Origin of the sequence: Streptomyces sp. NPDC044571, from assembly GCF_040647115.1 — a bacterium.
In the GTDB taxonomy this organism is placed as follows: domain Bacteria; phylum Actinomycetota; class Actinomycetes; order Streptomycetales; family Streptomycetaceae; genus Streptomyces.
Genome location: NZ_JBEZBN010000016.1, coordinates 1 through 44,094 on the forward strand (window position 1 = coordinate 1; position 44,094 = coordinate 44,094).

Here is a 44,094-nt window from a genome sequence, read left to right on the forward strand (position 1 = left end):
CTCATCCACCGAAGTGGACGGGGTATCAACTTCTGGCGTTGATTTTTGGCACGCTGTTGAGTTCTCAAGGAACGGACGCTTCCTTCGTACTCACCCTCTCGGGCTTTCCTCCGGGCGCTTCCCTTCGTTCTTGCGTTTCCGACTCTATCAGACTCTTTCGGGCCTGACCCCCAGTCAGCGGGGTTTGTCTTCCGGGCTGTTGGGCCCTTCCGACTCCCAGAACTCTAGTGGATTTCCCGACCGATTCATAATCGGCCTTTCGGAAATCAATTCGGGCATGCCGAATGTGTTCCCGAGGGGAGATCGTGCTGAGTTGGGTGCCGCAACGAGGCGGCGGGATGTGTCGTCGCCAAAACCTTTCGGCTCAGGGACAACTCGAAGAACCTTACGGACCCGAGGGGGCCGTGTCAACCCCACTCCTGGTACACCTCGTCAGGTCCGGGACTGGAGGTCCTCCACCCGTTCCAGGAGCCGCGTGAGCATGTCGCCCAGGACCCCGCGTTCCGCCGTGGAGAGGTCCTGGAGGAGGTCCTCCTCGAAGACCGTGGCCGCCCGCATGGCGTCGAGCCACTTGCTGCGGCCCTCGTCCGTCAGCTCCACGATCACGCGGACCCGGTTGGACTCGTCCCGTTCGCGGGTCACCAGTCCCTCCGCCGTCATGCGGTCGATCCGGTGGGTCATCGCCGCCGGCGTGAGGCCCAGCTGCTTCGCCAGCTCGCTCGGGCCCATCCGGTAGGGGGCGCCGGAGATGACGAGGGCCTTGAGGACCTCCCACTCCGCGTTGCTGATGCCCAGGGCGGCGGTCTGGCGTCCGTACGCGACGTTCATGCGGCGGTTGAGGCGGCTGAGCGCCGAGACCACCTTCTCCACCTGGGGGTCCAGGTCCTGGAACTCGCGCTGATAGACGGCGATCTGCTCGTCGAGGCTCGGCTCGTGGACGGGCGCGGTGCCGTCGGGGATGTCACCCATGGACGAAGTATCGCATGAGCTCGTTGGCGTCTAACTCCTTCGGTGTGTACTGTTAACTATCGAACTTTAGCTATGAAGTCTTCGGGCTTCAGATCTCCAGGACAGGTGAGAAGTGACCAAGGTGATGGGCGCTGCGATGCGGCGGATCCAGGCCGGCAACGCGCTGACCGCGTTCGGCATCGGCTTCACGGTTCCGTTCCTCTACATCTACGTGGCGCAGGTGCGGGGTCTGGGCTCCATGGCCGCCACGAGCGCGTTCGTGGCCTTCGCCGTCTCCGCCCTGGTCGCGCTGCCCTTCACCGGTCGCGTCATCGACCGCCGCGGTCCCGTCCCCGTGGTCATCGGTGCGGCCTTCGCCGCCTCCGCCGGTGCGTTGTCCCTCGGGCTCTCCACCGGGCTGGTCCCGATCCTGCTGTCCGCTCTGGCGCTCGGCGCGGGGCAGGCGGTCATGCAGCCCGCGCTGGCCACGATGATCGTGTGGTGCTCGACCCCGACGACGCGGACCCGCGCCTTCGCCCTGCAGTTCTTCATGCAGAACCTGGGTCTCGGAATCGGCGGGCTCATCGGCGGCCAGATCGTCGACGAGACCCGGCCCGGCAGCTTCACGCTGCTGTTCGGGATCGAGGCCGTGATGTTCCTGGTGCTGGCCGGCGTCATCCTGACCGTACGGATGCCCCACGCCCCCGGCATCAAGGACGCCGTACCGCGGGACCCGGCGCAGTCGGGCGGGGCCTGGAAGCGGCTGCTGCAGCACCGGGCCATGGTCAAGCTGCTCGTCCTGGGCTTCGTGATCTTCTTCGCCTGCTACGGGCAGTTCGAGTCGGGCCTCGCCGCCTTCGGTACCGAGGCCGCCGGGATCTCCCCGTCCACCCTGGGCTTCGCGCTGGCCGCCAACACGGGCGCGATCGTGCTCGCGCAGTTCGTCGTCCTGAAGCTGGTGGAGCAGCGGCGCCGCTCGCGGGTGATCGCGCTGGTCGGCCTGATCTGGACCATCGCCTGGCTCATCGCCGGGTTCTCGGGGCTCGGGCACGGCAGTGCCGTGATGGCCGCGGCCGCGTTCGTCGCGACGTACGGGCTCTTCGGCATCGGCGAGGCCATGCTGTCGCCGACCCTGGCTCCGCTGGTGGCCGACCTGGCGCCGGAGGGGTCCGTGGGCCAGTACAACTCCGCCTTCGCCCTGGTCAAGCAGATGGCGCTGGCGCTGGGGCCGCTGGGGGTGCCGCTGGGGGCGGGGGTGCCGGTCCTCTACATCGGGGTATTCGTCGCGGTCTCCCTCGGGATCGCCTGGCTGGCGCTGCGGCTCGGCACGCAGCTGAGCGCGGTGCAGGACAGGCCGGCGCTCCTGAAGGTGCAGCCGGCTTCGCCTGCGCCCGCAGTCGTCGCGACGGCCACGACGGCCGTGAAGTCCGCAGCGCTCGCGCAGGCCGCCGAGCCTGCGGTCGTCTGACCGCGGAAGAAGACGAAAGAAGGGCCCGGTCCGGGGGGACCGGGCCCTTTTCGCGTTCGTCTACGTGTCCGGGAGGGCGAACTCGCACCAGACCGCCTTGCCGCCGCCCGGCGTACGGCGGGAGCCCCAGGCGGAGGCGATGGTGGCGACGATCGAGATGCCGCGGCCGGTCTCGTCGGCCGGTTCGGCGCGGCGGCGGCGCGGGAGATGGTCGTCCCCGTCGGTGACCTCGATGATCAGGCGGCGATCGGTGCGGCGCAGCCGCAGCCGCATGGGCGGGGTGCCGTGCTGCAGGGAGTTCGCGACGAGCTCGCTCGCTGCCAGGACGCCCAGGTCGCACAGCTCGACCGGGAAGCGCCAGGAGGTGAGGACCCCCTGGGCGAAGGCGCGGGCGCGCGGGGCGGCCTCGATGCCACCGAGGAGTTCGAGGGCGGCGTTGTGGAAGAGCTCGGCGTCCGACCCGGTGCGGCTGGGCTGCTGGAGGACCATGACGGCGACGTCGTCGTCGTGGTCGGCGTCCACGCCGAGGGCGCGCATCAGGCGGTCGCAGATGACGGCCGGGGTGCCCTGCGCGCCGGAGAGGGCGCGTTCGAGGGCGGCGACGCCCTCGTCGATGTCCTCGCCCCGGCGTTCGACCAGGCCGTCGGTGTAGAGGACGGCGGTGGAGCCGGGGCCGAGCGCGATGGTGCCCGAGGTGTGCAGCCAGCCTCCGGTGCCGAGCGGCGGGCCGGTGGGGTCGGCGGCGCGGCGTACGGTGCCGTCCTCGTCGCGGACCAGGATCGGGAGGTGGCCGGCGGAGGCGTACGCGAGCAGGCCCTCGTTGGGGTCGTGGACGGCGTACACGCAGGTGGCGATCTGGCTGGCGTCGATCTCGGCGGCGAGCCCGTCGAGGAGCTGGAGCACCTCGTGGGGCGGGAGGTCGAGGCGGGCGTAGGCGCGGACGGCGGTGCGCAGCTGGCCCATGACGGCGGCGGCACGGACGCCGCGGCCCATGACGTCGCCGATGACGAGCGCGGTGCGGCCGGCGCCGAGTGTGATGACGTCGTACCAGTCGCCGCCGACGGCGGCTTCGGTGCCGCCGGGTTGGTAGGTGGCGGCGATGCGGAGGTCGTCGGGCTGTTCCAGTTCCTGGGGGAGCAGGGAGCGCTGGAGGGTGACGGCGGCTTCGCGCTGGCGGCGCTCGCTGGCGCGCAGCCGGTCGACGGCTTCGGCATGGTCGGTGACGTCGGCGAGGTGGATCAGGACGCCGGTGTGGTGGGGGTCGCCGTCGGTGTCGGGGTCGGCCTTGGGGAATTCGACGGGGGTGCAGGTGACGGTGTACGAGCTGCCGCCGCCGGGTGCGGTGCGGTTCTTGGCGGTTCGGGGTTTGCCGCTGCGCTGGACCTGGTCGAGGAGCGGGAGGAGGCCGAGCTCGCCGATTTCGGGGAGGGCCTCGTGGGCGGGTGCGCCGGCGGGGCGGGGGCCGAAGCCGGCGGTGTAGGCGTCGTTGACGTAGGCGACGCGGTGTTCGGGGCCGTGGACGAGGGCGACGAGGGCCGGGAGCCGGCCGAGGACCTCCCGTACGGAGAGCTCGTCGAGGGAGGGCACGGCGGCGAGGACACCGCTGCCCGGGACGGTGCCCGCGCCGGGGGCGGCCGCCCGGCCGGTGCCGCGGACGGTGGCGTCGGCGGGGGCGCCGTCCGGGGTCGTGGTGGGGCGGCCGGCGGCGCCGCGGGCTGCCGGGACGGCACCTTCACCCCGCTTGGCCTGGGCTGCGGCGTGTTCGGACCGGGCGGCGGCGCGGCGCTGCGTTCCGGGCAGCCGGGCGCTCCAGCGCGTGAAGTTCACTGCGTTCAAGCCTCGTGGTGTCGCAAGTGGTCGCTGTTCCCCGGCTACCGCTGGGGGTACCCCAAGGGGTCGTTCGCGGGGCGGTGTCACGCTGTCGGTGTCACTCTGCAGGTGTCACTCTGTGCAGGGGTGAGCCCACCTATGGTCACACGTCCAGTGTGGCCGACCGCACTGACAACGTCAGCCCTGGCTGTCCTGCGGGGGGTTGGGGGCGGGTCTGGACGGTGGGTCCTTGGGGCCGCCGCCTGCAGCGAGTTCGAATTCTGCCCTGGGGTGTTCGAGGGAGCCGAGGGAGACGATCTCGCGCTTGAAGAGGCCGGAGAGCGACCATTCGGCGAGGACGCGCATCTTGCGGTTGAAGGTGGGGACCCGGCTGAGGTGGTAGGCGCGGTGCATCAGCCAGGCCGGGTAGCCCTTGAGCTTGCGGCCGTAGATGTGGGCGACGCCCTTGTGGAGGCCGAGGGAGGCCACGGAGCCCGCGTACTTGTGCGCGTACTCGGTCAGGAGTTCGCCGCGCAGGGAGGCCACGAGGTTGTCGGCGAGGACCTTCGCCTGGCGGACGGCGTGCTGGGCGTTGGGGGCGCATTCGCGGCCGGCCTCGGCGGTGATGTCGGGGACGGCGGCGGCGTCGCCGGCGGCCCAGGCGTGCTCGACGCCTTCGACGGTGAGGAAGGCGGTGCAGGCGAGCCGGCCGCGTCCGTTCTTGGGCAGGTCGGTGGCGGCGAGGATGGGGTGGGGTTTGACCCCGGCGGTCCAGACGACGGTGCGTGTGGGGAAGCGGGTGCCGTCGCTGAGGACGGCGACGCGGTCCTCGCAGGATTCGAGCCGGGTCTCCAGGCGCAGGTCGATGTTGCGGCGGCGCAGTTCGCGGATCGTGTAGACGCCCATTTCGGGGCCGACCTCGGGCAGGATCCGGTCGCTGGCCTCGACCAGCACCCACTTCATGTCCTCGGGCTTGACGTTGTGGTAGTACCGGGCCGCGTAGCGGGCCATGTCCTCCAGTTCGCCGAGGGCCTCGACGCCCGCGTAGCCGCCGCCGACGAAGACGAAGGTGAGGGCGGCGTCGCGGATGGCGGGGTCGCGGGTGGAGGAGGCGATGTCCATCTGTTCGATGACGTGGTTGCGCAGGCCGATGGCCTCTTCCACGGTCTTGAAACCGATGGCGTAGTCGGCGAGTCCCGGGATGGGGAGCGTGCGGGAGATGGATCCGGGGGCGAGGACGAGTTCGTCGTACTCGATCTCGACGCCGCCGGTGCCCTCCTCGTCGGTGGCGAGGGTGGTGACGGTCGCGGTCCGCTTGGCGTGGTCGATGTGCCGGGCCTCGCCGATGAGGATGCGGCATTTGTTGAGGACCCGGCGCAGCGGGACCACCACGTGGCGGGGGGAGATCGAGCCGGCGGCGGCCTCGGGGAGGAAGGGCTGGTACGTCATGTAGGGCTCGGGTGTGACCACCGTGACCTCGGCTTCGCCGGCTCTCAGCTTTTGCTGGAGCCGGAGCGCCGTATACATGCCGACGTAGCCCCCGCCGACGACGAGGATGCGTGTGCGGGGCGGGGTGCCGGGGGCCGCGCCCCGGGAGTTGGCAGCCTTCACCATCCCATGACGCAACGTGGCCGGGAGTTTGTCCACAGGCCTGACACATTGTGTGACCGGAGGGAGTGCCGGGACAGGGCTGTCGGATGACGTGAGTCGGAGTGGAGCTTCGCAGGTCAGCGGGTGCGGACGGGGTGGTTCCGAGGGCTTGGACCGGAAAAGTGGGGGTGAATGCTCCGATCGGGCGGTGGTCCGTCCGGGGCTCCCTCTTCTGAATTGACTCTGGCTCAACTATGTTCGTATCCCGTCGAGGAGTAGGACCGGGCCCACATGACCGTGGCCCCCTCGACGCGAAGGCGGGGAGTGTCTCCGGGGGGAGACAAATGATTACCGGGGGATACATATGAACATTTCCGATTTCCATGGCTCTGCGACCGCGCTCTCGGGCGAGACCAACGGTCGCGTGATGGCGGGCCCGACCACGCACGGAGTGGGTCGCTCCACGCCGCTGCGCGTCGACGCCCAGCGCAATCTCGAACATGTGCTGCGCGCTGCCCGCGAGGTCTTCGGCGAGCTGGGCTACGGGGCTCCGATGGAGGACGTGGCCCGGCGGGCCCGGGTCGGTGTCGGCACGGTGTACCGGCGGTTCCCGAGCAAGGACGTCCTGGTGCGGCGGATAGCCGCGGAGGAGACCGCCCGGCTCACCGAGCAGGCCGAGGCCGCTCTGGGCCAGGAGGAGGAGCCGTGGCAGGCGCTGTCGCGCTTCCTGCGCACCTCCGTGGCCTCCGGTGCCGGGCGGCTGCTGCCGCCGCAGGTGCTGCGGGTGGGGTCGGCGGGCGAGGACGGCGCCGAGGAGGCGGAGGCCGCGCGGGTTCCGCACCAGCGGCAGGCCGGTCCGACGGGCGCGGCGCCCGAGCTGCGGGTCGTCGGTGCGCGCGGGGCCGTGGAGGACGAGCCCGCGCAGGACGCCGGTGCGGGCGCGCTGCTGCAGGTCGTCGGCCGGCTGGTGGACCGGGCGCGGGAGGCCGGTGAGCTGCGGGCCGATGTCACGGTGGCCGATGTGTTGCTGGTGATAGCGACGGCCGCTCCGGCGCTGCCGGACGCGGCGCAGCAGGCGGCGGCTTCGTCGCGGCTGCTCGACATCCTGCTCGAAGGACTCCGGTCCCGGACGGCCTGAGGGCGCCCGTCCCGGAGGGCTTGAGGACCACGGTCCCGGACGGCCTGAGGCGGTCGGGTCGGCCCGCGCCGGCTCGGCGGCGCGTCGCCCGGCCGCCACCCGCCCGGGTGAAGGGCGGCACGGCGTTTCGCTGAACTGTGCCCGGACGGGTGGATGGTGGGGCGAGGGCCCCGGGCGCGCGCGCCCCGTGTGACAGGCTTGAACGGTGCACCGGTTGAGTGAGTCGTGCGGGGCGTCCGCGATGGGCGTTGACGGTCGGGAAGAGCCGCTCGGTGGCGTCGGCGGGGAGATCGGTGCGGAGACCCCGCACGCCCGGCAGGTGCCGGCCCAGCGCGAACCGGGTGGACGGCACGCCGCCGGGTGCCCGTCCGGGAGTGAGCTGCCGCCGTCCGACGGGGACCTGATCGCCCGGCTGCGCGCCGGGGACGACGCGGCGTACGAGGAGCTGTTCCGGCGGCACGCCGCTGCCGTACGCCGCTATGCGCGGACCTGCTGCCGGGACGGCCACACGGCCGACGACCTGACCGCCGAGGTGTTCGCGCGGACCCTGCAGGCGGTACGGGGCGGGGCCGGGCCGGACCAGTCGGTGCGGGCGTATCTGCTGACCACCGTGCGGAGGGTCGCCGCGGCCTGGGCGAAGACGGCCCGGCGGGAGCACCTCGTCGAGGACTTCGCGGTGTTCGCGGAGCAGGCGGCCGCGGGCTCGGAGGGCGGCGGGCTGTCGGGGCTGTCCGGCCTGTCGGGGGACGACACCCTCGAACTGGGGGCCGACGCACGCGCGATGCGGGAGGCCGAGCAGTCGCTGGCCGTGCAGGCCTTCCGGAGTCTGCCCGAGCGGTGGCAGGCGGTCTTGTGGCACACCACCGTCGAGGAGTCTTCGCCGAGTGCGATCGCCCCGCTGTTCGGGCTGAGCGCGAATGCGACGGCCGTGCTGGCGAGCCGGGCCAGGGAGGGGCTCAAGCAGGCGTACCTGCAGGCCCATGTGAGTGCGGCGCTCAGTGCGGGCGGCGCCTGCGCGCGGTATGCGGGCCGGCTGGGCGCGTATGCCCGGGGCGGGCTGCGGATGCGGGCGGAGCACGGGCTGCGGGGGCACCTGGAGGAGTGCCCGAAGTGCCGGCTGGCCGCCGGGGAGCTCAAGGACGTCAACGCGGGCATTCCCGCGCTGCTGCCGGTCGCGGTCATCGGGTGGTTCGCCGCCGGCTATGCGGCCAAGGCGGCGGGAGTGGTGGCCGGCGGGGCCATGGCGGCGGGAGGTGCCGGGGCTGCTGCCGCCGCCTCGGGCGGATCGACCGCGGGGGCGGGAGCGGGCGCGGCCGGTGCGTCCGGGGCGGGCGCCGCCGGGGCCGGTGGGGCTGCCGGGGGTGCGGGTGGGACCGGGGCCGGAGTCGGTGGTGCCGTGGTGTCCGAGGGGCTCGGGCTCCCGGCGAAGGCGGCCATCGCCGCCGGGATCGCGGTGGCCGCGGCCGCCGGGGTGGTGTTCGCGCTGGTCGGTGCGGAGCCCGAGCCCGGAGCCCCGGCGCAGCCCGCGCCGGGGGTGGCGGCGCCCGTACGGCCGGCGCCGGTGACCACACCCGCGCCCGATCCGGTGGAGGCGCAGGGCCCCGTACCGTCCGCTCCGGGCACGCCCCCGGCTTCGCCGGCGCCCTCCGCCTCGAAACCGCAGCTCGCCCCCGTGCCGTCGCGGGCGCCGAAGCCGTCGCCGACGCCGACGCCGTCCTCTACTCCCCCGCCGGCGCCGGGCCCGCGGCCGAGCCCGGCCCGGCCCTCGCCGACGCCGTCCGTGCCGAGGCCGCCGCAGGGGTTCCAGCTCGCCGGGCTCGGGCATTCGGCCTTCGGCGACCACACCGGCCCCGAGCTCCGGACCTGGCGCAGCAGCTGGGTCTGGCAGCGCCGGGGGCTGTGGATCGGCGAGCAGCGCTTCGGGCAGGGCCTCACCGTGAGCTCCCGTTCCAGCGTGGAGATCGCCCTCAACCGGCGGTGCACCGCCTTCTCGGCGCGCGCCGGGGTGGACGGCCTGTCGCTGCTCACCGACGGCACGGTGCGGTTCTCCGTGTACGGCGACGGGCAGCGGCTCTGGCAGTCCGCCGCGCTCGGCTCCGCGGACCGGGCCGTCGCCGTGGACGTCCCGCTCACCGGCCGCACGACGCTGAGGCTGGTGGTGGAGCGGGCCGGGCAGGGCAGTCTGCCGACCCTCGCGAGCTGGGCCGACGGCGTGATCAGCTGCCGTTGACCAGGGCGGCGACCTCGGGCGGGGCGAGCTCCGCCCCGGCAGCCTCCTCCTTCGCGTAGCGCTCGGCGCCCAGCGCGGCGCGGGTGCGGTCGGGGAGTTCCGCCACGGCGGCCTGTTCGGGGACCGAGCGGGGATGGCCCGCGCGCCAGGCGGTGGAGGCCGCGAGGACCCGTACGGCTTCGGCGGGCCGGTCGGCGGCGGCCAGCAGGACGGCCGCGGTGTCGGCGAGCGAGGCGAGGACCCGTTCTGCGCAGTGCGCGGCGACGGCGGCGGCCAGGGCCGGCCCCAGCCGGGCCAGACCGGTGGCCGGGCCGTGGGCGCGGGCCACGAGGATCGCGTCCACGTGATCGAGCCCGGCGGTGAACTGCGGGGGCGCCGTGAGCGTCTTGGCGGCGGCCCGGGCGAGTTCGCAGTGGGCCCGGGCCTCGCCGAGGTCCCCGCGGACGAGGGCGATCAGCGCGGCGAGCATCCCGCCGTAGGCGCGGACGTCGTTTCCGCCGCCGTACTGGGCGGCCTCGCGGTGCGCCTGTCCGAGCAGGCGTTCGGCTTCGTCGAAGTCCCCGGAGCAGAAGGCGGTCTCCGCGATCCGGGCGATGGCGAACGGTGACTCGGTGTGGGCGCCGACCTCGCGGGCCAGGCGCAGGCACTCCTCGTACTCGGTGCGGGCCCAGTCGTAGCGGCTGCGCGAGAGGGCGACCTCGCCGGCCGCGCTCGCCACCTGGGCGCGGATCCACCGGTCGCCCACCCGGTCGGCGATGCCGTGCAGTTCGGCGAGGTCGGCGTCGACGGTGGGCAGGCCGCCGGTGATGTCGATGGCGATGTGGGTGCGGAACATGAGGGTGACGCCCAGGGCCCATGCGTCGCCGTGGCGGCGGCAGTTCTCGACCGATGCGTCCAGTCCGGTGCGGAAGTCGATGGTGTCGCCGGTGAGGAAGATCGTCATCGGCCACAGCATGCCGGGGAAGGCGACGGCCTCGGGGCCGGCGTGCTGGAAGACCTCCTGCAAGCGGGCGGCCAAGTCCCGGTTCCGGGCGGTGTCGAACTGCTCGGGCGAGTGGCCGTCGGCGAGCAGGAACAGGTGGAGCATCCGCAGCCGCATGAAGCGCCAGTACGCGGGCGTGCCCCGGGCGGGTTCGGCGGGGGTGAGGGCGAGGATCCGGCCGGCCCATTCGGCGCCCTCGGTCCGGTAGTTGCGCAGCGCCCAGAACCAGCCCAGGGCGAGGGCGAGGCGCTCGGCGGCTTCGACGGAGCCGGTCGAGGTGGTGTGCAGGAGGGCGGCGCGGAGGTTGTCGAGCTCGGTCTCGGTGCGGCGGATCCATGGAAGTTGGGCGCCGGAGCGCAGGAGGGGCTCGGCGGTCTCCGCGAAGGCGTGGTAGTGGTCGGCGTGGCGGTGGGCGGCGGCGGTGCGGTCGGCTTCCTCGGCGGCCGCTCGTTCGGCGGCGTACTCGTGGATGGTTTCCAGCATCCGGTAGCGCATGGCGATGCCGTCGGGACCGGGTTCGGCTTCGGGCTCGGCGATGACGAGGGATTTGTCGACGAGGGAGCCGAGGACGTCGGCGACGTCGGCAACGCCGAGAGCGGGTTCGGCGGCGGTGTCGGCGCACACGGCCTCGGCCGCGGGCAGGTCGCAGCCGCCGGCGAAGACGGAGAGGCGGCGCAGGACGGTGCGTTCGGATGCGTCGAGGAGCTCCCAGGACCAGTCGACGACGGCGCGCAGGGTCTGCTGGCGGGGCAGGACGGTACGGGAACCGCTGGTCAGGAGGCGGAAGCGGTTGTCGAGGCGGTCGGCGATCTGGCGCGGGGTGAGCAGCCGCAGGCGGGCGGCGGCCAGCTCGATGGCGAGGGGGAGGCCGTCGAGGCGGGTGCAGATCTCGGCTACGGCGTCCGGGTCGTCAGCGGGGGTGAACCCGGGGCGGACCGCGGCGGCACGGTCGGCGAACAGGCGGTGCGCGGGGTCGGGCGGGAGGGGGTCGACGGGGCGGACGGTTTCGCCGGGCACGCCGAGGGGTTCGCGGCTGGTGGCCAGGATCCGGACGCCGGGGCAGTGGGTGAGGAGGGTCTCGGCGAGTTCGGCGGCGGCACCGATGACGTGCTCGCAGTTGTCGAGGACGAGGAGCAGGCGGCGGTGGGCGCAGTGGTCGACGAGCTGGGCGGTGGGGTCCTCGGAGGCGGTCTTCTCGCGGGCGACGAGGGCACTCTCGCGCAGGCCGAGGGCGCTGAGGACGGCGCCTGGGACGGCGCCGGGGTGGTCGAGGCGGGCCAGCTCGACGAGCCAGGCGGCTTCGGGCCGGTGGGCGGCGGCGGCGTGCTCGGCGAGGCGGGTCTTTCCGGAACCGCCGGGGCCGGTGAGGGTGATGAGGCGCAGGCGGGTCAGGTCGGTGCGCAGGGAGGCCAGTTCGGGCTCGCGGCCGACGAAGGAGGTGAGGCGGGGGCGGAGGTTGCCGCCGGGGGCCGTGTGCGGTGCGGGCTTCGGCGGTTCTGGCTTCTGCGGTTCTGGCTTCTGCGGGGCGGGTGGGGCGAGGAGTTCCGCGTGCAGGGCGGTGAGTTCGGGGCCCGGGTCGGTGCCGAGGCCTTCGGCGAGGGTGCGGCGGGCGCGCTCGTACGCCGCGAGGGCGTCGGCGGGCCGGCCGGCCGCGCGCAGGGCGCGGAGCTGCTGGGCACGCAGGGGTTCGTCGTACGGGTTCTCGTGGATCAGCGCCTCGATCTCGGCCAGCAGCCAGGCGGGGTCGGCTGCGCCCGCCCTGAGCTCGGCTTCGATCCGGTCGCGGCGGGCGGCGCTGCGGCGGGCCTCCGGGGCGGCGGCGTGGGCGGTGCGGGCGGGCTCGGGGAGGTCGGCGAGGGCGGGGCCGCGCCAGAGGGCGAGGGCGGTGCGCAGGGCCTCGGCGGCGCGGGCGGGGTCCTCGGGGGTGGTGGCCAGGTGCCGGGCTCCCTCGCGGGCGAGGCGGTGGAACCGGTGGAGGTCTATGTCCTCGCGGTCGGCGACGGCGAGGCGGTAGCCGCCGGCGGGGTCGGCGCGGACGGTCTCGCGCCCACCGAGCGCCCGGCGCAGGCGGGCGACGAGGGCTTGGAGGGCGGCGGGGGCGTCCTGGGGCGGGTCGTCGCCCCACACCTCGTCGACGAGGTCGGCCACGGACGCGGCGGCGGGGCCGCCGGCGCGGAGCGCGAGGGCGGCGAGGAGCGCGCGCAGCCGCGCGCCGCCGATGGGGAGGGGGGCGCCGGTCTCGTCGCGCGCCTCGGTGACGCCAAGGATGAGATACCGCACCGCTCAATTCTGCCGTGCCCCTGCCGGGGCGTACCCGGATTAAACGCGACCCCACCGCCCCACCGCCCCACCGCCCCGCGCCCGCGTCCGGCGTCGCCGCCCCGGGCCCCCGGTCAGGAGAGGGCCGGGCGGCGGTGGGGGATGCCCGTGGGGACGGCGCGGCGGCGGGGGGTGGAGGTGCCCGTCCAGCAGGTGCCGCGGCGGGCCAGGAGGCGGCCGAGCCACAGCTCCATCGAGACGAGCTCCGCGAGGCCGTCCAGCGGGACCGGGCGGCCCTCCGCCGCGTCCAGCAGGGCCTGTTGGACCACCCGGGCCTCGACCAGGCCCGCGTCCGCGAGCAGGGGGGCCGTGAAGAGGGCCAGGAGCGAGGTGAGGGCTGCGCGCAGCCCCAGACGGGTCGCCGTCTCGTTCGGGGTGTGGGCCGGTGCACCCCAGCCCGGCGGCAGTTCACGCACGCCCGCCGAGGACAGCACGCTGCGCAGGATCGCGGCCCGGGCCCCCGGCTGGACCCGCAGTGACTCGGGCAGGGCGCGGGCGGCCCGTACGACCTGGTTGTCCAGGAACGGGGCGTGCAGGCGCTGGCTGCGGACCTCCACCGCCTGTTCGAAGACCCGGTGGTCCGCCGCGTGGCGGGTGAGGGCGGAGCGGGCCCGGACCTCCCCCGGGCGCAGCGACAGCGGGGGCCGGCCCGCGGCGGCCGCGAGCCGGATCGATACTTCGGCCAGGGCCTCGCCCGTCAGCCAGCCCGCCGCCGGGCCCGGCCGGGACCAGGTCAGGGCGGCCAGCGAGGCGTCCACGGGGCCGGCCGGTTCGGCGCGGACCGCGCCTTCGCGCAGCCGGGCCGCCGCCGCCTCCATGCCCGTGCGGTAGGGCGTACGCGCCAGCCGGCGGGCGGCCGAGTAGACGGAGAAGGGGACCAGCAGGGATTCGCCGGGCGCCGAGCGGGCGAGGGCGGCGACCGGGCGCAGCAGGTGGCGTCGACGGCGGTCCATCAGGAGGTCGGCCAGCCGGGCGGGGTGCGCGTCGAGGACCTGGCGGGCGCCGTGGCCGACGAAGTGGTCGGCAGAGCCGGCGGCGAGGCGGCGTCGCTCGCGGGCGGCGAAGACCAGGGAGGGGCCGGGTTCGTCGGTCAGCGGCCCGTCGAGGTCCGCGTACGGGAGGGCTTCCTCGGCGGCGGCCACGACCACGTGGTGCAGCCGGGGGTCGGCTGCGATGGCCCGGGCGCGTTCGAGTTCGGCCTCGCGGCCCTGCGGGGTGGCGAGGTCGTTGAAGGTGACCGCGAGCAGCCGTTCGCCCGAGCGGTTGAGGATGGTGCCGGGCGCTCCGGGCAGGCCGGCGGCGAGCAGGGCGAGCGTCCCGGAGGCGCTGCCGCCGGAGAGGTCGGCGCCCACGCCGGGCACGGGCGCGGGCGCTCCGCGGGCCGCGCGCCGGTCGGCGGGGCCCATTCCGGGCACGGGCCCGGGGTCGTGGGGCAGGGTGTCGGGAGCATGGCGGGGAGCCGTGAGCCGGGCGCGCACCGCGTCGACCAATGCTTCGCGTACGCCCTCCACCGCCCGCTCGGGATCGGACTCGGGCGAGGCCACCGCGAGCGAGGCGACCGGTTCGTAGCCGGTGATCTCGCGGGAGCCCTCCCGCAGGATCAGCGCGTGGCCGGGCGGGATCCTGCGCACGCCCGCGTACGGTGTGCCGTCGCCCAGTGCCTCCGGGCTGTCGGGGCAGGCGAGCAGGGCGGCGAGGTGGCCGATGTCGAGCTGCGCCTCGATGAGGTCGGCGAGGGGGAGTGCGGCGGTGGCGTACGCCGTCCCGCCGGCCCAGGGGGTGTAGAAGACGGGGCGGGCGCCCGCGAGGTCGCCGACGACGGTGATCCGGCGGCCGGTCTGGACGACGGCGGTGTAGCTGCCGGACCACTGGGTGAGGTGGCGCAGGGCTCCGCCGCGGGCGGCGAGGAGCGCCCGGCGCAGTTCGGCATCGGTGGCGCCGCAGCAGCCGAGGACGGCGAGCCGGGTGAAGGGGTCGGCGGGATCGGCCGCGGCGGTGCGGATCTCGTCGGGGCGCCAGTCGCCGACGGCCCACAGCGGGTCCGGGTCGCCCCACAGGAGTTGGGCGCCGACGGGCACGACGGTGCGGTCGGCGTCACGGGCGGCCGGATCACCGGGGTCATGGGGGTGGTCCGCGTCCGCGATCCCGCCGGTCACCGGGCCGTCGAAGCCGTATCCGCCGTCCTGGACGGAGACCCGCCCGGCCGTGCCGAAGCTCGCGGCGATACTGCTCCACCCGACCAACCAGCGCACCGCCGCCTCCCCAGCCCGTGGGCACATGACCGGGGCATGATCGGCTGGCCGGCGCTGAGGGCGCGGCCGTACGGACCCCGGGTGGCTCGGGTCCATGCTGCCACGAGACGGGCGTGCGAGAGGGGTGGAGGAGCGCGCACATGTGGACGGACACGCCCCGGCCACACGGTATTTGGCGTTCCGTTCCCACCGTCCCATAGGTCGGTTTCGGCCATTCTTCGGCCGTACTGGGTACTGCCGGGCGCCCTGCGGCGCTCGTCCTCGCGGTGCGCGGGCGCGGTCCGGGAGACGGGATCGCCCCCCGGACCGTTCCGCCACCCGCGGGGATTGAGGCAGCGGCATCCCCCGGCCCGCCTGATCCACGCAGCGGGCCGACCCACGCACCGCACATCGAATCGCCGGGCCCGGCGACCGGCCAGAGCGCACGGGCGGGCGCACGGCCACACGACAGGAGCACGGCAGGGGGGCGTGCGCCGCCGGCGCGGGCCCCGGCCGGACTGTGCACGCGGACAACAATCTCGCCATACGGAAGTCGGGGCCTTAACGCTTGGGAGGCGGGGAACTACGCTGGGTTTACGAAATGCCGGGCGCCTATGCCCCGGCGGCTTATGCGTTGTATGCGTTCCGCGTGTGACGAGGGGTGGCGCATGTCCAGGGAGCTCCGCGAGCCCAATGAGAAGCTCGGCGCCGTCCTCGCCCTCGCGGGCATCAGCAACGCCGGGCTGGCCCGGCGCGTCAACGACCTCGGCGCGCAGCGCGGCCTGACGCTCCGCTACGACAAGACGTCGGTGGCCCGGTGGGTGTCGAAGGGGATGGTGCCGCAGGGCGCTGCCCCGCATCTGATCGCGGCCGCGATCGGCGCGAAGCTGGGGCGGCCGGTGCCCCTGCACGAGATCGGCCTGGCCGACGCGGACCCGGCGCCCGAGGTGGGCCTGGCGTTCCCGCGGGACGTGGGGGCGGCGGTGCGCTCGGCCACCGACCTCTACCGGCTCGACCTGGCCGGGCGGCGCGGCGGCGGGGGGATCTGGCAGTCGCTGGCCGGTTCCTTCTCCGTGTCCGCCTATGCGACGCCCGCTTCGCGCTGGCTGATATCTCCGGCGGACGGTTCGGTGGCGCGCGAGCCCGCCCCGGCACGCGACACGGCGGCCGGGTCGGAGGCTGCGACACTGCGCGAGGGCGCGCGCGGCACCGGGGCCTCCCGTACGGGCGGTCCGGCCCACGAGACCGCGCCGTCCCACGAGACCGTTCCGTCCCGCGAGGCGCTGGCGGCCCGCGAGACCGTGGCGTCCCGCGAGACCCCGGCGTCCCGCGGACCGGGTGCGAGGGTGGTGGCGACTCCCGCCGCCCCTTCCCAGGGGTCGGCGGTGTCGCCGTCTCCGGTTGTGCCCGCGCAGCCTTCGGGCGAAACTCCGCACGCCCCGCCCCCCGTCCTCCTCGCGCTCCCGGACGCCTCGCCGCAGCGGGTCGGCCACAGCGACGTGGCCAAGCTGCGCGAGGCCGCCGAGGACGCGCGGCGCTGGGACTCCAAGTACGGCGGCGGGGACTGGCGTTCCTCGATGGTGCCGGAGTGCCTGCGCGTGGACGCCGCCCCGCTGCTGCTCGGCTCGTACTCCGACGAGGTGGGCCGCGCGCTGTTCGGGGCCACCGCGGAGCTGACCCGGCTGGCCGGGTGGATGGCCTTCGACACCGGCCAGCAGGAGGCCGCCCAGCGCTACTACATCCAGGCGCTGCGGCTGGCCCGCGCGGCCGCGGACGTACCGCTCGGCGGGTACGTGCTGGCCTCGATGTCGCTCCAGGCGACGTACCGGGACTTCCCGGACGAGGGGGTGGACCTCGCCCAGGCGGCCGTCGAGCGCAACCGGGGCCTGGCCACGGCGCGCACGATGAGCTTCTTCCGGCTGGTCGAGGCGCGGGCGCACGCGAAGGCGGGCGATTCGGCGGCCGCGGGGGCGGCCCTGCGGGCGGCGGAGGGCTGGCTGGAGCGGGCGCGGGAGGGGGATCCGGATCCGACCTGGCTGGGTTTCTACTCCTACGACCGGTTCGCGGCGGATGCGGCGGAATGCTACCGGGACCTCAAACTGCCCCGGCAGGTGCGCCGGTTCACCGAGCAGGCACTGTCGCGCCCCACGGAGGAGTACGTGCGCTCGCACGGGCTGAGGCTGGTGGTCAGCGCGGTCGCCGAGCTGGAGTCGGGCAACCTCGACGCGGCGTGCGCGGCCGGCACCCGGGCGGTGGAGGTGGCGGGCCGGATCTCCTCGGCGCGGACGACGGAGTACGTACGGGACCTGCTGCACCGGCTGGAGCCGTACGGGGACGAGCCGCGGGTCGCGGAGCTGCGGGAGCGGGCCCGGCCGCTGCTGGTGGCCCCCGCGTAGCCGCGCTGTCAGTGGCGGGGTGCAGTATGCAGGGGTGGGAGGTGGCGGTTTGGGCGGCGCGGGCGGCATGGGCAGCGGCAGCGTGGACGGTGACGTGCTGGTGATCGGCGGTGGGATCGTCGGCCTGTCGACGGCGTATGCCCTGTCGCGGCTGGCTCCGGGGACCCGCGTGGTGGTCCTGGAGAAGGAGCCGGGTCCGGCCCGGCACCAGACGGGCCGCAACAGCGGGGTGATCCACAGCGGGATCTACTACCGGCCGGGATCGCTGAAGGCGCGCTTCGCCGTGCGCGGAGCCGCCGAGATGGTCAAGTTCTGCGCGGAGCACGGGATCGCCCACGAGGTGACCGGGAAGCTGATCGTCGCCACCGGGCGCGAGGAGCTGCCGCGGCTGCACGCGCTGGTGCAGCGGGGCCGGGAGAACGGCATTCCCGTGCGGGAGCTGGGCCCGGCGCAGATCTCGGAGTACGAGCCGGAGGTGCGCGGCCTGGCGGCGATCCATGTCGGCACCACCGGGATCGTGGACTACGGGCAGGTCGCGCGGCAGCTGGCGGAGTCCTCGGGGGCGGAGATCGTCTACGGCGGGGCGGTGGAGCTGATCTCGCGGCGCCCGTCCGCGGTGGCGGTCCGCACGTCCACCGGGCTGGTGGTCCGGGCGCGGGTGCTGGTGAACTGCGCGGGCTTGCAGTGCGACCGGGTGGCCCGCCTGGCCGGGGACGACCCGGGGATGCGGATCATTCCGTTCCGCGGGGAGTACTACGACCTGGTGCGGCCCGGGCTGGTGCGGGGGCTGGTCTACCCGGTGCCGGATCCGGCCTTCCCGTTCCTCGGCGTGCACCTGACCCGGGGGATCGGCGGCGGGGTCCATGTCGGGCCCAATGCGGTGCCGGCGCTGGCCCGCGAGGGGTACGGCTGGGGCGTGGTGCGGCCGCGGGACGTCGCGGACGAGCTGGCGTGGCCGGGAGCCTGGCGGATGGCCGCACGGCACTGGCGGTACGGCGCGGGCGAGGTCCGGCGCTCGCTGTCGAAGGCGGCCTTCACCCAGGCGGTGCAGCGGCTGCTGCCGGCGGTGACGGCGCAGGACCTGGTCCCGGCGGCGGCCGGGGTGCGGGCCCAGGCCGTGCTGCGGGACGGCACGCTGGTGGACGACTTCCTGATCCGGGACGCGGAGCGGACCGTGCACGTGCTGAACGCCCCCTCGCCGGCGGCCACGGCCTCGCTCCCGATCGGACGCGAGATCGCCCGCCGCGCTCTGGGCACCCTCCACGGCGCCTGACCGGGGACGGGCGCGGCCGGCGGCCCGGGGGGTCGGGCGGGCCCTCCCGGCGGCCCGGCCGTCGGCGGCGGGCCCGGCCGGGGGCGGGGTCGTAGAATCTGGGGATTGTGTCTGAGTCCCTCACCCCCCAGCCCAGCGCCCCGGAAGCCCTGCCGGAGGCGAACGCCCACGTGCCCCCCAAGTGGCGGACCGAGCCGCGGTTCCCCGACGGGCCCGCCCCCGACCCGGCCGGCTCGCACCACGAGCGCCGGATCCGGAGCTTCCAGCCGCGCCGCAGCCGGGTGACCACCGGGCAGGGCGAGGCCCTGAAGCGGCTCTGGGGCACCTGGGGGCTCGACATCGACGGGCACTCCGTGATCGATCTCGACCAGCTGTTCGACGGGCTGCCCGTCGTGCTGGAGATCGGCTTCGGGATGGGCGAGGCCACGGCGCAGATGGCCGCGGCGGACCCCGGGACCGGGATCCTCGCCGCCGACGTGCACACCCCCGGCCAGGGCAACCTCCTCGCGCTCGCCGAGCGGAACGGGCTGACCAACATCCGCGTCGCGAACGGCGACGCCATCATCCTGCTCCGCGAAATGCTGCCGCCCGACTCCCTCGCCGGGCTGCGCGTGTACTTCCCCGACCCCTGGCCCAAGGCCCGCCACCACAAGCGGCGGCTGATCCAGCCCGAGTTCCTCGACCTGGCCGCCACCCGGCTCGCCCCGGGCGCCGTCCTGCACTGCGCGACCGACTGGGAGCCGTATGCCGAGCAGATGCTCGAAGTCCTCACCGCGCACCCGCAGTTCGAGAACACCCAGCCGGACGGCGGCTACGCGCCGCGGCCCGACTTCCGGCCGCTCACCCGCTTCGAGGGCCAGGGCCTCGACAAGGGGCACGTCGTACACGACTTGCTCTTCCGCCGGGTGGAGAAGCCGTAACGTCACTCCACGTGTCGGAGTCGCTCGCTAGAGTCATCATGTGGTCCGAGCGCTTCCCGGTGTCCGTTCGTGCGTGCTCGCCGTGCTCTGCCTCACGGGGCCGGTGATCCTCGAACTCGTACGGCAGCAGACCGGCACCCCCGGCTTCTTCGTCGGTCTCGGTCTGGCCGTGCTTCCGGTGCCGCTGCTGATGGCGGCGTTCCGGTGGCTCGGCCGGGCCGCCCCGCACCCCTGGGCGCAGTTGCTGTTCTGCTTCGGGTGGGGGGCCTGCACGGCGGCGCTGATCGCCATACTGGCCAATGACTTCGCCACGGAGTGGATCACCGCGGCGACCGCCGACCCCTCCCACGCCGACGAGCTCGGCTCGGTGGCGATCGCCCCGGTGGTGGAGGAGAGCGCCAAGGCAGCGGCGCTGCTGCTGGTGTTCGCCTTCCGCAGAGGGCAGTTCACCGGCCCCGCGGACGGTTTCGTGGTGGCCGGGTTCACGGCGACCGGCTTCGCCTTCACCGAGAACATCCTCTACCTGGGCAACGCCTTCGGCGAGGACCTGGCGAAGGACACGCCCGCGCTGGACTCGCTGACCGCGGCGACCTTCTTCGTGCGGATCGTGCTCTCGCCGTTCGCGCACCCGCTGTTCACGGTGGTCACCGGCCTCGGGGTCGGCGCGGCCGCACTCGGCACCGGCGGCCGGGCGCGCCGGCTCGGGCTGCCGCTGCTCGGCCTGGCGGCGGCGATGGGCCTGCACGCGCTGTGGAACGCCTCCTCGCGGCTGGGCGAGTACGGCTTCTACTGGGTCTACGGCTGCGTGATGGTCCCCGTGTTCGGACTGCTGCTGTGGCTGGCCGTGCGGATACGGCGGGGCCGGCTGCGGGCCGTCTCCGCCGAGCTGGCGGTGTACGCCGCCGCGGGCTGGTTCGGTCCGGCCGAGGTGCCCGCGCTGGCTTCGGTGCCGGCCCGGTCGCTGGCCTGTGCGCTGGCCCGGCGCAGCGGGGGCCGGGCGGCGGGCCGGGTGGTCGCCCTGTACGCGGCGGATGCGGCCGCGCTGGCGCTGCTGCGGTACCGGGCCCGGCGCGGGGGCGCGGGCCGGGAGCCCGACTTCGCCGGGCAGGAGCGGGAGTTGCTGCACCGGCTGTGGCGGCGCAGGGCGACGGCGGGGCCCGCGCTGTCCCGGGCGGCGGTGCTGGAGGAGCTGCTCCCGGTGCGGTTCGACCCGCTCGGGCGGGTCCCCGTACCGGCCGCGAGGGCCCCTAGACGCTCAGGCCCTTGGACTGGAGCCACGCCAGCGGGTCCACCGTCGAGCCGCCCTTGCGCACTTCCAGGTGGAGATGGGGTCCGGTGACGTTTCCGGTGGCACCGACGCGGCCGATGGTCTCCCCGGCGCCGACCTGCCCGGAGGTCACCGACATCGAGGAGAGGTGGCAGTACCAGATCTCCGTACCGTCCTCCAGCTCCAGCACGATCCGGTAGCCGTACGCGCCCGACCAGCCGGCCGAGGTGATCGTGCCGCCGGCCACGGCCTTGACCGGGGTGCCGGTCGGGGCGGCGAAGTCGAGGCCGGTGTGGTGGCCGGAGGACCACATGGAGCCGGCGACGCCGTAGTGGGAGGTGAGGGTGTAGGCCGAGGTGGGGAGGGAGTAGCTGCCGGCCGGCTTGGCGAGGCGCTCTTCCTCGGCCTTGGCCTCGGCCGCTTCCTTCGCCGCCCGCTCGGCGGCGGCGCGGGCGTCCTCGGCGGCCTTCTCGGCCGCCTCCTTCTTGGCCTTGGCCTCGGCGGCGGCGCTTTCCTGTGCGAGCCGCTCCGCCTCCGCGCGAGCCTGCGTCTGGGCGGCGTCCTGCTGCGACTCGGCCTGCTGGAGGATGCGGTGGCGTAGGGCCTCGCCCGCATCGGGCTGCCGGTCGGCGACGGCCTGGTGCGCGCCGGTCGCCTGCGCGGAGACCGCGTCGGCGCGGTCGGCTGCGGCCGCCGCGTGGGCGCCCTGGCCGCCTCCGGTGAGCCCCAGGTCAGGCAACGAGGGTATGGATATGGCGACCTGGGGCCGGTCCTGGGCGGTGGCGATACCGCCCGCGCCGACCGCGGCGATGACGCCGACACCGAGCACGGTGGAGCTGCGCGCAAGTCCCCCGCGCTGCTTGGCGACCCGGTGCCTTCCGCGCAGCGGGCGGGCGGAGTCCTCGGTGGGGTTCCATTCACCCCAGGCTCCCGCCGTGGGCGGTTCCTCGATCTCGACGCCCTCGGGGGCAGGCACGTTGGAGGCCACCGGGGCACACTCCTCAGGGACGCGCACGCGCACGGCGCCGTCTCTTGCGACGGCTGGGACGACCGCGCTGCGTTATCGAACGGTAATAGACGTGGGGGAGTGATTCCAAGCTGTTGCGGGGGAACCTTCACAGTAATCAGCCATGCCCGGCAGGGCTTTGGCCTGGACTTATGCCGTGAAACGGTTCAATACTGGGCAAAATTCAGCGTGGTTGCACATCTCTTCGGCCAGCGCCGAACATTGACGCCTCGTCACTCTCTTTACACAAAGGGCTCGTTCGACTACGTGCGGTCACACCGCCACCGCGAGGAGCGCCATGTCGTCCGTCGCCCTGCCCTGCGTGTGCCGGCGCACGTCGCTGCTGAGGGCGCCGAGCAGTTCGGCGGGGCCCGAGAAGACCCGGCCGCGCAGCCGGGCCGGGGGGTCGTAGAAGGCGCCGGACCGGTCCCGGGCCTCGGTGAGCCCGTCGGTGTAGAGCAGGAGCGTGGATCCCGCCGGGAAGGGCCACTCCTCGGCGCGGTCCGGACCGGCTCCGAGTTCGCCGAGACCGAGCGGCAGGGCCGGCTCCGCCGGGGCGAGGACCGCCAGGGTCCCGTCCGCGTGCAGCAGCAGGGGCTCGGGGTGGCCCCGGTTGAGCAGCCGGAGCACCCCGGCGTCCGGCGGGATCTCCCCCAGCACGCACGTCGTGAAGCCCTCCACCGCGTCCAGGCTGTCACGCCGGACACCCTCCCGGGTCAGTGCCCGTTCCAGCCGCTGCGCCACCCGCTCCAGGGTCGGCTCCGTCTCCGCCGCCTCCCGGAAGGCCCCGAGGACCACCGCCACGGCCTCCACCGCGCCCAGCCCCTTGCCCCGTACGTCGCCCACCGCCAACCGCACCCCGTACGGGCCGTCCTGGACGGCGTAGAGGTCCCCGCCGATGAAGGCGTCGGCCTGCGCGGCCTCGTACCGGGCCGCCACCTGCAGGCTCCCGATGCGCTCGGGGGGCTTCGGCAGCACGGCGCGCTGGGCGGCCTCGGCGATGCCGCGCACGGAGGCGAGCCGCTCTCCGCTGCGCCGCACCACGCGGTTGATCAGCAGGGCGAGTCCGGAGACGGTCAGTACGGTCACCAGCTCGGTCAGCGGCTCACCGTGCCAGCCGGTCCGGTGGTACAGGTGCAGCAGCACCACCGTCAGCGAGGCCAGGGCGCCCACCAGGGCCGTGGCCCGCAGGGAGAACAGGGGTGCGGCGACCAGCGGAGCCGCGGAGAAGAAGGGGGATCCGGTGTAGCTGGGCGGGGTCATCAGGTCGAAGGCGAGGCCGGCCCCGATCAGCACGGCGGGGAGGACGCGGACCACCTGCCGGGCCACCCGGTTCTCCGTGGCTCCCGCCTGTCCGTTCTCGTCCTGTAGGCCGCCCAGCCCCACCACGCTGCTCTCCTGACCGGTGCTCGCACGGGGGCGGGCCGCTGCCGCCTCGCCCTCCAGGCTCGCCGCAGCGGGGACCGTACGGCGACCGGGCCTGCGCCGAGCGGGTGAGCTCGCGTCAGGAGGCCGATGGAACGACGAAGGCCCGGTTCCCAAGGGAACCGGGCCTTCGTTCGGAGTAGCGGGGACAGGATTTGAACCTGCGACCTCTGGGTTATGAGCCCAGCGAGCTACCGAGCTGCTCCACCCCGCGTCGGTAAACACAACCCTACGCCATCCGTGGGACGGTCACCGCCAATTAACCGCGCCGCCGCCCCGGCGGATGACATAATCCCTGGTCAGAGCCGCGCATCCGGGTCAAAGTGCGTCTCGCTCACCCGGCGGCGGCGGTTACCGCAGGCCGAGCGACTCGTAGGTGGCGTCGAGCTCGGTGACGTCGAGACCGGCGGCCTGGCGCACCAGCCGGATGGCCCGGTAGATCTGGTTGATGTGCGCGATGTCGTGGCCGATGACCTTCCGGATCATGACCTCCATCGTTTCGCCGCCCTGCTCGCCGTGGCGGCCGGTGCGCTGCCAGTCCTCGGCCGGGAGCACGGCGAGCAGCGCGACGTTTGAGGCGCGCAGGCCGGTCCAGGCGTCGAGCATCTGGCGGAACGGGAGCCGGGGCAGCGGGGCCCAGAGCTGCTCGTCGTAGCCGGGGTAGACCGGGTTGTCCTCGGTGGCCACCAGGCGCCAGCGGAAGCCGTAGACGATGTCGACGTCGAAGAGGTGGCCGACGATGAAGGCGGCGGGCCACTCGCCCGGCTCCGGGACGGTCTCGGCGAGTTCGGTGGGCAGGTCGGCGAAGAGCTGCGCCGCCCAGACGGGGGTCTTGGCCAGGACGTCGAACGGGTCGCGGTCGCCGGCCACTTCGAGCAGGGCGCTGACGTAGGCCGCGGGGTCCTCGGTGGCGGACGGGATGTCGATGCGATGCACGTCGGCTGCCGCCGGTGCGGTGGGGGTGGTCATGTGGCTGTGCCTTTCGGTGGTGACGGCTGTGATGGGTGTGGGGGGTGGGGGGTCTGTCGGGTGTGCGGAGGCGTGCGGTACGGACCCGTGCGCCGGGCGGTGTCAGGCGGCGGGAACCGGCTCGGGTGTCTCGGCGGCAGTGGCGGCGGGGGTGTTCTGCCCGCCCCGCTTGCCCGGGTCGGCGCCCAGCACCAGCAGCGCGCCGAGGCCGGCGACGGCGGCGCAGACCACCCAGTGGAGCGGCGCCGAGATGCCGTAGAGCAGTCCGCCGACGGCCGGGCCGAGGGCGCCGCCGAGGGTGTGGGCGATGCCCTCGGCGCCCTGGTAGCGCCCGCGCAGGTGGGCCGGTGAGAACTCGGCGGGGTAGGCGTTGGCGATCGGGGTGTAGACCGTCTCGGCGACCGTCCACACCACCACCGTCAGCGCGAGCAGCCAGATGGCCTGCACGGCTCCGGTGAGGGCCATGCCGAGGCCGAGCAGGGCCAGGCCCGCGGCGATCACCCGGCGCGGGTTGCGGCGCTCGGTGTGCTTGGTCAGCGGGAGTTCGATGACCACGCAGAGCAGGGCGTTCAGGCCGAGCAGCAGGCCGTAGACCTTGTTGTCGAAGCCGGCGTCGGTCACGTGCAGCGGCAGCGTGGCCGTGGACTGGCCGTAGACGAAGGTCGCGGCGACCATCGAGCCGAGGAAGAGCAGGTACGGCCGGTCGGTGAGCACCTCGCGGTACCCCCCCTTGCCTGCCGTGCCCTTGGCGCCGGCGTCCGCGCCGTCTGCGGCGGGGGCTTCGACGGGCGGCCGGCCGCCCGGCAGCGTGGCCAGGGCCAGCGCGCCGAAGGCGAAGGAGAACAGCGCGTCGCCGAGGAAGACGTACGTGTACGAGGCGCCGCTGAGCAGGCCGCCGACGAGCGGGCCGACCGCCATGCCCACGTTGATGGCGAGCCGCAGCACGGCGAAGGCCGTCACCCGCTGCTTCTCCGGGACCACGTCGACCAGCAGGGCACCGGCCGCGGGACGGTACAGCTGGGCGAAGACGCCGACGAGCCCGACGAGGGCGGTGGTCGCGACCAGTCCGTCGGTCAGCGGTACGAGGGCCGTGGCGGCGCTGCTGCCGAACATGGACACCGCAATGGCGGTGCGCCGGCCGAACCGGTCGGCGACCGTACCGCCGACGGCGTTTCCGATGAACGCGCCGACTCCGACGAATCCGAGGGCGACACCGGCCTGGAATGCGGAGAATCCCTGGGCGACCAGGAACAGCACGAGGAATACGTTGAGGAAATTGCCGAATTTGATGAGGAACATTCCGGAGAAGATCACCCAGGCGCTTCTGGGCAGGTCACGCAATCGTCGGCGCAAGGGGTCCTCGCCGGCCATGGGGGGCTCCTTCTCGATGGGGGGATGAGGTGGTGACCTCCATCAAACCTGCCGGTCAAGGCCCTGGCCAGGGCTGAGGGCTGGCACAAAGCTGGCTGGCACATTCCTGCCCGCGCGCCCGTTCCCGGTCCCTCCGCTGCCGTCCGCTGCCGTCCGCTGCGGCCAGACTGCGGCGTGCGCCACGGCCACGTCCTGCGTCATTCATGCCGGGCATTCTTGTGCCACCCCGAAACCATTTCCCGGGCCGGATTCCTGCTGCAGAGTTCTGGCCATGACCGAACACAAGCTTCTCGTCGTCGGCGGACGGATTCAGACGCTGCGCAAGGCCGCGGCCCTCGGCATCCGGTTCGTGCTGATCCAGCACAAGGACCAGTTCGTGCCCGAGGCCGCCCGGCTCGCCGAGGCCGTCCTGATCGCGGACTACACCGACTGGGACGTCACCCGTCCGCTGGTCGAGGCCGCCCACCAGGCGTACGGCTTCACCCGGGTCGCCTCGATCACCGAGCCGGGGCTGGTGCCGGCCGGGCGGATCAGCGACCACCTGGGGCTGGGCAACACCTCCGAGCAGGTCGCCGAACTGCTGCGCGACAAGCACGCGATGCGCCGCCACCTGGCCGCCTCCGACTCCCCCGAGGTGCGGGCCCTGTCGGTGGCCGCCGCGGAGGTCGACAGCGCGCAGGCGCTGGCCGCCTTCGGCGCCGAGCACGGCTACCCGTTCGTCCTCAAGCCCACCGACGCGACCGCCAGCCTGGGCGTCGTACGGATCGACGGGCCGGACCAGGCCGCCGAGGCCTGGGCCGGGGTCGAGGCGCTGCGGGCCCGCACCGACCTGCAGTGGGGCTCGTTCTTCACCATCGGCCGGTTCATCGCCGAGCAGTACATCTCCGGCCCGGAGTACAGCGTCGAGACCTTCTCCTTCGCGGGCCGGCACATCGTCCTCGCGGTGACCGAGAAGCTCACCGGCGGCGGGTTCATCGAGCTCGGGCACGCGCTTCCGGCGCGGCTCGACCCGGCGGACGAGCGCCGCATCGAGGAGGCCGTCGCCCGCTTCCTCGACGCGATGGGCCTCACCGACGGGGCCGCGCACACCGAGCTGCGGCTGTCCCCGTCCGGTCCGCAGATCATCGAGAGCCACAACCGGATGGGCGGCGACCGGATCTTCGACCTGCTGAACTCCGCCTACGGCATCGACCTCGAAGAGTGGATCGTGGCCTGGCAGTTCGGGCTGATCCCGGCGCTGACCGAGCGCCCCGTCCCCCGCCACTCGGCGGCCACCCGCTTCCTGTCCGCCGAGCCGGGCACGGTCGTCGAGATCCAGGGCGCCGAGGAGGCCAGGGCCCTCGACTCGGTCATCGACGTGGAGACCACCGTCAAGCCGGGGGACACCGTCGGGGAGCTGCGCGGCAACTGGGACCGGGTGGGCCAGGTGCTGGTCACCGGGGCGGACACCGAGGCCGCCGTCGCCGCGGCCGAGCGGCTCACCGAGAAGGTCACCGTCGTCACCACCAACCCCAGCAACGGAAAGACCGCGTCATGAAGATCCTGCTGATCATGCGGAACACGTACGCGTGGCACCGCGAGCACATCGAGACCCTGGAGCGGATGGGCCTGGAGATCCACCTCGCCACCCGGGTCGCCCAGGCCGCCGACGACGGCCGGTTCGCCAACGTGGTCCCGATCCCGGAGGAGCTGGAGGGCGACGGCCTCGCCGAGTTCTGCGCGGCCGCGGCCCGCCGGCTCGGGATCACCTCGGCGATCACCTTCTACGACAGCGACATCGCGGTCACCTCCAAGGTCAACCTGCTGCTCGGCCACACCTGGCCGCGCCCCGAGGCCGACGTGATCTCCCGCGACAAGCAGCTGCAGCGGTCCTTCCTGGTGGAGCACGGGCTGCCGGCCCCGCAGTTCGCCGGCGTGGCCGGCGTCGAGGCCGGTCTGGCCGCCGCCGAGGCCTTCGCGTACCCGTTCATCGTCAAGCCGAGCGCGCTCGCCGCCAGCATCGGCGTGAGCCTGGTCTCCGACCGCGACGAGCTGGAGCGGGCGCTGACCGATGTGGCCCGCCTCGCCGAGGAGTGGGGCGGCTACTTCCCCAGCGACGGCCCCGAGATCGCGCTGCTGGAGGAGTTCCTGCCGGGCAAGGAGGTCACGCTCGACGGGGTGGTCCTGGACGGCCGCTTCCACCTGGTCGGGGTCACCAACAAGATGCAGATGCCCGGCCCGTACTTCGAGGAGGACTTCTACACGCTCCCCTTCCGCACCCCGCAGGAGGAGCCGGAGCTGGTGGCGGTCGCCGAGGGCATCGTCGCCGGCCTCGGGGTCCGGCACTGCCTCTTCAACGCCGAGTTCCGGCAGGACGCGCAGGGCCGCTACCGGGTCGTGGAGTTCGCCACCCGGATGAGCGGCGGCCAGAACTATCGCAACCTGCGGGAAGTGCACGGCATCGACGCGGTCCGGCTGTACGCCAAGGCGGTGCTGGCCGGGGAGGACGCCGGCGCACTGGCCACCCTGCTGGACGGCGAGGTGCCGCGGGCCGCGGTGCCGCGCGCCGCGACCTGCATCAAGTTCGCGTACCGGACGGGGACCCTGGTCCGCAACAACCCGGGCGACGCGACCCTCTCCCCGTACTTCCGCTCGTACATCCCCGCCTCGAAGCCCGGCGACCGGCTGCGGCGCGCGCCCGAGGGCTGGTACGAGATCGCCGGCTCGCTGACGGTGGCCGCCCCCTACCGCGGGGCCGCCGACATCGACCGGGTGGAGCGGATCGCCGCCGACCTCGACGAACGGCTCGACGTGGTCGTCGTACCGGCCTGACCCGGCCCCCTGCACCCCCTGCCCTCCTTCACCGACGCGGAAAGAGCATCACGTGCACGCCAACGACCCCGTGTTCCGGATGGGAATCACGGAGCCCACCGCCATCGACCCGTACAAGGCCCAGGAAGGCGAGGGCATCCTCGTCTGCAAGGCCCTGTTCACCGGACTGCTCGCCCTCGACGAGGACGGCGGCCTGATCCCGGCCACCGCCCGGTCCTGGGAGAGCGATCCGACCGCCACCACCTGGACGTTCACGCTGCGCGCCGACACGGTGTTCAGCAACGGCGAGCCGGTCACCGCGCACAGCTTCGTACGCGGCTGGGCGCGGGCCCTGGACCCCGAGGCCAACACGGAGACGGCGTACCACCTGGCGGGCGTGCGCTCCTTCACCGCGGTCGACGACACCACGCTGGTGGTCGAACTGTCCGAGCCGGACGTGCAGTTCGACCTGAAGACCCTCCAGCCGATCTTCAGCCCGGTCCCCGCGTGCGCGGGCCCGGCGCTGAACCCCGAGTACAACGACCGGCCGATCGGGAACGGCCCGTTCAAGATGGCCGGCCCCTGGGAGCACGGCGTCGGGATCCGGCTGGAGCGCAACGACCTGTGGGCGGGGCCCGCGCCCGAGGCCGGCGCGGTGCACATCGACATCCTCGACCCGGTGACCGGCCTGGACGACGAGTACGAGCGCTTCCTGGCCGGGACCTACGACTACGCCCGGATCCCCCCGGCCCGCACGGCCGAGGCCGCCGCCCACGACGGCTTCCTGGAGCAGGAGGGCGCAGGCCTCTTCTACCTGATCCCCTTCTGCCACCAGGCGCCGATGGACTCGCTGGACGCCCGCCGGGCCCTGTCGTCGGCCATCGACCGGCAGGCGCTGATCGACACGTACTTCCAGGGGCGGCGCAGCGCGGCCCACTCCCTGCTCTCGCCCTGGTTCGGCAAGGCCCACACCCCGCGCGCCGAACTCGCCGCCGACCCGGACACCGACTGGACGGCGTACGACCCCGAGCGGGCGCGGGCCGCGGCCCTGCGGGCCGGGCTGGGACCGGGAAGCGGCGTCGAGTTCGCGTACAACACCGGCGCCGGCCACGACGACTGGGTCCGAGCCCTCGCCCGCGGCCTGGAGGAGGTCCTCGGCTGGCAGGTGGAGCTGCTGCGCACCGACGCCCGCGGGCTGGTCGACCACCGCACCTCGATCGCGGCGGCGGGCTTCTGCCGGGCCGGCTGGGCCTGCGACTACCCGACCCCCGACAACATGCTCTTCCCGCTGCTGCACTCCTCGTGCACGGCCCCCGACGCCGAGGGCACCGCCCACGGCGACAACGAAGGCCGCTACGTGAACCCGGACTTCGACGCCCTGGTGGCCCGCGCCCGGGCTTCCACCGACCCGGCCGAGCGCGCCGACGCCTGGCGCCGCGCCGACCGCACCGCCATGGCCGACCTGGCGCTGATCCCCCTCTGGTACCGCACCGACCAGCGGGTGCACGCCGCCGACCGGATCACGGGCCTGCGCATCGACTTCGACGGAAACCCCACCCTCACCACTGTCAAGGCAAGGAAGACCACCCGATGAGTGCGACCGCGACCACTGTCCCGACGGCGACTCCCGTCCACGACATCCTCGGCATCGGCTTCGGCCCGGCGAACCTGGCCCTGGCCATCGCCCTGGAGGAGCGCGAGTCGCCGCTCACGGCCCGCTTCCTGGAGGCCCGGCCGAGCCCCGAATGGCAGCCCGGGATGCTGCTGGACGGCTCCGACATCCAGAACCACCCGAGCCGCGACCTGGTGACCCTGCGCAACCCGCGCAGCCGCTACACCTTCCTGAACTACCTGCACGAGCAGGGCCGGCTGCTGCGCCACCTCAACCTGCCCTCGGAGTTCCCGCTCCGCAAGGAGTACGCGGGCTACATCCGCTGGGCCGCGGGCTTCTTCACGCACCTGGTGGACTGCAACCAGCGGGCCGCCCGGGTGGAGATCGTCGAGGAGTCCGGCGAGCGCGTCTACGAGGTCACCACCGCGTCCGGCAGCCGCTACCTCGGCCGCACGCTGGTGATGGGCCCGGGCCGCACCCCCTACGTCCCCGCCCCGTACGACACGCTGCGCACCCCGCGGATCTTCCACCTGACCCAGTACCTGCCGAAGCTGGCGGAGCTGACCGGGCCGGGCCGCGAGCCCGAGTCGGTGGCCGTCATCGGCGGCAGCCAGAGCGCCGTCGAGCTCGCCCTCGACCTGCACCGGCGCTTCCCGCGCACCAAGGTCACCACCTACACCCGCTCGCACTCGCTGCGGCTGAAGGACACCAGCCCGTTCAGCGAGGAGGGCTACTTCCCCGAGTTCACCGACTACTACTTCCAGGCCTCCCGGGAGGGCAAGAAGGCCCTCGACGCGTACATGCACGGCACGAACTACTCCTCCGCCGACGGGGACGTGCTGCGCGATCTCTACATGACCATCTACGAGCAGGAACTCGACGGCGAGCAGAAGGTGTTCGTCCGCGGCAACCACGAGGCCGTCGGGGTGGCCCCGGAGACCGGCGACCGGATCGCGCTGGACTTCCTGGAGCGCACCACCGGCGAGCGGATCAGCGAGACCGTGGACTTCGCGGTCCTGGCCACGGGCTTCCGCAACATGGGCCCCGGCCCGCACGAGGAGCTGTGCCCGCCGCTGATGGCCCCGCTGGCGAAGCTGTTCGCCACCGAGCCCGACGGCCGCCTGCAGGTCTCCGCCGACTACGCGCTGGAGCCGGTCGCCGACGGCACCCCGCCGCTGTTCCTCAACGGCCTGTGCGAGTCCAGCCACGGCATCGGCGACGCGGGCTCCTTCAGCCTCCTGTCGCTGCGGGCCGCCACCCTCACCGACGCCCTCACCGCCCGCCTGGCCGCCGCCGCCACCGAGCGCAGCGCCGTCCTCGCCGCCGCCTGACCGGAGAAAGGTCCCGCTTCCCATGACTGCCACGATCGACACCCCGGTCTCCGCCCGGCCCGTGTACGACGCGCCCGTGATCAAGGGCCCGCTGCCCGGACCGCTCAGCGCCGAGCTGCTGGAGCGCCAGGCGGCCCGCGAGTCCAACTCCCGTTCCTACCCGCGCAAACTGCCGATGGCGATCCGCCGCGGCAGGGGCTCGTACGTGGAGGACCTCGACGGGAACGTCTTCCTCGACTTCCTCAGCGGCGCCGGCGTCCTCTCGCTGGGCCACAACCACCCCGAGCCGCTGGCCGCCGCGCACGCCCAGCTCGACGAGTTCGTGCACGGGCTGGACTTCCCCACCCCGGTCAAGGACGAGTTCACCGACCTGACCATCGGGATGCTGCCGGAGCCGATGCGCGAGCGGACCCGGATCCACTTCTGCGGGCCGACCGGCGCCAACGCCGTCGACGCCGCCCTCAAGCTGTGCAAGACCGCCACCGGCCGCGAGGAGGTCATCACCTTCCAGGGCGGCTTCCACGGGGCGACCCTGGCGGCGCTCAGCGTCACCGGCCTGGTCGAGCAGAAGGAGCCGGTCCGCGGCCGGATGCCGGGCGTCCACTTCTTCCCGTACTCCAACTGCCACAACTGCCCGCTCTCCCTGACGCGCGACACCTGCCAGGTCAACTGCGCCGCGTTCCTGGAGAAGGCGCTGACCGACGTCAACGGCGGCATCACCCTTCCCGCGGCCGTGATCATGGAGCTGGTGCAGGGTGAGGGCGGGGTCATCCCGGCCGAGGTCGAGTTCGTCCAGCGGATCCGCGAGGTCACCAGGCGGCTCGGGATCCCGCTCATCGTGGACGAGGTGCAGAGCGGCTGCGGCCGCACCGGCACCTGGTTCGCCTTCGAGCAGTACGGCATCGAGCCGGACGTGGTCTGCGCCTCCAAGGCGCTGTCCGGCATGGGCCTGCCCGCCTCGGTGATCCTGTACGACGAGAAGCTGGACGTGTGGAAGCCCGGCGCGCACTCCGGCACCTTCCGCGGCAACCAGCCGGCCTTCGCCGCCGGTGTGGCCACCATGAAGGTGGTCAAGCGCGAGCGCGTCCTGGAGAACGTCCGGGCCCGCGCCGACCAGCTGATGGTCCACCTCCAGGGGTTGCGGGAGGTCAGCCCGTACGTGGCCGACGTCCGCGGGCTCGGCCTGATGACCGGCGTCGAGCTGACCGACCCGGAGACCGGGCTGCCCGCCGACGCGCTCGCCAAGCGGGTGCAGTGGGAGGCCGTCAGCCGCGGCCTGATCATCGAGCTGGGCGGCCGCGACGACTGCGTCGTACGCATGCTGCCCCCGCTGAACTGCACGGCCACCGAAATCGACCACGCCGGCCGGATCATCCGGGAGTCCCTGATCGCCGCCCTGGGCGCGCTCGGTCTGGCGACGGCGGTGCAGGCGTGATGACCACCACCCATGACCCGGTCGTCCAGGACCTGGTCGTCGCCGGCTTCGGACCGTCCGGGATCGCCCTGGCCGCCGCCGTCGAGGACCACGACGACGCCACCGGCTCCGCCCCGCTGGCCGCCCGCTACCTGGAGAAGGCCGCCGACTCCGCGTGGCAGCCCAACCTGGTGCTGCCCGGCACCGACATCCAGCACCACTTCCTGCGCGACTTCGCCACCCCGCGCGACGCACGCTCCCGCTTCACCTTCCCCCACTACCTCCAGCAGAGCGGCCGGTTCTACCCGTTCACGCTGATGGGCGGCTACGTCAGCCGCCTGGAGTGGTCGGACTACGTCCAGTGGGCGGCCGGCCAGGTCCGCGGGACCGTCGACTACCACCGCGAGGTGCTGAGCGTCGAGCCCGTCACCGACACCGACGGCCGCGTCCGCACCGCCCGCGTGCTCAGCCGCGACACCCGCGACGGCTCGCTGCACACCGTGGAGGGCCGCTCCGTCGCGCTCGCCACGGGCCACGAGGCGTACGTACCCGAACTGTTCCGCCCGCACCTGGGCGAGCGGGTCTTCCACGCCTCGCAGCTGCTGCCGAGCCTGGCCGCCCTCGGCGACCGGCCGCTGCGCAGCATCGCGGTGATCGGCGCCGGGCAGACCGCGGGCGAGATCGTCCTCCACCTGGCCGCGCAGCACCCCGACGCCGAGATCCACTCGGTGGTGCGGCACGCGGGCTTCCGGATGTACGAGCTCGGCCACTTCAGCAACGAGGTGTACTTCCCCGACGAGACGGACTACTTCTACGCCCTGGAGGGCGGGCAGCGCGAACGCGCCCTGGACCAGGCCCGGGCCACCAACTACGCGGCCGTGGACCCCGACGTCTCCACCGCCCTCTACCAGGCGGTCTACCAGGACCGGTTCACCGGCCGGCAGCGCCTGCACATGCACAAGCGCACCGAGGTCACCGACGTCGGCCACGCCCCGGACGGGCGGGTGCTGCTGCGCACCGCGGAGGCGTTCACCGGGGAGCCCGGTCTGATCGAGGCCGACGCCGTGATCGTCTGCACCGGCTACCGCGAGGCCGCCCTGCCCCGCCAGCTCGCCGCCTTCGTCCCGTACCTGCGCCTGGACGGCCAGGGCCGCCCCGAGGTCACCCGCGCCTACCGCGCCGAGACCACCGAGGACTGCGAGGTCGGGATCTACCTCGACGGGCTCACCGAGTGGCGGCACGGCATCGGCAGCGCCACCTCCTTCAGCCAGATGGCCGCCAAGGCCGACACCATCCACCGCGACCTGCGCGCCCGGCTGCGCCGGCCCGTCGCCGCCTGATTGGACCCGTACGCAATGCACATCTTCACCGCCCACGAGGACGACATGGTCTTCGAGGAGCCGTACAACGTCAGCGGCCGGCGCATCTTCCCCTGGCCCGAGGCCGTCGAGGAGCCCAACTGGGGTGGCGCCTGGGTCGATGTCGCGCCCGGCGCCACCTCCACCCCCCACGACCACGACGAGAACGAGATGTTCTTCATCGTCGAGGGCAGCGGGGTGATGCGCATCGGCGCGGAGACCCGCCGGGTGCGCGCCGGGGAGACCGTCTTCATCCCCCCCTTCCAGGACCACGACCTGACCAACGACGGCGATGTCCGGCTGCGCTTCGTCACCATCTGGTGGGGCGGCGCGGACGCCGTCGCCCGCGACCGGGCCACGTGGGCCGCCGAGTTCGGCATCGAGGACCCGGGCGCGCCGTCCGGGGCCGCCGCAGACCGGGCACGCCCCGCCGGGGACCGGCAGGTGGACGCATGAGTCCCATCGTCCACGCGCACGCCGACGCCATCGTCGTCGGCGGTGGGGTGATCGGCGCGGCCATCGCGCACCAGCTCGCCCTCGCCGGCGTCGGCCGGATCGTCCTGTGCGACCAGGGCCGGGTCAACGCCCAGGGCGCCACCTCCCGCTCCGGCGGACTGCTGCGGCTGCACCACACGGCCGTCGCCGACACCCGGCTCGCGGCCCGCAGCCTGCCCGTCTTCGAGCAGTGGTCCGACATCATCGGCGGCTGCTGCGGCTACCGCCGCACCGGATTCGTCATGATCGTCGGCGAGGAGCACGCCGACGACCTGCGCTACAACGCGGCCGCCGCCGGGGAGGCCGCCGGGTACCGCCGCGTCGAGGTCATCGACCCGGCCGAGCTGAAGGAGATCTACCCCGGCCTGCGGGTCGACGGCGTGGGCCTCGCCGCGTACGAGCCCGAGGGCGGCTACGCCGACCCGATGGCCGCCTCCGCCTCGCTGCTGACCGCCGCCTACCGGCTCGGGGTCTCCCCGTCCGAGGGCATCCGCGCGGTGAAGGTGCTGGAGAAGGGGGGCGCCGTCACCGGTGTCCTGACCTCCATCGGCCGGATCGACGCCCCGCTGGTGGTCCTGGCCGGTGGAGCCTGGGGCTCCGCGCCCGCCGAGCACCTCGGCATCCACATCCCCGTCACCGCCCGCCGGATCGGCCTCGCCCAGGCCGAACTGCCGGGTGCCGGACGGCGCGGGTCGGCGGCCTCCGTACCGACCTGCATCGACGACACCACCGGCAGCTACTTCCGGCCCGACGGCCTGGACCGCTTCTACTTCGGCGTCCCCAGCAAGCCCGACACCGAACTCGGCCGCGACGTGGAGCCGCTGACCGAAGCCGAGCTGGAGTCCGCGATCGCCGCCATCGCCCACCGGGTCCCCGCCGCCGCCACCGCCCCGCTCGCGGGCACCCGCTCCGGCCTCGACGGCTACACCCCCGACAAGCGCCCGGTCGTCGGCGCGGCCGGCCCCGACGGGCTCTACCTCGCGCTGGGCTTCAGCGGAGGCGGCTTCAAGCTGGCTCCCGCCGTCGCCGAACTCGCCGCGAAGGAGATCGTCGAGGGCGGAGCCGTCCCCGGCAAGGCCGTTCAGGAGCTGCTGGAGCCCTACCGCCCGCAGCGGTTCCTCGCGGGCCGCCCGATCCGCCCGGAGGCCCCCTATGACCACATGTGAGACGGACCCGGACCAGGGCGTGCCGGCCGAGGCCAGGCGCCCCCTCCGGGAGGTCCTGCGCGAGGACGTCCGAACCGTCCTCGACAAGGACCCGGCCGCCCGCTCGCGCGCCGAGGTGCTGCTCTACCCGCACATCCACGCCCTGTGGACCTACCGGATCGCGCACTGGCTGTGGGGCCGCGGCCACCGGGTCTCCGCCCGCGCCCTGTCCCTGCTGGCCCGCGCCGTCTCCGGGATCGAGATCCACCCCGGCGCGCGGATCGGCCGCCGCTTCTTCATCGACCACGGCACGGCCGTCGTCATCGGGGAGACCGTCCGGATCGGCGACGACGTGATGCTGTACCACCAGGTCACGCTCGGCTCGGTCGGCTGGTGGAAGGACCTGCGCCGCCCCTCCGGCTCCCGCCGCCACCCCGTGGTCGGCGACCGCGTGGTCATCGGCACCGGAGCGAGCGTGCTCGGCCCGGTCACCATCGGCGCCGACTCCCGCATCGGCGCGCACTCGGTGGTCCTCGACGACCTGCCGCCGCGCAGCCGGGTGGTCGCCGCCGCCTCCGCCGCCCTGCCGCCGCTCGACACGGCGGCCCTCGACTCCTCCTCCCTGATCCTCCCCGAAGGAACCCACGCCTCATGACCTCCTACGTCGTCACCAGCGCCCCGCCGAACCCCAACGGCGACCTGCACCTGGGCCACCTCTCCGGCCCCTTCCTCGGCGCCGACGTGCTCAGCCGCCACCTGCGCCAGCGGGGCCACGACGTGCACTACGTCGGCTACTCGGACGAACACTCCTGCTACGTACCGCGCCGGGCCGCCGAGATCGGCTCCACCGCGTACCCGACCGCGAAGCTGTTCGGCGACCGCATGGAGGAGACCCTCTCCCTGGGCGCCATGCACCACGACTGGTTCACCCGCCCGCTGACGGACACCACGCACACCGAGTTCGTGCAGCGCTTCTTCCTCGAACTGTGGGAGTCCGGCGCCCTGGAGGTCCAGGAGCTGCCCGTCTTCCACTGCGCGCCCTGCGACCGGTACCTGTACGAGGCCGAGGTGCGCGGCGAGTGCCAGTTCTGCGCCGAGCCCTCCGACGGGGTGTACTGCGAGGCCTGCGGTCTGCCGCAGGACCCGGCCGGGCTCGCCGCCCCGAAGTGCACCGCCTGCTGGAACGTCCCCGAGACGCAGACCATGCGCCGCATCGTCTTCCCGCTGGAGCGCTGGCGCGAGCGCCTCCAGGCGTACTACGCCGACGCCCAGGCCGCGGCGGAGTGGCGGCCGCGGCTGATCTCCTACCTGGACGGCCTGTTCGAGCGGGACCTGCCCGACACGGCCATCAGCCGCGAGGCGGACTACGGCATCCCGGTCCCGCTGCCCGGGTGGGAGGGGCACATCCTCGACACCTGGTTCAGCGGCATCTGGGGCTACGCCGCGGCCACCGCGCGCCTCGCCGAGGCAGGCGGCGACCGCTCGGCGTGGGAGAAGCTGTGGACCGACCCCGAGACCCGGATCGTCAACTTCATCGGCTTCGACTGCTCGTTCTCGCACGCCGTGCTGTGGCCGGCCCTGCTGCTCGCCCAGGGCGAGCTGACCCTGCCCGCACAGGTGGTGATCAACGAGTTCTACCGGCTGGAGGGTGACAAGTTCTCCACCAGCCGCGGACACGCCATCTGGGGCGGCGAGTTCCTGCGCCGGGTCAACGCGGACGCCCTGCGCTTCCACCTGTGCCTGACCGGCCCGGAGCGGGCGCAGAACAACTTCTCCATGAAGGAGTTCGCCGACACCCTCTCCACCGTGCTCGCCGGCGGCCTGGAGCGGTGGACCGACACCGTACTGGACCTGCTCGCCCAGGACTTCGACTCCGTCGTCCCGGCCGCCGGGCCCGCGGACGGCCCGCTGGCCGCCGAACGGGCCGCGCTGCCCGGGCAGATCGCCGCCGCCCTCGGCGCCGAGGCCTTCTCCCCGCAGCGCGCCGCCGACGTCCTCGCGTCGGTGATCGAGCGGGCCGAGGCCGACCTGCGCGAGCTGTCGCTGATGCGGGCCGCCGGCCCGCGCCCGGAGTACGCCGGGCGGCTGGCCGCGCACGCGGAGCTGCTGGCCGCGGTCGCGGTGACGGCGGCCCCGCTGATGCCGGGCTGGTCCGCCTTCCTCGCCGGGCACCTCGGCCTGCCGGTGGACCTGGCGACGCGGATGCCCGCCTGGGCCGCCGTGGAGGGGACGCTGCTGGCGGAGGGCACCACGCTGCCCGGCTCGACCCCGCTGTACTTCCACGAGTTGTCGTGACCGCTGAGGACACCTGGTCCGGCGCCGCGGCCAGGACCCTCGGTGCGGTGCTCGGGGCGGGAGCCCTGCTGCTCCCGGCCGCCCTGGCCCCGAGCCCGGTGGCGGGCGCCGCACTGGCGGGCGTCCTGGCCGGCTGGTGCCTGCTCGTCGCCGCCGCGGGCGGTACGCGGGCCCGCGGACCGGTGGCCTTCGTACGGGACCGGCTCGGCCCGGGACCGGCCCGGATCGTCACCGCGCTCTACTTCGGCGGCTTCGCCACCGGCCAGGCGGCCGTGGCCCTCGGAGCCGCGGGGTACGCCCTCGGGTCCGGGGATTCCGGCTGGCGCTCCTGCGCCCTGGCCGCCGGGATCGTCGTCACCGCCGCCGGGGCGGCCTGGCTGTCCCCGCGCGGGCTGTCCCCGGCCGCCGGACGGCTGCGGCCGGCCGCCGTCCTGGCGCTGGCCGTCGCCTGGCAGGCGCTCGGCGGGCCGGTGCCCGACTCCGGGGGCGGCGGCTGGGTCGTGATCCCCCTGCTGTTCGGCTGGGTCGGCCTCGAAGGGGCGGTCCCGGCGCTTCGCCGGCGGCGCGGCGCAGCCGGTGCCTTCCCGTCCGCCCCGGGGCCCGGCCGCCCGACGGGACGTGCCGTGGGCGGGACCCTGCTGGGCCTCGCGCTGGCGGCCGCCCTGTACGCCGTACTCCTGCGGCCGCCGGCCGGGCCCGGGACGGCGCCGGGGCCCGCCGCAGCGGCCCTCGGCCTCGGATCGGCCGCGCTCTGCTGGACGTACTGCCGTACCAACCTCCAGGCCACGGCGGTCCGCTGGACCGCACTGACCGGCCGCGCCCGGCGCGGCGGCGTCCTGGCCGCCGCCCTGATCGCCCTCGCCGCCCTCGCCCTCGGCCAGGCCGCCCACCTGGGCCTGGCCGCCCTGCTCATCGGCCCCGGGGCCGCCACCGCGGCCCTCTACTGCCTCATCGCCCTCGCGGCCCTGCGCCGCCCTCTCCCCCAGGAGCCCACCCATGACCGCACAGACCACGCAGACCGCTCCGGCCGTGTCCTCGAAGGTGCTGCGCGTCCCGGCCGCTGACCCGGCCACGGCCGCCGCGCACTTCCACCGCCGCTTCACCTTCGAGGCCGACGTCTCCGATGTGCACGCGGACGTCGAATCCGGCGCGGGCGGCTTCGTCCTCGTCGACAGCCGCAGCACCGAAGCCTGGGAGCAGGGCCACATCCCCGGCGCGCTGCACCTGCCCACCGACGAGATCGCGGACCGCGCCGCCGCGCTGGTGCCGCCGGGCAGCATGGTGGTCACCTACTGCTGGGGCCCCGGCTGCAACGGCGCGACGCGCGCCGCCTACGAGTTCGCCGCCGCCGGCTACCGGGTCAAGGAGATGCTGGGCGGCTTCGAGTACTGGTCCCGGGAGGGCTTCCCGGTCGAGGACACCGCCGGAACCCGCCAGTCCGCCCCGGACCCGCTGACCGCCCCGACGCGGGCGGGCGCCACCTGCGGCTGCTGAGGCGCAGGTGGCGGAGACGGCCTAGAGCAGTCCCTGCTCCACGGCCCGCTGCCCGAGCTGGAAGCGGCTCTGCGCGTCCAGCTTCTCCATCAGCTCCGAGATGAGCCGCCGCTCGCTGCGCAGGGAGATCCCCAGCCGGCGGGCGGCGGCCTCGTCCGTGTAGCCCTGGGCCAGCAGCCGCAGCAGCTCGCGCGGCTGCGAGCCGGGGTCGTCCAGGCTGCGCCGCGGCGGCTCGCCGAAGGGCGCGGCCGTCTCCCACACCGACTCGAACAACGCGCAGAACGCCGCGACGGCTCCCGGCTCGCGCAGCAGCACCGCCCCCAGGGCGCTGTCCGCCGGATCGATCGGCAGCAGCGCGAACTCCCGGTCGGCGATGACCATCCGCATCGGCAGGGAGGGAACGGTGCGCACCTCGCCGCCGCGCTCGGTCAGCCAGCGCGCGTGCTCCAGGCTCGCCGGGTCGTTGCGGATGGCGTCCTGGTAGACGGTGCGGATCTTCACGCCGCGCGCGATGAGGTCCTCGGTCAGCGGCTCGCTGGCCTTGAACTGCGCGGCGGGCACGGGGCCGCCGGGATGGAAGCTGATGGACTCCTGCCGGGTCCGTGTGGACAGCTCGCTCAGCTTGGCCCGGACCGCCTCCACACCGAGGAACCGTTCGGCCTCGTGCGCGGGCTGGGCCGGATGCAGCTCGGCGTACTGCGACAGCAGCGCGCTCGCCGCGGCCTGGCTCTGGGCGAGCGCGCGGTGCCGCTGGGCGATCTCCGCCTGCTGGTGGGCGAGCAGCGAATCGAGGGCGGCCTTCGGGTTCACCACCCGCAGCCGCCCGTCGGCCCGCCAGGACGGCGCGAGGAGCGAGAGGCGGGTGAGCTCCTCCAGGTCCGCGCGTACGTCGTCCTCGGACCGTGCGAGCTCGGCGGCGACCTCGCCGACGGCGAGCTCCGGCCGCTTGAGTATCAGGCGGTAGAGCGCATCGGAACGCTCGGTCAGCCCCAGTGAAACCAACAAGGAGAGCCCCCCAGCTCGCGGTTCGGAACGCCGGCACTGCTGTGGCGGAACCGACAACGCTGGCGGCAGGAGGGCACCGGGTAGCCCGGAGTCCGCGCGGCCCCTCCTGGATCCGATGATGCACCGAGGACCGTCCATACCGGCCACCCGAGGCGCACATTCCGTCAGATCACGCGCACACCCGGGGGCGGGCCGGCCGGCTGGCACGGTTGTGTCAAAGCGCTTTGTGCCAGCGGAAACGGGCGACAGGGCGCTGCCGGCCTCGGCACGATGGCGGCACGCCGGGACGACGGATCCGGCCAACCGCCCCCTCCCGGCTCGACAAGAGGCATCCCACCATGCGCCGCACGCTCGCCACCCTGATCGCCCTCACCGCCGCCGCCCTGATCCCCGTCCTGGCCGTCGCTCCCTCGGCCACGGCAGCCCCCCAGGATCCGGGCTGGTCGATCGCAACGCCCCTCGATCCGGGCTGGTCCTGACACACAACGGGGCGCCCCGTCTGGCCGAAACCAGGCGGGGCGCCCCAAGCCGTAGGCCATGTCGGGCTCGAACCGACAACCAACGGATTAAAAGTCCCCGCAAGATCCTGCTGGGCCATCCGGGTCGATCCGCCGAGGTCCGGAAACTCCTGGTCAGCGAGCTGCACTGTGTCGGTTGATCCATGCCGCACCGGGCCGTGCCAGCACATCCGCTCACGCATCGCTCACGTATTCGACAGTACTGACCAGGCCTCTTCGCGCTCGCTTGGACGCAGTAGATCCTCGAAGACGCCTACTGGGACTCCGGGACAGCATGGGAAACCGCGACCGCCAACCAACAGGGCGAGACGGCGACCGCGGTGGAGCAGTTCTTCAACCTGTTCGTGGGAAAGACGCCGCCACCCAGCGAAGTGGGTGGCGAAGAGACCCTGATGGCGAACCTCCCCACCGCCTGCCGCATGATCGCCAACGCCTGCGAGGCGTACGCGGACCACGTCGAAACGGCATCGAAGCGCATCCCCGAAGAGTCGAACCCCATCACGGGTGACACCTTGCTCCCCTGGGACCGCGCCCGCTTTGGCGGCGACGGCCACGACGGCGGGCTACACGAGCTGGTCTCCGGCGACATGCGCATCGCGAGCCTGGGCAAGATCCCGCCCGCCATGGACAGCTCCCAGGCTCGCGTCCCCATGCCCCAGCCCGACAGCGGCGGCTTCCTGCCATCGCTGCCGCCCTTCCTGGCGCCCCTGGTCCGTGCGCCGCTCCTGGTCCCGGTGGCGTACCGCCCCGCGAACGGGCCGCGGGTCCAGCCGATAGCGCCACCGGCGCCGCCCAACCCGCGGTTCCCTCCCCTCACGCCACCGCAGCAGCAGAACTTCCAGACCTGGCTGAACTCGCTGCGTGCGGGCGACGTCTCGGGCGGCAGGCCCGCCGAGGTCGCCTATCAACTGCGTGTGGCCGGCTATCCCGAGTACGAAGTCCCCATCGCCCCGGGCACCGGCAAGGGCACCACCCTGATGGTCGACGGCTTCCGCGACAGCGACGGGATGGCCGTCGAGGCCAAGTACGTCAACAACCCGGGCAAGAAGTGCTACCGCTCACTGGAAGAGCTCCGCGCCAATCACCAGACGGGCAAGAAGGAGTTCCTCTTCGACCCCGACCGGAACGAGCTGCAGAAGTACGCCGCCGCACTGAACGACCCCCGCAACACCGAGATGCGCGGAGTGGAAACGGTCACCAACAATCCCGACTCCGTCGCCTACTGGCGCGTGATGATGGCGGCATACGGCGTCAAGGGCTATGCCCGCTACGTTCCCTGACCCACCCTGCACCGCCAAGGAGTACACCCGTGGACGCGTCCCAGTTCGCCGAACTGCGCACTATGTACGTCTTCACCCCCATAGAGGGGCAGACCTGGGGGCTGACGTACGACAGCCTGAAGGCCAGGCTCCTGGAGCGCGATCCGGACGAGTTCATCCGGATCCAGGAGGGCGGGCAGATCCGAGGTTCGGCCATGCATTACGGCATCACCCTCGACGGTGAAGAGCTCGAAGGGTACGCACGGGTCCAGCCGGAAGGCATCTCGATCCTCGACTCCACCGCCCAGACGGCTGCGAACTTCGTGGGCTGGCTCCGGGAGCACGTCGTCCCGGAAGGTGTGGCGATGACGTTCAACACCGCGTGGGGGCTGGAAGAGGATCTGCCTGACGCCACTGTCCCCGAAGTGACACGGCCCCGGCTTATCGCAGCCTTCCTTGCCCACCTCGAAGCCACCGGCCTGGAATGAGCGCGCAGTGGCGATGCAGCAGTCTCGCCGCGTACGAGCCGCCACGCCGCCGGCGAGCTCTTCACGATCGGCTTCAACACCGGGTTCGGCGCCCTCGTATGGATCTTCGCCGCCGAGAGGTTCCCGGACGATCTCCGAGGGGCCGGTGCCTCGGCGATGCTGCTGACGAACCTCACCGCGAACCTGTTCATCGCGCGGTTCTTCCTCGATCTGCTCACCTCCGCAGTCGGCGTGACCACCTACGCGCTGCTGTTCGCCATTACGGTCCTGGCCTTGCTGTTCGTCTGCGCTCTGGCGCCGGAGCAGGTCAGCCCACCCCCGTTCCGCACCACAACAGCAGCCGAGAACCCGGCATGCCGCAGTGGCGCCGCCGCCGGCTCACTCCTCGGCGCAGTGGGTCAAGCTCGCGCATGACCTGCCGTACGGGAGCACGACCAACACGCCTTCCAAATGTCCGTACGCCCGTCCGGCGGGGGTCGTGTCGGTGAGGTCATTCCGTCGCCCTGTCGTGCCCTTGTTGAGGTGCCGGCTGTGCAACATCTGCCGGAAGAGGCCGACGGCCGGAGCCTCTCCGATGGCTCGGACCAGTTCCTTGAGACCCCACTGCTGGAGCAACTCGGCGGAGACCCCAGCCGCAGGCTCCTCGGCCAGCTCCCGATGCAGATCCCTCACGTGGTCTACCTGTCCTGCGCGACCGCATACGCGGACTTCGTCGTCCGCGAGAAGCACATGCGCGATCCGTTGCAGCACGGTCTGAAGCGCACGGGTCGCTCGACGCAGGTCTACCGCCGGCTCACGGACGCTGTAGCAGCCATCCAGGAGGCGCTGGAAGCGTCCCCTGTCCCAGAAGAACCCGCGCAATAGCCCTGGATGGCGCCCCGTCCCGGGCCGTCCGCTCACACATCGCTCACCCACGGGCCTGGAAACGGCTGAGCGCCCCACCCGGACAAAACCGGGTGGGGCGCTCAGTGCCAGGTCAGAGGGGGTATCCCTCCCCTGTGAGCGGTAGGCCATGTCGGACTCGAACCGACAACCAACGGATTAAAAGTCCGCTGCTCTGCCAATTGAGCTAATGGCCCTCACGTGCTCACCCCAGAGCATAGCCGGAGACCACCGGTCAGCCGATCGAGTATCGACCTACCGGCCCGGTCATCCGCTGACATCGCCCGGTGGAGGGTGCCCGGACAGCGCAAAAGGGCCCGTCCGACACGAGGTGTCGGACGGGCCCTTTCAGGCCTTGCGGACCGTCAGCTCAGGGCTGGGAATCAGCCGTTGCGCTTCCAGCGGGGCTTGTCGTCGCGGCGACCGCCGAAGGAGCCGGAGGAACCGGAGGGGCGGTTGTCGTCGCGGCGGCCGTACGGGCGCTCACCCGCGCCACCGGAGCGGAAGCCGCCGGAGGGGCGGTCGTCACGGCGGAAGCCGCCACGGTCACCACCGCGGTCGTCACGGTTGAAGCCACCCGACGGACGGTCGTCACGGCGGAAGCCGCCACGGTCACCACCGCGGTCGTCACGGTTGAAGCCGCCCGAGGGACGGTCGTCACGGCGG

34 protein-coding genes, 2 tRNA genes and 1 pseudogene are annotated in these 44,094 nt (G+C 73.5%); 24 read left to right on the forward strand and 13 right to left on the reverse strand.

What is annotated here, in order from left to right; translation table 11 throughout:
* Positions 1-432 precede the first annotated feature (432 nt).
* Positions 433-969, reverse strand: coding sequence for a MarR family transcriptional regulator (locus tag AB0B01_RS10955; protein ID WP_361715679.1), 537 nt, complete (start codon positions 967-969; stop codon positions 433-435).
* 124 nt (positions 970-1,093) lie between these two features.
* Here AB0B01_RS10955 and AB0B01_RS10960 point away from each other — a divergent pair, with 124 nt between their 5' ends.
* Positions 1,094-2,416 (forward strand): MFS transporter, encoded by a 1,323-nt coding sequence (locus AB0B01_RS10960; protein WP_361715936.1) that lies wholly within the window; start codon positions 1,094-1,096, stop codon positions 2,414-2,416.
* Positions 2,417-2,476: 60 nt separating this feature from the next.
* On the opposite strand, the gene AB0B01_RS10965 is transcribed toward AB0B01_RS10960, so the two are convergent.
* Together AB0B01_RS10965 and AB0B01_RS10970 are read right to left on the reverse strand one after the other, a co-directional pair.
* Positions 2,477-4,243 (reverse strand): ATP-binding SpoIIE family protein phosphatase, encoded by a 1,767-nt coding sequence (locus AB0B01_RS10965; protein ID WP_361715939.1) that lies wholly within the window; start codon positions 4,241-4,243, stop codon positions 2,477-2,479.
* Positions 4,244-4,423: 180 nt separating this feature from the next.
* The gene (locus AB0B01_RS10970) at positions 4,424-5,839 is read right to left on the reverse strand and encodes an NAD(P)/FAD-dependent oxidoreductase (protein ID WP_361715682.1); all 1,416 of its coding nucleotides are present in this window, start codon (positions 5,837-5,839) and stop codon (positions 4,424-4,426) included.
* A gap of 340 nt (positions 5,840-6,179) precedes the next feature.
* Here AB0B01_RS10970 and AB0B01_RS10975 point away from each other — a divergent pair, with 340 nt between their 5' ends.
* Positions 6,180-6,953, forward strand: coding sequence for a helix-turn-helix domain-containing protein (locus tag AB0B01_RS10975; RefSeq protein ID WP_361715684.1), 774 nt, complete (start codon positions 6,180-6,182; stop codon positions 6,951-6,953).
* Positions 6,954-7,194: 241 nt separating this feature from the next.
* Positions 7,195-9,183, forward strand: coding sequence for a sigma-70 family RNA polymerase sigma factor (locus AB0B01_RS10980; RefSeq protein WP_361715687.1), 1,989 nt, complete (start codon positions 7,195-7,197; stop codon positions 9,181-9,183).
* On the opposite strand, the gene AB0B01_RS10985 is transcribed toward AB0B01_RS10980, so the two are convergent.
* Entirely contained in the window at positions 9,170-12,445 is a 3,276-nt protein-coding gene (locus AB0B01_RS10985; RefSeq protein ID WP_361715690.1) for a BTAD domain-containing putative transcriptional regulator, read from the reverse strand. The two genes, AB0B01_RS10980 and AB0B01_RS10985, sit on opposite strands and share 14 nt — an antisense overlap.
* 113 nt (positions 12,446-12,558) lie before the next feature.
* Entirely contained in the window at positions 12,559-14,736 is a 2,178-nt protein-coding gene (locus tag AB0B01_RS10990) for an asparagine synthase-related protein (protein WP_361715693.1), read from the reverse strand.
* Positions 14,737-15,383: 647 nt separating this feature from the next.
* Here AB0B01_RS10990 and AB0B01_RS10995 point away from each other — a divergent pair.
* From AB0B01_RS10995 to AB0B01_RS11010, 4 genes are all read left to right on the forward strand, one after another.
* Entirely contained in the window at positions 15,384-17,111 is a 1,728-nt protein-coding gene (locus AB0B01_RS10995) for a sporulation protein (protein WP_361715696.1), read from the forward strand.
* A 67-nt stretch (positions 17,112-17,178) separates the two neighbouring features.
* Positions 17,179-18,384, forward strand: coding sequence for an L-2-hydroxyglutarate oxidase (lhgO, locus tag AB0B01_RS11000; protein WP_361715942.1), 1,206 nt, complete (start codon positions 17,179-17,181; stop codon positions 18,382-18,384).
* A gap of 149 nt (positions 18,385-18,533) precedes the next feature.
* On the forward strand, positions 18,534-19,304 hold the full coding sequence (gene trmB / locus AB0B01_RS11005) for a tRNA (guanosine(46)-N7)-methyltransferase TrmB (RefSeq protein WP_361715945.1): 771 nt from the start codon (positions 18,534-18,536) through the stop codon (positions 19,302-19,304).
* A gap of 40 nt (positions 19,305-19,344) precedes the next feature.
* Positions 19,345-20,643 carry a PrsW family intramembrane metalloprotease gene (locus tag AB0B01_RS11010; RefSeq protein ID WP_361715699.1) on the forward strand — a complete coding sequence of 433 codons (1,299 nt, stop codon included), beginning with the start codon at positions 19,345-19,347 and terminating at the stop codon, positions 20,641-20,643.
* Here the strand turns inward: AB0B01_RS11010 and AB0B01_RS11015 are convergent.
* From AB0B01_RS11015 to AB0B01_RS11035, 5 genes are all read right to left on the reverse strand, one after another.
* The gene (locus AB0B01_RS11015; protein ID WP_361715702.1) at positions 20,552-21,559 is read right to left on the reverse strand and encodes a M23 family metallopeptidase; all 1,008 of its coding nucleotides are present in this window, start codon (positions 21,557-21,559) and stop codon (positions 20,552-20,554) included. The genes AB0B01_RS11010 and AB0B01_RS11015 overlap by 92 nt on opposite strands.
* 291 nt (positions 21,560-21,850) lie before the next feature.
* The gene (locus tag AB0B01_RS11020; RefSeq protein WP_361715705.1) at positions 21,851-22,966 is read right to left on the reverse strand and encodes a PP2C family protein-serine/threonine phosphatase; all 1,116 of its coding nucleotides are present in this window, start codon (positions 22,964-22,966) and stop codon (positions 21,851-21,853) included.
* 176 nt (positions 22,967-23,142) lie between these two features.
* A tRNA-Met gene (locus tag AB0B01_RS11025) sits at positions 23,143-23,216 on the reverse strand.
* 137 nt (positions 23,217-23,353) lie between these two features.
* On the reverse strand, positions 23,354-23,971 hold the full coding sequence (locus AB0B01_RS11030) for a DinB family protein (RefSeq protein ID WP_361715707.1): 618 nt from the start codon (positions 23,969-23,971) through the stop codon (positions 23,354-23,356).
* Positions 23,972-24,073: 102 nt separating this feature from the next.
* Positions 24,074-25,342 (reverse strand): MFS transporter, encoded by a 1,269-nt coding sequence (locus tag AB0B01_RS11035; protein WP_361715709.1) that lies wholly within the window; start codon positions 25,340-25,342, stop codon positions 24,074-24,076.
* 271 nt (positions 25,343-25,613) lie between these two features.
* Between AB0B01_RS11035 and AB0B01_RS11040 the strand changes: the two genes are divergently transcribed.
* The 12 genes from AB0B01_RS11040 to AB0B01_RS11095 are packed head-to-tail and all read left to right on the forward strand — an operon-like array spanning position 25,614 to position 39,276.
* Positions 25,614-26,879 (forward strand): ATP-grasp domain-containing protein, encoded by a 1,266-nt coding sequence (locus AB0B01_RS11040; protein ID WP_361715712.1) that lies wholly within the window; start codon positions 25,614-25,616, stop codon positions 26,877-26,879.
* Positions 26,876-28,153, forward strand: coding sequence for an ATP-grasp domain-containing protein (locus tag AB0B01_RS11045; protein WP_361715715.1), 1,278 nt, complete (start codon positions 26,876-26,878; stop codon positions 28,151-28,153). The genes AB0B01_RS11040 and AB0B01_RS11045 overlap by 4 nt, the downstream gene beginning before the upstream one ends.
* A gap of 52 nt (positions 28,154-28,205) precedes the next feature.
* Positions 28,206-29,726: an ABC transporter substrate-binding protein gene (locus AB0B01_RS11050; RefSeq protein ID WP_361715718.1), complete on the forward strand. Its 1,521-nt coding sequence runs from the start codon at positions 28,206-28,208 to the stop codon at positions 29,724-29,726.
* Positions 29,723-31,075 carry a SidA/IucD/PvdA family monooxygenase gene (locus AB0B01_RS11055; protein ID WP_361715721.1) on the forward strand — a complete coding sequence of 451 codons (1,353 nt, stop codon included), beginning with the start codon at positions 29,723-29,725 and terminating at the stop codon, positions 31,073-31,075. Before AB0B01_RS11050 ends, AB0B01_RS11055 begins: the two co-directional genes overlap by 4 nt.
* Before the next feature lie 22 nt (positions 31,076-31,097).
* A complete protein-coding gene (locus AB0B01_RS11060; RefSeq protein ID WP_361715724.1) occupies positions 31,098-32,510 on the forward strand; it encodes a diaminobutyrate--2-oxoglutarate transaminase family protein in 1,413 nt (470 codons plus the stop codon).
* Positions 32,510-33,829, forward strand: a complete 1,320-nt coding sequence (locus tag AB0B01_RS11065; protein ID WP_361715727.1) for a SidA/IucD/PvdA family monooxygenase — start codon at positions 32,510-32,512, stop codon at positions 33,827-33,829. Before AB0B01_RS11060 ends, AB0B01_RS11065 begins: the two co-directional genes overlap by 1 nt.
* A gap of 15 nt (positions 33,830-33,844) precedes the next feature.
* Entirely contained in the window at positions 33,845-34,303 is a 459-nt protein-coding gene (locus tag AB0B01_RS11070; RefSeq protein ID WP_361715730.1) for a cupin domain-containing protein, read from the forward strand.
* Positions 34,300-35,508: an FAD-binding oxidoreductase gene (locus AB0B01_RS11075; RefSeq protein WP_361715733.1), complete on the forward strand. Its 1,209-nt coding sequence runs from the start codon at positions 34,300-34,302 to the stop codon at positions 35,506-35,508. Before AB0B01_RS11070 ends, AB0B01_RS11075 begins: the two co-directional genes overlap by 4 nt.
* Positions 35,495-36,142, forward strand: a complete 648-nt coding sequence (gene epsC, locus AB0B01_RS11080) for a serine O-acetyltransferase EpsC (protein ID WP_361715736.1) — start codon at positions 35,495-35,497, stop codon at positions 36,140-36,142. The genes AB0B01_RS11075 and epsC overlap by 14 nt, the downstream gene beginning before the upstream one ends.
* Complete coding sequence (locus tag AB0B01_RS11085; protein ID WP_361715739.1) at positions 36,139-37,782, forward strand: class I tRNA ligase family protein; 1,644 nt, start codon at positions 36,139-36,141, stop codon at positions 37,780-37,782. The genes epsC and AB0B01_RS11085 overlap by 4 nt, the downstream gene beginning before the upstream one ends.
* Positions 37,779-38,846, forward strand: coding sequence for a hypothetical protein (locus tag AB0B01_RS11090; protein ID WP_361715742.1), 1,068 nt, complete (start codon positions 37,779-37,781; stop codon positions 38,844-38,846). Before AB0B01_RS11085 ends, AB0B01_RS11090 begins: the two co-directional genes overlap by 4 nt.
* Positions 38,779-39,276 (forward strand): rhodanese-like domain-containing protein, encoded by a 498-nt coding sequence (locus AB0B01_RS11095; RefSeq protein WP_361715745.1) that lies wholly within the window; start codon positions 38,779-38,781, stop codon positions 39,274-39,276. The genes AB0B01_RS11090 and AB0B01_RS11095 overlap by 68 nt, the downstream gene beginning before the upstream one ends.
* Before the next feature lie 21 nt (positions 39,277-39,297).
* Here AB0B01_RS11095 and AB0B01_RS11100 read toward each other — a convergent pair whose 3' ends face one another.
* A complete protein-coding gene (locus AB0B01_RS11100) occupies positions 39,298-40,281 on the reverse strand; it encodes a helix-turn-helix transcriptional regulator (protein ID WP_361715748.1) in 984 nt (327 codons plus the stop codon).
* A gap of 338 nt (positions 40,282-40,619) precedes the next feature.
* Here AB0B01_RS11100 and AB0B01_RS11105 point away from each other — a divergent pair, with 338 nt between their 5' ends.
* The 5 genes from AB0B01_RS11105 (at position 40,620) to AB0B01_RS11125 (ending at position 43,410) form a co-directional block, all read left to right on the forward strand.
* The gene (locus tag AB0B01_RS11105; RefSeq protein ID WP_361715751.1) at positions 40,620-40,760 is read left to right on the forward strand and encodes a hypothetical protein; all 141 of its coding nucleotides are present in this window, start codon (positions 40,620-40,622) and stop codon (positions 40,758-40,760) included.
* A gap of 431 nt (positions 40,761-41,191) precedes the next feature.
* Positions 41,192-42,079: a restriction endonuclease fold toxin-2 domain-containing protein gene (locus tag AB0B01_RS11110; RefSeq protein ID WP_361715754.1), complete on the forward strand. Its 888-nt coding sequence runs from the start codon at positions 41,192-41,194 to the stop codon at positions 42,077-42,079.
* Between the two features lie 29 nt (positions 42,080-42,108).
* Positions 42,109-42,546 carry a hypothetical protein gene (locus AB0B01_RS11115; protein ID WP_361715757.1) on the forward strand — a complete coding sequence of 146 codons (438 nt, stop codon included), beginning with the start codon at positions 42,109-42,111 and terminating at the stop codon, positions 42,544-42,546.
* A gap of 66 nt (positions 42,547-42,612) precedes the next feature.
* Positions 42,613-42,960 (forward strand): MFS transporter, encoded by a 348-nt coding sequence (locus AB0B01_RS11120; RefSeq protein WP_361715948.1) that lies wholly within the window; start codon positions 42,613-42,615, stop codon positions 42,958-42,960.
* A gap of 117 nt (positions 42,961-43,077) precedes the next feature.
* Positions 43,078-43,410: a hypothetical protein gene (locus AB0B01_RS11125; protein ID WP_361715759.1), complete on the forward strand. Its 333-nt coding sequence runs from the start codon at positions 43,078-43,080 to the stop codon at positions 43,408-43,410.
* Between the two features lie 142 nt (positions 43,411-43,552).
* Here AB0B01_RS11125 and AB0B01_RS11130 read toward each other — a convergent pair.
* A tRNA-Lys gene (locus AB0B01_RS11130) sits at positions 43,553-43,625 on the reverse strand.
* A gap of 186 nt (positions 43,626-43,811) precedes the next feature.
* A pseudogene (locus tag AB0B01_RS11135) lies at positions 43,812-44,094 on the reverse strand (RNA helicase); the annotation flags it as partial.

What these genes read in the sequence shown, in the direction of transcription:
- AB0B01_RS10955 (WP_361715679.1), bottom strand. Translation starts at nt 969, where the DNA reads ATGGGTGACATCCCCGACGGCACCGCGCCCGTCCACGAGCCGAGCCTC.
- AB0B01_RS10960 (WP_361715936.1), top strand. Translation starts at nt 1,094, where the DNA reads ATGGGCGCTGCGATGCGGCGGATCCAGGCCGGCAACGCGCTGACCGCG.
- AB0B01_RS10970 (WP_361715682.1), bottom strand. Translation starts at nt 5,839, where the DNA reads ATGGTGAAGGCTGCCAACTCCCGGGGCGCGGCCCCCGGCACCCCGCCC.
- AB0B01_RS10975 (WP_361715684.1), top strand. Translation starts at nt 6,180, where the DNA reads ATGAACATTTCCGATTTCCATGGCTCTGCGACCGCGCTCTCGGGCGAG.
- AB0B01_RS10980 (WP_361715687.1), top strand. Translation starts at nt 7,195, where the DNA reads ATGGGCGTTGACGGTCGGGAAGAGCCGCTCGGTGGCGTCGGCGGGGAG.
- AB0B01_RS10995 (WP_361715696.1), top strand. Translation starts at nt 15,384, where the DNA reads ATGTCCAGGGAGCTCCGCGAGCCCAATGAGAAGCTCGGCGCCGTCCTC.
- lhgO (WP_361715942.1), top strand. Translation starts at nt 17,179, where the DNA reads ATGGGCAGCGGCAGCGTGGACGGTGACGTGCTGGTGATCGGCGGTGGG.
- AB0B01_RS11030 (WP_361715707.1), bottom strand. Translation starts at nt 23,971, where the DNA reads ATGACCACCCCCACCGCACCGGCGGCAGCCGACGTGCATCGCATCGAC.
- AB0B01_RS11035 (WP_361715709.1), bottom strand. Translation starts at nt 25,342, where the DNA reads ATGGCCGGCGAGGACCCCTTGCGCCGACGATTGCGTGACCTGCCCAGA.
- AB0B01_RS11040 (WP_361715712.1), top strand. Translation starts at nt 25,614, where the DNA reads ATGACCGAACACAAGCTTCTCGTCGTCGGCGGACGGATTCAGACGCTG.
- AB0B01_RS11045 (WP_361715715.1), top strand. Translation starts at nt 26,876, where the DNA reads ATGAAGATCCTGCTGATCATGCGGAACACGTACGCGTGGCACCGCGAG.
- AB0B01_RS11055 (WP_361715721.1), top strand. Translation starts at nt 29,723, where the DNA reads ATGAGTGCGACCGCGACCACTGTCCCGACGGCGACTCCCGTCCACGAC.
- AB0B01_RS11060 (WP_361715724.1), top strand. Translation starts at nt 31,098, where the DNA reads ATGACTGCCACGATCGACACCCCGGTCTCCGCCCGGCCCGTGTACGAC.
- AB0B01_RS11065 (WP_361715727.1), top strand. Translation starts at nt 32,510, where the DNA reads ATGACCACCACCCATGACCCGGTCGTCCAGGACCTGGTCGTCGCCGGC.
- AB0B01_RS11070 (WP_361715730.1), top strand. Translation starts at nt 33,845, where the DNA reads ATGCACATCTTCACCGCCCACGAGGACGACATGGTCTTCGAGGAGCCG.
- AB0B01_RS11075 (WP_361715733.1), top strand. Translation starts at nt 34,300, where the DNA reads ATGAGTCCCATCGTCCACGCGCACGCCGACGCCATCGTCGTCGGCGGT.
- epsC (WP_361715736.1), top strand. Translation starts at nt 35,495, where the DNA reads ATGACCACATGTGAGACGGACCCGGACCAGGGCGTGCCGGCCGAGGCC.
- AB0B01_RS11085 (WP_361715739.1), top strand. Translation starts at nt 36,139, where the DNA reads ATGACCTCCTACGTCGTCACCAGCGCCCCGCCGAACCCCAACGGCGAC.
- AB0B01_RS11095 (WP_361715745.1), top strand. Translation starts at nt 38,779, where the DNA reads ATGACCGCACAGACCACGCAGACCGCTCCGGCCGTGTCCTCGAAGGTG.
- AB0B01_RS11105 (WP_361715751.1), top strand. Translation starts at nt 40,620, where the DNA reads ATGCGCCGCACGCTCGCCACCCTGATCGCCCTCACCGCCGCCGCCCTG.
- AB0B01_RS11110 (WP_361715754.1), top strand. Translation starts at nt 41,192, where the DNA reads ATGGCGAACCTCCCCACCGCCTGCCGCATGATCGCCAACGCCTGCGAG.